Here is a 57,046-nt window from a genome sequence, read left to right as displayed (position 1 = left end):
AACTTGACTTCTGAATCCCTTGTTTGATTTTTAAGCCGATATTTAGACACACTTAAATCATTTATCGGGTTTCAAATTAAGTTTAAATCCCCATGCGAAACCTTCCACCTTTACAGGTGGAGAACTTTGACTCCCAATAAAGCTAGAAAACTGATAATTGATAGCTGTTTACTGATAAGTGTTTGTTCTTTGTTGCCATCGATGCACTGAGTAAATAATTCCCATTACTGTCAAACGATCTAGCAAGATTTATGAGTGTTACTCCCCGATTATCTGGAAAATATTCAGATAAAGGCTCACAAGCCGAGGGAGACTAGAAATTAAGTAACATTCTGAAGGCTGGTAGAAATTATAAACAAATGATTATTCTACAATCACACGGGACGGAGATTTGAGGATAGAAGTTTCCACTGCGCAATTGGGGCAGAGGGGCAGGGGAGCAGGGGGGCAGAGGGGGCAGAGGAGATTATATTGAACAAGTTTCTTCCTTCTCTCTTCCCAATGCTCCATTCCCCATTCCTCATTCCCCATTCTTAATAATTAACGATCGCCAGAATCTGGAGTTACTCCCAAATTGCTGCTGTCATTTGATGCTGGCACCCTTGACTGAGGTGGTTCAATTACCAACGAAGTCCCAGAGGAACCGTCTAAAATTAGTTGCTCTGAGCTTCCGTCCACAGTTTTTGGATCTGGAAACACAAATCGTAACAACGGAGGAGCTAAAAAGGTTGTCAAGATAACCATCATGATAATTGCTGCTCCTAATGGTTTCGAGAGAGCGCCACTGGCAGCGCCAACACCAGCAAATACTAGTCCAACCTCGCCTCTAGGAATCATCCCCACACCGATCGCTAAACGGTTGATTTCCGGTTGACCAAACACGCTTAAGCCTGTGATAACTTTACCGAGAATGGCTACTGTAATCAGGAAAGTTGCCATAATTAGACCTTCCCGATTGTCGGGAATTGCTGGGTTTAACACTCCTAAATCGGTTTTTGCGCCAACAGTCACAAAGAAAATTGGCACTAACATATCAGCAATGGGACAGACTTGCTTTTGCAGTTCTTTACGCTTATCTGTCTCTTCTAAAACTAAACCCGCCGCAAAAGCTCCCAGAATTGCTTCTAAGTGGATGACGGCGGCAAGGTATGCCATAGCAAAGGCGAAGACGAATGCTGGAATTACTAGTCCGCCGCGTGTTTTGAGTTGATCGGCGATCGCTACAAAGGACTTATTGAAAACATTGCCTAGTAGGATTGCTCCCAAAATAAAACCAGTGGCGCTGATAATCAAATAAATGACTTTACTAACATCCACCACGCCGTCTTTAGCTAAACTGGCAACTACCGCTAGAACGATGATGCCTAGTACGTCATCAATGACAGCAGCACCCAAAATAATCTGCCCTTCTTTAGAATTGAGTCGCCCCAATTCTGACAGCACTTTGGAAGTAATACCAATACTAGTAGCAGTCAAAGCCGCCCCTGCAAAAATTGCGGGTACAGCCCCAATCCCAAACAAAGTCATCAGTCCCACAGTCCCAGCCGCAAAGGGTACTACTACCCCCACTATTGCTACGACGGTGGCTTGGATACCAACTGCCATTAAATCTTTTAAATTCGACTCCAAGCCGATTTCAAACAGCAGAATAATCACACCCAATTCTGCCAGAACGGAAATGACCTCGGACTGGGCTGCAAACACTGCTGGAGTGGCTTCAGGCGTTAAACCAGCAGTAGTTTGAAGGAAGGACATAATCAAAGAGTTAGAACTGTCTGTGCCGCCTTCTGGAAATACCAAAAGGTGGAAAACAGAGATGCCAACTACTACACCGCCAACGAGTTCACCTAAAACAGGCGGCAAACCCACTTGGTTTGATAACTCTCCACCAACTTTGCTGGCGAGATAAACGACTACTAAGCTTAGTAGTACTGCTTCGACTACCATTGAACTGTCTGCGGCTTGTGTTGCGCTGGCCAGCAGAGGAAAAGAGAAGTTGATTGGATCTAACAAATGCATTAGGTTCTCTGAAAATCCTTCTCTTTGATTCTGACGCGTTTCTGAAAAACATCCTATGGTGAAGCAGTCCGAATTCAAAAGGAATACGGCGTAAACGTTTCATTTACGCTATCAGTACTAGTGTAATTTTTTTAGTTTCAAAAAATGTAACCATTTCAGCTTTTGACGATCGCAGTGTCAAAGTAAGAACATACAAATCGTATCTAGCGATCGCACTTGAGTTGTGAAAAACTGATGGTGGCTGTTGGCTCTCAACGACCACCAGAAGATTGCTACATACCTTTATTTAAAACATCTGTGGATACTTTGAGGAGTGCAAATATGATGACTAGATCCGCTTTACCCGGTTCTCAATTTCCAGCGGGAAACTTGTGGAAAATACTGCCTTTAGCAATGCTTGTATGTGCAACTTTTGTACTACCTGCATTCGCACAAGAAAAAGATAAATTGTGGCGAACCCTTAGTGTCAGTGGTCGTGGAGTAGAAACAATTCCGACAACTCTGGCACAAGTAAATTTAGGAGTCGAGATTCAAGGGAAAACAGCCCAAGAGGTACAGCAAGAAGCCGCTCAGAGATCATCGGCGGTAGTTGCGTTTCTCAAGAGCAAAAATGTTGAAAAATTACAAACTACCGGTATTCGTCTCAATCCGGTTTACAGCTACACCAATAATGTCCAGCGGATTACAGGCTATGCTGCCACTAACACTGTGAGTTTTAGTATTCCTGTTGAACAAGCTGGAACATTATTGGATGATGCAGTTAAAGCCGGTGCAACACAAATTAACGGCATTAGTTTTGTTGCGAATGATGAAGCGATCGCAGCGGCTCAAAAGCAAGCATTAAAAGAAGCTACTCAAGACGCGCGGCAGCAAGCTGATGCCGTTTTTAGTGCCTTGGGTTTTAAATCCAAAGAAATAGTCAGCATTCAAGTTAATAATGCCAGTGCGCCTCCACCACCACCAATGTTTTTGCGGGCTGAGGCTGCGAAATCAGCTGATGCTTCCACCCCGATTGTTGGTGGCGAACAGCAAGTAGAAGCATCGGTGACGCTGCAAATTAGTTATTAGTCATTTGTCCTTTGTCCTTTGTCATTTGTAAAGGCAAAGGACTAATAATCAATACCCAATTAAAAATGTTCTGAAGACATATCTCCTGTACCGCCTTCTCCATCTCGCTTAGAGCCTAATAAATCTAGTTGATCTACTCTAATAATTGGTGTAGAACGGTTTGCTCCTGTTTGGCGATCGCTCCATGTGTCAAACTTTAAGGAACCTTTTATGCCGATTAAGCTTCCCTTACGGACATAATTACCTGCTACCTCAGCCGTCTTATCCCATAACTCCAGCGTGAACCAGTCAGGTTCATCGCTGTTGCGCGATCGCCTTTTTACCGCGAGTGTCAATCTACACTTCACACTACCAGATTCAAAATATTTTATATCAGGGTCGCCACCTACACGACCAACAAGAGTGACAATATTAATACTCATGTGCCTTCCCTTTCAGTACAAACGTACTTAACAATTTCGACTTTCATCATAGCGAATTGTGAAAGACTTGAAAATAATGTGTTAAACAGTTAACAATATAATTGACTTGAAAATTTATACACACTATTTGGAGAAACACAGAAAAATATACGGATATACTAATCTAACCAGAGAATATCAAAAAGTACGGGGATTGAGACATACTAAATATTCCTGGGAATCATATAAAAATATAGTCTAACTGACTCAACTCAGGATAAGAACTTTATCAAATCCGGCACAATTAACTATTACCGTTGTAGTCAAAAAGTATCGCACATAGGGGGCTTACAGACGCGTGGGTATTTTTAGAAACTTTCGCACTTCATGGGATATGGGTATCGACCTCGGTACCGCGAACACCCTGGTTTATGTATCTGGTAAAGGTATTGTACTACAAGAACCTTCTGTAGTTGCTATCGATGTCAACGAAAAGGTTGCACTAGCAGTAGGAGAAGAAGCCAAAAAAATGCTCGGTCGCACACCGGGAAACGTGATTGCCCTCCGCCCTTTGCGGGATGGTGTAATCGCTGACTTTGAGATCGCCGAGCTGATGCTGAAAAGCTTTATTCAGCGTGTAAATGAAGGTAAATCTTTGATTTTACCCCGAATCGTCATTGGTATTCCCAGTGGTGTCACAGGAGTAGAAAGACGAGCGGTGATGGATGCAGCTCACCAAGCAGGAGCTAGAAAAGTTTATTTAATTGATGAGCCTGTAGCTGCGGCCATTGGTGCAGGACTACCTGTTGCCGAAGCTACAGGCAACATGATCATCGATATTGGTGGTGGGACAACAGAAGTTGCAGTGCTGAGTCTTCAAGGTACGGTAATCAGCGAATCAGTACGTATTGCTGGAGATGAACTGACTGATGCGATCGTTCAGTATATTAAGAAAGTTCATAATTTAGTCATTGGTGAACGTACTGCCGAGGAAATCAAGATTCGGATGGGTTCTGCCTATCCGACTAATGATGATAATGACGCCATGATGGAAGTTCGAGGCTTACACCTGCTTTCTGGTCTACCGCGAACTGTAACAATCAAAGGGCCAGAAATCCGTGAAAGTATGTTGGAACCGCTATCAGTAATTATCGAAGCTGTGAAGCGGACACTAGAACGCACACCGCCAGAACTGGCAGCAGACATTATTGACAGAGGTATTATGTTAGCTGGTGGCGGTGCTTTGCTCAAAGGCATAGATACCCTCATTAGCCATGAAACAGGGATTATTACCCATATTGCTGCCGATCCTTTGAGCTGTGTTGTACTGGGAACAGGTCGTGTGTTAGAAAACTTTAAACAGTTGGAACGAGTTGTTACCGAAAGCTCTCGCAATATGTAGCAAAAAAATATCAGAATTGAGTTCTATTTGAGTTCTATTTGGGTTCTATATAAATAGAATCCAAGTAGAACTTAATTTATATAAGTACATAAAGGTATATATGGTGACAATACGGCGTTGGTGGGATCGTAAAGGGTTGCAAATAGGGTTGTTAGCTTTAGTACTTGGTAGTGCTTGGATCTTGCGACAGACTCAAGGTGAGCTAGTGCTTGAGACATACCAGGCAATTACCCGTCCATTAGAGATGTTGCAGTCAGGGCCAACTCCAGAAGAACGTCTCAGAGATGCCCGGATGATGGAATTGCAAACCCGTATAGTAGATTTGGAAAGTCAAAAGACAAAGTTACAAGATTTATTAGGCTATGTGGAAAAAGAGCCATTGGCATCACGACCAATTCCAGCACGGGTGGTAGGACGTAGTGCTGACCAATGGTGGCAACAAGTTACGCTGAATCGCGGTGCGAATGCAGGGATTCAGGAAGGCTTCGTAGTCAAGGCAGAAGGCGGATTGGTGGGTTTGGTGGAGAGTGTAACTCCCAATACTAGCCGCGTGTTGTTAATCAGTGACCTCAAGAGTCAAGTAGGTGTATCGGTTAGCCGCACAGCAGCTAAAGGCGTTTTGCGAGGAGATTCTTCTGCTGAAGCTGTATTGGAGTTTTATGAAAAAGTTCCAAATGTGAAAGTAGGAGATTTAGTTTCCACATCTACTTACAGTCAGAAATTTCCATCCGGTTTGGCAGTAGGACGAATTAAGTCGCTAGATTTAAAGAAACTTCCGGCATCAGTGGCGAAAATTGAGCTTTTTCCGCCAATCCGCTCTCTCGATTGGGTAGCTGTTTATCCCAAGCCAGAAAACCAAGAGTCGGCAAATCAAGTGCCGCAAAAGTCTAAGTAAATTCTTTGAAAAAATCCATAGAAAAATGAAGATTCCTGCATTTGGTGGTAGCAGGCAGAAAAAGCCAAAATCGTCAGAGCGAAAATCGAAATTCCGAATCCAGCCGCTTGCTCGTTGGCATCCCGGTATACGTCAGTTGTTGGGCTGGATAGTGACGGCTACTTCTGTACTGTTATGTTTGCTATTATTACCAACCCGATTCCCAGGTATGGAATTGTTGGGAATTGGCCCTAACTGGCTATTAATTTGGGTGGTAGCTTGGAGTGTGAAGCGCACAGTGTTTGCCGGAGCATTGGCAGGTATAGTTCTGGGGCTACTTCAAGATTCGATGACATCACCTAGCCCGACTCATGCCATCAGTTTAGGTATAGTGGGGGCTTTAACTGGTCTGCTCCAGAAACAGCGTTTTATCGAAGAAGATTTTATTTCGATTGCTGTAATTGTCTTTGTTTTGGCAGTTTTGGCAGAAACTATCTTTGGGTTGCAATTAACTTTGCTGGGCAATGAGCGCAAGGTGACAGATATTTGGACATATTATCAGCGCGTCGCTCTTGCCTCTGCCATTCTGAGTAGTCTGTGGGCACCTGTCGTCTATTATCCATTGAATCTTTGGTGGCAGCGGATGAAATTGTTGGAGCAATAGTAAAGGGAGTTAGAGACGCGATTAATTGCGTCTGTACAAGAATTAGGAGTAGAGACAGGATTAATCGCGCCTGTACAAGAATTTAGGAGTAGAGACGGGAATAGGTTACAGGTGACAGTAAAGAAAATTATCTTTTGTACCCTGTAACCTAAATCTTTATGGAATTTGGGCAACCTCTGGCAATATGGATTCAAGCTACAGTGAACTGTAAGTGTGAATATTACAGACTCATGTAAGTTGAGACAGCCAATAATAGCGCCTAGATATTACTAGACCTCTTGCATAAATCAAAAATAAGAAAGAACCCCACCCCGCCAAAGCTACGCTTTGTCTCCCCTCCCCGCAAGCGGGGAGGGGTTGGGGGTGGGGTGTTAGGGACTTTTGCAAGAGGTCTACTGTTTAATTATCAGGAGCAAAGCGCGATTCTCTTGTGGAGAGGCTGCGCGATCGCGTGCAGAATATTTACAGTGTTGCCTAAAATTATGGATAATTCCCCAGTGGTCGCTCAAGCAGATGCATCCTTACCAAATTACACTCAGAAAAATACACCAATAGTGGAGTCAGCAGCTGGCTCGAATTCACCACCGAAGCCAAAGGTAGGAACTGACTTTGACTCTCGCATGATGCTGCGATGTTTGGAACTTGCCCGTCGCGCTTTAGGGCGGACTTCGCCCAATCCGTTAGTGGGAGCGGTGATTGTCAAGGATGGCGAGATTGTTGGCGAAGGATTTCATCCTCGCGCAGGTGAGCCTCATGCAGAAGTGTTTGCCTTAAAAGCAGCAGGCGATCGCTCTCGTGGTGCAACAATCTATGTGTCACTCGAACCTTGCAATCATTATGGGCGTACTCCCCCTTGTTCGGAAGGATTGATCGAAGCAGGAGTGGCAAAAGTAGTGGTGGGTATGGTTGATCCCAATCCGCTGGTAGCTGGAGGTGGCATCGCCCGTTTACGAGCGGCGGGGATTGAAGTGTTGGTAGGAGTGGAAGAGGAAGCCTGCCGTCAGCTAAATGAAGCTTTTGTGCATCGCATTCTCTATAAGCGACCTATGGGAATTTTAAAATATGCCATGACTTTAGATGGCAAAATTGCTACTACCTCTGGTCATAGCGCTTGGGTGACAAGTCAAGAAGCCCGCAGTGAAGTACATCTAGTGCGGGCGGCTTGTGATGCCATAATTGTCGGCGGTAATACAGTCCGACAAGATAATCCTTATTTAACCAGCCATCAGGTAGGCGCACATAATCCCCTGCGGGTGGTGATGAGTCGCCATCTCAACTTACCGACAAGTGCCCATCTGTGGCAAACTGCGGATGCTCCAACTTTGGTGTTGACACAGAAGGGTGCTAACCCCGGTTTTCAAGAACTGTTGCTCAAACAGGGTGTGGAGGTAGTGGAATTAGCATCACTGACACCGGATAAGGCAATGGCGTACTTATATGAACGAGGTTTTTGTAGCGTGCTGTGGGAGTGTGGTGGTACTTTAGCTGCTAGTGCGATTGCTCAAGGAGCAGTGCAAAAAGTTTTAGCATTTATTGCCCCAAAAATCATTGGTGGTAGTATTGCTCCCACACCAGTGGGCGATTTAGGTTTTACTACCATGACTGAGGCGTTGTCTTTAGAACGTGTTCGTTGGCGTGTAGTAGGCTCTGACTGCTTAGTGGAAGGTTATTTGTCCCAAAAAGCTAATAGTCAACAGTAATAACGTTTGATGTTCAATCTATTTATCTTGATTTGGCGTTGGCGTAGCCCGCCGTAGGCATCATGAACACTGGCGTTCATGGGCAAGATCGCGTATAAGGGCTAGTCGAGATTGAATGTAGTGGCTAAGAAAATCAGTTTCGTTAGAATCTAACAACACTTGCGTTTCGGTTTGTTTCACTAACCACTGCACCAAGGTAGCATCATCCAGTTGTAAAAGTAGCTTGGCTTGAGCGGTTTCAACCACTGACCAAAGCTGACGCATGATTGTAGGAGTCATCAGACCTCAATTGAATAATTTAGCTTTGCTGTCTTCAGATTACACAATTCCAATCGAACTTTACGACATGAATGTAGAAGCTGAGACAAGTATTATTAAAAACTTAATAATGGTATTTATAACTTTATGAAGATTAAGAATTGAAAATAAAGATGGGGAATGGGAAATACAGATTTTTATGGATTTAGTTGCAAAATCTAGCGAACAAATGCACTAATTCTAAAAATTGGGTTTTTGTGTTTGGGAAGACTGAAATTATCTTGATTGTAGCCGAATAAAGTCAGTTTTTAAATCACTATGTTGAATACTGAGTCTGTCTTGTAGGATACAAAAATTTAACTTTTGAGAATGGTGTTTGCCAGAAAGTTAACACTGTTTAGCTGTAGATGGATCTACAAAATCATGTAAATCTGCATCCCAAATGCTGATGTAAATAAAATCACATTGTTGGCGGATAATCTGACCTTTAACTGAGCCATTTTTAAAACTAAAATTATCAGATTGGCGCTGTTGTACCTGTTTGAGTCCCTGCTTAATTTCTTCAGTGGCTTGCCCTGCTAACATTCCATTCAAGGTAGTCTCCATTACTTCTGGGTCTACCGATTGGGCAAAAGATACTTCAGTTTGACGCAGCGTTTCAGAATTACGATCGAATAAGTAGCCAAGGTCAATTTTGTTTGGCACTAGTTTGTAAACGACAGCACGAGTCTTGCCCCATGCGCCTCTTAAATCTTGATTTGGTTTGCCGAGGGTAGCTTCTACAATGTTTCTTGTTGTACCTGTAGGGAATGCGGGAACGCTTTGTCTGCTGGCAGTGGCAGCTAATTTACTGCGCGGCTTGTTTTGTGGTGTAGAACGCGCTTCTGGTGTGGGAACTGCACTTGCCTCATTTTCTGGTTCTGGCTGTGGCGTGGATGTTACTACGGGCGCTGGAGTCTCTGAAGTTATAGGCTCTTTTTCTGGCTGTGGTATGGGTACAACTGGGGAATTAGAGGTTGGCCGCCGTTTTGGTGGTGAGCTAGGGATAACTGGAACTGGAGAAGTTTGGGAGGAAACGGGCGGTTCGGTAGATGCAGGAGTGGGAAAAGATTCTGGCGATGGCGTGGGACTTGTGCCAACGGTTGTTTCTGGTTGTTGCTGACGAATGATGCTAGGAATTGCTACTGCACCAATCAACCCACCGATGAGTAAACTACCAATAATCACGGCAGATTTTTGCCAGTTTCTAGGAGTCGAAGATCCTGGAATCGCAGAATTGTTTTGCGGAGAATGTAATGGCTGAGTTTGTCGAGTCGATGCATTGGGAGAAAAACTAACTGTAGGAGTATTTGTAGTTAACTCAGTAGGTATATTAGTAGCAGACTGCAAGGCATATAGCATCTTACTGGCAGTACTGTAGCGATCGCCAGCATGAGGCTTAATTGCCTGATTAAGTACCGCCGCCAATTGCGAAGAAACGTTAGGGGCGTGTTGCTGCCAAAGTATTTCCCCAGTTTTTAGATCGGTTACTAGTTCTTGCGGGTGTTTGCCAGTCAACAGATAAATTGCCGTTAAACCTAAACTGTAAATATCAGTGGCGTAAACTGGGCGGCCAACGGCTTGTTCGCTAGGCATATATCCAGGCGTACCAATAACAAGCGATCGCGTGGGGTATCCTGGAGAATTCACCACTGAACGGATTGTTTCTTTGACTGCACCAAAATCAATTACAACTGGCTCGTTATCAACAGAACGCAGAATAATGTTATCTGGCTTGATATCTCGGTGAATAATGCCTTTGCTATGAACATAATCTAAAACTGAAAGCAGACTCAAGAGAATTTGTCGAACAGCAGTTTCACTCTCAAATCCTTTAGCTTCGACAATTTTTGTCAGTGTTTGACCGTGAATCCATTCTTGGACGAGATAAAATTGTCCATTCTCAGAAAAGTAGGCGTAGAGTTTGGGAATTTGGTGACTACTTTCACCCAAATACTCCAAGGTTGCGGCTTCCCGTTCAAACCGTTGTTGGATAAGTTGGTAGGTTTGCGGGTCATTATTAGTTATTGGTTTTAGTTGCTTGATTACACAGCGACGGCGAGAAGGCATATGGACATCTTCTGCTAGAAAGGTTTCGCCAAACCCACCAGCGCCGATTACCTGGATAACTTGATAGCGATTGTTCAGCAGGGTTATTGTCATGAAAAATTATAAGCGTAGACACCCAGTGCGGAGCCGGAGATTTCTTGTCTTCTCCGAACTTGTCGTCAGACATCGCCCTTTCCAAATGTACATCACATAAGCGAAGCCAGGGCGAATATACTCTGGCGAAATTAAATATGCGTTATCCAGAATCATTGTAGAGACGTAGTAGTGCTACGTCTCCTCATTCTTTTTCAGCACATACAGTGGATTTCAAGTTAGTGAAGTACACAAACTAAGTCTTAAAGCCAGGTACAAAGCCTGTTTTACTTCTGTTAGCGCAGCGGGGCGTAGCCCATTCTGACTCCTGAATTCTGAATTCTGCTGTATCTAATGCAAGCCGATGCATTGGTATCGCAGAATCCTGCCAAATTTACTTCGCTATGAATGAATGAAATACTGTACTAAGCGAACTCTATAGTCTCAACAAACTCTAAAATACTTTCTTTGATGTCTTCAGCCTCTTCTTCAACAGAATCGGGAGTTTCGCCGTTAACAAAGCTGTGCTGACTACTAACTATATACAAAAATTCCCCACTGATAAAGGTGAGCAATCCTCGGTATGCATCTAATCTGATTGCAGTTCCATTATTTTCTTGCTTAGAAATTGTGGAACCTTTGGGCATATCAATTAACACGTAGTAAGCACCTCGCAAAGTATTTTCCAGATATTCGGTATATTCCACAGAAGCATCTGGTACATTGGCAAAAATTGCTTGGGGTACATACTTGTCTACTAAAATTGTTTGTAAATATTCTTCTTGTCCAACAGACTCCAATTCCTCTAACTGTTCTAGGGGGAAAGGATAATAATCGATTCTCAGTAAAGTACCGATGTCATCAGAAAAGCCAACTACTCCTTCTTGGCTTTGAATTCTACCACCCTGCTGCGGTTCAACCGGAATCGGTACGGTAAAATTACCTAAAGGAGATTGATATGTCTGTTCGCTAAAATCTTCGATGACCACTGTTTCATCATCATCGTCGTCTGCATATTCTTCATCTTCTGCTTCTTTAAAGGCTGCGATTACCTCCTTGATAATTTCTTCTGCTTCTTCATCCTCAAGTTCTAAAGCTGCTTGTAGCTTTTTCAGGTAGATTTGTTTCGGTTTGGGGATGGCGAGGTCATCGTCTAAAAGCACTATTACCCCAGCAGCAAAACCATCTAGCACTAATTCATCTGAGAGAGATACTTTGGCGGCATTAAACAGGGGGCCAATTCCCTCTTCTTCGGCAATGGAGATGAGTCTATCAACTATTTCTGCAATTTCATCTTCTGAGTATTCCTCGAAAACCTCGAATTCCCAAAGGATACCCGCTAAACTTTCGGCATCTACCTCTTCAATAAATGAATCTGCGATCGCAGTCACAGTTGCGATCGCCGCCACTGCTTCCTCTGGACTTAGTGATTCCTCTGATGTCTTTGGTGAGTTAAAAACCTTGTCATATTTGGTCATAATTGCTACCTAAATTAATTCCTTGATAGTAATAACAGATTGAAAGTGACAATGGTCAGTTTACCAATGGAGCGAATCTTCTAGAGAAAAAGTTGGCTTATACATAGTTTGCTCAGTATTGCTCAGGTGTAACAAAACCTTATTTACAAAAGATTTTACCGGAGTTGAGGTGTTTTAAAATTTGTTGTTAAATATACACTTAAACACGAGCTAGGCTCAATATTTACCGCAAGTAAACTGAATTAAATATTGTAAATTTTTGTGACCGAGCAATTATAGTAAATAACTGCTATAGCTTTCTATATTTATCCTCTAGCAGATGAATTATATCTACCGATAGAATTATAAACTAGCTAGCGATAGATACCTATATCGTGGGCAGGATGTCACAATACCGAAGTTTGTAGTGACACACAATACTCAAAACATTGTACTGTTGGTTCTGCAAGTGTGAATTAGATGAAATTTTGAGTTTTTTATGGTACAAACCCCACCATCCCAGTTTTCACCAGATCAATATAAAGTAGATCCTGCAAAGGAAAATGTAGAAGCTCTTATACAAGAACAGCAGTTAGATATTGAGATTGCTCTAGAGTTCCTTTACACCAGAGATATTGAATTTCGTCAGGAAACAATTTATTTTCTCGTAGTCGATCGCTTTTATGATGGCGATCCAGATAACAGCGAAGGTGCAAACTCAGAACTGTACGATCCAACCAGACAGGATTGGGGTAAGTACTGGGGTGGCGACTTGCAAGGTGTCATCGATAAATTAGATTATCTCAAAAATATGGGAGTTACCGCTCTTTGGCTAACTCCACTGTTCGAGCAGGTTGAAGAGTTATTTGTTGGCAATGCAGCAATACATGGCTATTGGACAAAAGACTTTAAACGGCTTAATCCTCGATACATTGCGGAGGGAGAGAACCCTTCTTTAAACGCTACTCAAGAAGAAAAAAATACAACCTTCGATCGATTAATTACAGAAATGCACAAGCGCAATATGAAGCTAGTGCTGGATATTGTCTGCAACCATAGCACACCTGATACTAGCGGTAGTAAAGGTGAATTGTATGATGATGGTATCAAAATTGCTGATTTCAATGATGATGTCAATCATTGGTATCACCACTATGGCGAAGTGCAAAATTGGGAAGATGATTGGCAAGTACAAAACTGTGAACTAGCTGGTCTGGCAACCTTTAATGAAAACAATACTGAATATCGGGAGTATATTAAGTCAGCAATTAAACAATGGTTAGACCGGGGTGTGGATGCACTGCGGGTGGATACTGTCAAGCACATGCCGATCTGGTTTTGGCAAGAATTCACTGGCGAGATGACCAATCACAAACCAGATGTATTCATTTTTGGTGAATGGATTTATAGTAATCCGAGTGACGATCGCTCAGTGGAATTTGCCAATCACTCAGGCATGACACTTCTAGACTTTGGCTTGTGCGTGGCAATTCGAGCCGCATTAGGGCAAGGTTCAGAAATGGGATTCCAAACAATTCAATACATTTTTGACCAAGATCATCGCTACAACGGAGCAACAGAGCTAGTTACCTTCATTGATAACCATGATATGTGCCGTTTCCAATCGCTGAATCCCGATCCAGCGATGTTGAAGGTTGCGATCGCCTTAATTATGACCTGTCGCGGCATTCCCTGCATATATTACGGCACAGAACAGTATCTGCATAACGACACTGATGGCGGCAACGACCCGTACAACCGCCCAATGATGGAAAATTGGGATACTGAGAGTGAGATTTATCGTTGCATTAGGCTGCTGTCTGGCTTACGACGACTGAATCCAGCCGTGTCAATGGGTAGCCACTGGCAAAAATACTTAACACCGGATGTTTATTGCTATGTACGCCGCTATCGTGACTCTGCGTGTTTTGTAGCTTTAAACCGAGGAGGAGAAGTTACACTCCCAGAAGTAGAAACAGAATTACCCGATGGCGAACATACCTGCGTGGTGACTCGCAACAAGTATGAGGTGAAAGATGGCAAGATTTACGATCTAGTACTAGAAGAAAGGGGAGTGATTGTTTTCAGCCACGTTGGCGAACGGATAAAAGCACAAACAATTGTCCGCGTCCAACTCAATGGCGTTGAAACCCAACCTGGTGAAACCATTGTGGTGACAGGAGATTGCCCAGAGTTAGGTAACTGGGATATCAGCAAAGCCTATCCCTTAGAGTATATCAACACTAATACTTGGTTTGCCGAGATTCCCTTTGATGAAAGTGCTGGTAAGCTAATTGCTTATAAATATGCCATGTGGCGGGAAGGGCGATCGCCTCTGCGCGAAAATCTCGTAAATCGCCGCTGGGTGATTGCAAAAGAAGGTACTGTCAAATGGCGTGATACCTGGGCATCGGGAAGAGAATCGTAAAAATATAGAATGAAGAGTGAAGAGTCAAGGATTAAAATTTTGATTCTTCACTCTTCATTATTTATAAACAGGACTTACGCAAAATCATGAAAAAACGAACCACAGAGGGCGCAGAGGACACGGAGAAATAAGAGTTTCAGAAAGCTCTTGCGTAAGTCCTAATAAATTTTGAGTACTAAAAAATACACAATTTGAAATTAATCAAAGGAGTAATTGCTAGATTCCTTTTGGAGGATTAAATAGGACAGCAGCAATAATTAAAGGTTTGTAGTCAGCGCTTTCGCCCTACTCTGTTTGTAAAATGTCTAGTAAAACACTGCATTGAGCAAAAATAAGCAAAATGTTGCTGAAAACAAAGGGGTAACTGTTGATGAGTAAAACGACACTCTACAATCAGGACTTCCTAGTTCGTAGTGAGTGATTCATCGCTCAAAACAAAGATTATCAGCTTCCTCAAGGTGGGGAAACGCTACTGTAATTTAACTGGTGGGTGCATAGGCTAGCAAAAACCACAGGCATCGCAAACTTATAATATTGATGATATCTATCCACCTCTGACTTTTTATTGCGATAATTCCCAAGGGGGACGCGCTCTCCACTGGTCAGTTAAAGGGGGATAGATGACACTCAAGCGGTTGGTTTTATTTTTTGTGATGACGCCGATAGCAGTTCTGTTAGCAGTTTCGGCTTTATTCGGCAGTTGGCAAGAACCTCAATTTCAAAGTCGTTTGGAACTATACCAAACAAATATTGCTTTACAAGCTCAAGCTTGGCAATCAGAAGATAGCGGTGATGACAAACTCCAGACGATTCGGGAAGCAATACTTGGTGAGCAACCGCTAGAAAGCGCTACAAAGCAGTATCAGGAGGCGCGTCAATCAGTTCAAGCGAATTTAGACAAAGTTAACAACAAACTTGCACAATTACGCTCTCAAGCTGAAATAACTCCCACACCTCCGAAACCTCTACCAGACGCTCCTCCCACTATTAAAACTTCTAAACAGGGACAGCAACAGTTACAACAGTCTTTTAAGCAATTACAAAAATTACTGGCTGAATTAGACCTGCGCTTGGGAATCTTACAAGCACAGCAAGGACAGACTGATACAGCTTTCAAGACTTGGAGCGAATTACAACAACGCTCAGATATTAATTCAGGGGTTTGGGAAACCGCCGCTGTATTGACTGGACTATGGAGCAATCCTCCTCGTATCCTCCCAAATGCTCAAGAACCAATTCAAAAAAATTTAGAAGGTTGGTTTCGCTCTACTGCTTTGGTTAAGTTATACCAACTCCAGCAACGACAAGACGCGTTATCAGCAGTAAAAGCCGCACAACAAGAATCTTCTGCGCAAGCAGTGGTGAAATTGGCAGTTATTGGCACTATTCCCACTTTGGCAGCTTTAATTGGTCTAATACTGCTGATTTTATTATTTGCTCAACGGTTATTGAAAGGAAAAGCCTCTTTATTAGCTCAAAATGCTGATATCCCCTGGTCAACGCCTTGGGGTGGTGAAACGGTTTTGCAGGTTTTTATCATCGGCTTTTTCTTCATGGGGCAAATTTTTGTACCTTTGGTGATATCACTGCTACCCATCCCGCGTCCCATTGTAGATGTACGACTTCAGGCATTTTCTGTGTTGGTTAGTTACTTCTTGGTGGCATTAGGTGCGCTGTTAGTGCTGTATTTCTCTCTCAAGCGCTTTTTTCCACTACCAGAATTCTGGTTTCGCTTCCGTTTTCAAGATAACTGGTTTTTGTGGGGACTGGGAGGCTATTGCACGGCTTTACCTGTAGTTGTAGTGGTATCTTTGATTAATCAGCAGCTATGGCAAGGACAGGGTGGGAGTAATCCTCTGTTGCAACTAGCCTTGGAAAGCCAAGATAGTATCGCACTTGGTATATTTTTCTCCACGGCTGCGATCGCAGCTCCATTTTTTGAAGAAATCCTATTTCGCGGTTTTTTGTTACCCTCTCTAACTCGTTACTTACCCGTGTGGGGATCGATTCTGATCAGTAGTTTGTTGTTTGCGATCGCTCACCTCAGCTTATCGGAAATTCTCCCCCTGACCGCATTGGGCATTGTGTTGGGAGTAGTCTACACGCGATCGCGCAATCTCCTCGCTCCTATGCTCCTCCACAGCCTTTGGAATAGTGGTACGCTATTAAGTTTATTTATTTTAGGTAGCACTTAATACTAGTGCAGTACTGTTGTCAAAAACAAAAATATCTGATTTTATCACCATAGGTAGAGACAATTTACTAGTAATAATTGGTTATAAGCATAAATACTAGCTGAAAACCCAATTACGATAATGGCAAAAGCAAATTAAAGAATGCTATTAACATAGACAACAAACTATCTAGTTAAGCATTTCTTCACATTCTGGTAGATTTTAGCCATTTTTCGAGATGTTAATTGTCTTCTTGAACCATTTTTAGCTGTCATAAATTGGAATGTAATTCCGGTTTGCGCTCATGGAAGTGGGGATCGGTAACTAAAAAGCGGTTAGAAAGATATGGAAGATGCCTTTTGCGCTTCTAGATTCCCACTAGCCACGCAGTTGTCTTGCCATTGGTGCGATGTCTACGAGGGCTACGCCTACGCAAAAACATCCGGAAATAATACTGATGGACTTGTAAAAAGTGGTGTATGTAGCAGCTTTTGCTGATTATTTAAGATTTATTCTGCTCAAGATAAATTTCTGAGCTAAAAATCTGCAAAACTGCTGCACCAGGGTTTGCGATCGTCAAATCCAGCAAAAGTCATCAAGGAGCGCCAGTTCGGCCTAAACTGCAAGACATCTTGGCGTCTCCTCTGGAATAAAAGCACGCTGATTTTAATTATTCATCTTGGGACTTACTCAGACTGAAAAAATTAAAAATCTATTTATTAAGCAAGTAAATGTATTTGCTTCCATTACAATAAAGACTTTATTTTTATACTCACTGATCGAGGAGCAGCACTTATATGGCAAATCTTAACCCCAGTCATCCTACCAAACAACTTCTAGCTGGTTACTGTGGCATTATCCTGGGAGCATTCGGGGTTCATAAGTTTATTCTAGGATACGCTTCGGAAGGCTTTATCATGTTAGTGATTTCTGTCGTTGGGGGTTCTTTTACCTACGGCGTTGCTTTGTTAGTTATGCAACTTGTAGGTCTAATTGAAGGCATGATCTACTTAAATAAATCCCCTGAAGGATTTGTAAATACCTATTTTGTGAATAAGCAAGGCTGGTTCTAGTGCAAGAATAGCTTTCTTACTGGAAGCAGAGAATGATACCTGCTGCCAAATTTAGGATTGCAGCAAAAGCGCAGGGATAAAGGGCAGAAACTAAAGAAACATCCTTTTTCCCTTCCGCTTCACCCCTTACCTTTAGCAAAAGTTATACAGCACTTTTACCTTCTATATTTATTTTTATTAATATGCTCATTTTCAAACCTAAACAGCTTAACTGGGCAATGTTCTTCTTGTTAGGCTTAGGATATTTCAGTGTTATGTCTCATTTAGAAATCAACTATTTCTTCAAAAATCTGATTGCGATCGCGCCAATACAGATGGCAGCGATTATTTATGTGACTTATCGACGTTGGAAATGTCAACCTCCTGTAGGGGAATTAAAAATTAAAAATTAAAAACTCTACAGATAAATCTGGGAACTTGGAACGTTGAATTAAGTACAGCGATAGTCGTTCATGCTCAACAAAGTACGATAAATTAATAATTTTAATATGGTTGACATTGAGTCATAGTTCCATATTTAGCCTACGCTCGAATTAGAGACGCTTTTAGTCAGGCGTTGAATTTCTGTAGCGAATCTAAACACAAGCCATGCAACTTGTCCCGAAAACTAAGCCAGCCCTAGAACCTGACCCAATCCTAGAGAAGATTATTTTAGATGTTGGGGGTATGAAGTGTGCTGGGTGTGTGAACGCAGTAGAGCGACAGCTGACACAACATCCAGGAGTCAAGAGTGCCTGTGTGAACCTGGCCACAGAGGTAGCAGTTGTAGAATCAGAAATTGGTGTAATAGATGCAAATGCACTCGCACAGCGATTAACAGCCGTTGGATTCCCGACTCAACCCCGAAAAGCTAATGGCACAGTAGCGGGCGAAATATCGACTTTACCAGATCCAGCAGAACGACAACGCCAAGAAATGCGTTCTTCTCTATGGCAGTTAGCGATCGCAGCGGTGTTGCTGATATTGTCGGGAAGTGGACATTTTGGTAATCTTGGTAGCTCAGTGCTGCCAGTGTTAAATAACATCTGGTTTCACTGTGGACTGGCGACAGTAGCGCTGTTAATTCCCGGTCGCCCGATTTTAGTAGATGGCTGGCTGGGCTGGCGACGAAATGCGCCTAATATGAACACTCTAGTGGGATTGGGAACGCTGACAGCCTACATTGCTAGTTTAGTAGCGTTGCTTTTTCCCCAATTGGGTTGGGAGTGCTTTTTTGACGAGCCAGTAATGATGCTGGGCTTTATTCTCTTAGGAAGGACATTAGAGCAACAAGCTAGAGGTCGCGCGGCGGCTGCATTTAGGAAATTACTAGCACTCCAGCCACTCCTAGCGCGATTAATTGCCAACCCAGAGAAAGCCGGAATGGGTTCTTCTAGTGTTGAGATTCCTGCTGAACAGGTGCGTGTCGGTGAATGCTTACAAGTGCTACCAGGCGATAAAATCCCCGTTGATGGTGAAGTGGTAGTTGGTCAAACAACGGTTGATGAATCAATGCTAACCGGGGAAGCAGTGCCAGTAATCAAGAAACCAGGAGATATGGTGACAGGGGGGACACTAAACCAGTCAGGAGCGATCGCTATTCAGGCAACCCGGATTGGAAGTGATACAACTCTAGCTCAAATTGTCGCCCTAGTAGAAGCTGCACAAACTCGGAAAGCCCCAGTACAAAAATTAGCAGATACAATAGCTGGTTACTTTACCTACGGTGTGTTGACAGCATCTGTCTTAACATTTGGATTTTGGTACTTTTTCGGCACTCACATCTGGACTGATATCACCATGTCTGGTGGTATGGAAATGATGAGCCACGCTACACATGAAGCCCAGCACGGGCTAAACGCCCCGCTACCGCTAACAGCACTCAGCACTCAGCACTCACCACTCCTAGTGAGTTTAAAACTAGCGATCGCAGTTATGGTAGTCGCCTGTCCCTGTGCTTTGGGACTTGCTACACCAACAGCCATTCTTGTGGGAACTGCTATGGGTGCAGAACGAGGTCTGTTAATCAAAGGTGGCGATGTTTTAGAAAAAGTACACCAGTTAAACACCGTAGTATTTGATAAAACTGGCACTCTGACTACAGGTAATCCCATCGTCACAGATTGTCTGTTAATTGAGGAAATGGGGAATAACGAGTGGGGAATAGGGAGTAGGGTTGACTACTCCCTAATACAGCTAGCAGCAGCCGTAGAAAGCGGTACTCACCATCCCTTAGCAAAAGCGATTCAGCAAGAGGCACAACGGCAACAGTTATCGATTCCAGAGGCTGTAGACTTTCACACGGAACCAGGACTAGGGGTATCTGCTGTGGTCGAGGGCACAGTTGTATTGTTGGGTAACTGGGAATGGTTGAGTTGGCACGGCATTGCCATTAACGAAACCGCACAACAGGTAGCACAGGATTTAGCAACAGATGGTAAAACAGTCGTTTGTGTAGCAATTGGCGGAACTTTAGCCGGACTAATTGGTGTTTCTGATACCCTCAGATCGGATGCTCGATCCACTGTAGATAAGTTGCGTCAGATGGGCTTACGGGTAATGTTGCTCAGTGGCGATCGCAAAGAAGCAGCTAGCGCCATAGCCAAACAACTAGGATTAGATAGTGCTGATGTAATAGCAGGTGTTCCCCCAGCTAAAAAAGCGGCGGCAATACAAGCACTCCAGTTAGAAGGGACAAGGGGACAAGGGGGACAAGGAGACAAGGGGGCAAAGAAAACTCCTAACTCCTCACTACTAACTCAGCACTCAGTTGTGGCAATGGTAGGAGATGGAATCAACGATGCTCCAGCTTTATCCCAAGCTGATGTAGGCATTGCTTTACACTCCGGGACAGATGTGGCGATGGAAACTGCTGAAATTATTTTAATGCGCGATCGCCTAAACGATGTCGTCGAATCTATTCAGCTTAGTCGCGCCACCTTCAATAAAATCCGCCAAAATTTATTCTGGGCTTTTGCATATAATACACTTGGCATTCCTTTAGCAGCAGGTGTTTTATTCCCTAGTCTGGGTTTTGTGCTTAACCCATCTGGTGCTGCTGCATTAATGGCTTTTAGCTCTGTTAGCGTCGTCACCAACTCAATATTATTACGGCGATTCGCTCATCGCGTGTAGAATACTTCTTTACACGTCCAATTTGCCACCACAAATATTGGTTATCAAAACAGAATTCAGGAGTCAGTCGTCAGATTTAAGACACTTACCAAAGCTATCATAGCTACTGGAGTAGAACGGCCATGTTCTACTCTTTCAAGGTATTATGCAATTTTAAAGCTTATTTAGATTAGCACCACAGACTTATGGTGCGCGAAAATGGCAAGATACGATACTAAACAAATCTTAATCAATTACAGTTCCACCGATTTGTCAATGGCAGCCGAAACCAATGAAAACCATCTACTGATTATTGAAGACGATCAAGGTCGCAAAGAATTTTCTCTGGAGCACCCCGTCTACTCTATCGGTAGAGACCGCGAATGTAATATCCGTTTAATGTCGCAGTTTGTCTCCCGCCGCCATGCCACATTAGTGAGATTGCCACGAGAGCATAATAGTCATAGCTACTATTACCGGATTGTAGATGGCGATGCCAAAGGTAAACCTAGTTCCAACGGTTTGATGATTAATGGACGCAAGATACCAGCCCACGATCTCAGAAATGAAGACGAGATCGTTTTTGGGCCTCAAGTACGTGCCATTTATTACCTTTTAAGAAATACTCAGCGTTTAGGACAAACGGATTCGAGTGAGTATGATATTACACTAATAAACCCCGGTATGGCCGAGGATTTAGAGGAGTAGAAAAGTGAATTATAACTACCAATTACAGTCTGACACTTCCACAGCTTCAAGCCGTGGGAGTATCAATTCAATCACCAAAACTATCCTGCAATACTTTCAATCAAATGCCAATGACGGCTACTTTCAATAGATTGCTTGATTAACTCAAACATTTGTCGGCAGTAATTATCTAGGTGAATTGGTAGTTCTTCATTTTTAATCACAATACTCATGCGAGTTTCCGTTTCAGTAGATTTTGATTTGTCAATCAGTACTTCTACTGTTATTAATTTAGGAAAAGGAACATTTCCAGGAACCTCACGACCGATAATATATTCGGCTGTGTGATATTGAATATCCAACTGACAGTCCTGTAGAAGTTCTACAAGTAACGGCAACAGATGGTCACTAGGAACAGAAACAATAAATGAACAGGTATAGCGAGCCATAATAGCCCCAAGCCTTGCAACACTCCGTCCATCCTATAATACCGAAGTATCTAAATATAAAGTCATTAAAAAATCAAAGTTTTTGAGAGCAGGTACTACCAGATATACAGTCAATGAAGAGGCAGGGGGCAGGGGAGCAGGGGAGCAGAGGGGCAGAGGGGCAGAGGAACAGGGGGAAAAGTTCCAAGCTACGTCTGCAAGTATCAAAGCCTCATTAAAGGAGTTCAAAGGCTCATTAATGAGTATCAAAGACTCATTAAAGGAGTTCAAAGGCTCATTAAAGGAGTTCAAAGCCTCATTAATGAGTATCAAAGACTCATTAAAGGAGTTCAAAGGCTCATTAATGAATATCAAAGCCTCATTAATGAGTATCAAAGCCTCATTAAAGGAGTTCAAAGACTCATTAAAGGAGTTCAAAGACTCATTAAAGTTATAGTGACACTAACTTGCATTCTAAAACATATCTCCTCTGCTCCCCTGCTCCCCTGCTCCTCTGCCTTCTTTGGTAAGCTGAAAGTTTGATCAAAAACTTTACAATAAAGGTTTGGCTGAGGTAGAAAATGAAAGTCGCAATTACTGGGGCAACAGGATTTGTCGGTAGTCGTTTGGTACAACGATTACAAGGGGAAGGTCATAAAACAGTAGTATTAACTCGGAATACCACTTTTGCTCAAAAGGTTTTTCCCTCTGAGGCTTTCCCTAATGTAGAAATTGTTGCCTATACACCAAATGCATCTGGTTCTTGGCAAAGTGTCATCGCTAATTGTGATGGCGTAGTTAATTTGGCAGGAGAACCTATTGGTGAAGGACGCTGGACACCAGAACGGAAACAAGAAATCCTCAATAGCCGAAAGTTAGGTACACAAAAAATAGTTGAAGCAATAGCCAACGCTAACCCTCAACCATCTGTGTTAATTAACGCTTCGGCTATTGGCTACTACGGCACCAGTGAAACGACTACCTTTGATGAAACCAGTCAATCTGGTAACGATTTTCTTGCCCAAGTCTGCCAAGCGTGGGAAGCTGAAGCGAGAAAAGTAAAAGATGCTGGTGTACGACTGGTAATTCTGCGTTTTGGGATTGTCTTGGGCAATGGTGGCGCTTTAGGTAAAATGATTCCACCTTTCAAACTCTTCGCTGGCGGGCCTATTGGCAGTGGTCGGCAGTGGTTCTCATGGATTCACGTAGACGATTTAGTTAACCTGATTCTGCAAGCTTTAACTAAACCGGAAATAGAAGGTGTATATAATGCCACTGCCCCTAACCCAGTCCGAATGGCAGATTTAAGCCAAGCTTTGGGACAAGTGATGAATCGCCCTTCTTGGTTGCCTGTTCCTGCTTTTGCGATCGAAGCTCTTTTAGGAGACGGGGCAATAGTAGTTTTAGAAGGTCAGCAAGTTATCCCGAAACGCACTGTGCAAACAGGTTTTGAGTACAAATATCCTAATTTGCAATCGGCATTAACACAAATTCTTACATAGATTCAAAGGGAGTGGGGAGTAAGAATTTTAGATTTGAGATTTTGGATTTTAGATTGAAATTTAATCCAAAATCTCAAATCCAAAATCCAAAATTGAATTGCCTCATGCCTTATTCTTTGACTATTGACTAGAAAGAAATTTTTTGGAAACCCAACTGATAATACCGCTGAGAATGGCACCGCCCATGAGAATGCCAATTGCGGGGTTAAACAAGGGTTGCCACAGTTGATGCCACAAATCCAACCCCAGGTTTACTCCGGCGGCATCACCGATCGCAGCGATCGCTAACCAGCCAAAGCCAAACAAAACCAAAAAAACATCGGCGACTAAAACCATGTTTAGCCAATTTAACAATTTATCTTTCATGATTAGATTGGGAATTGGGCATTGGGCATTGGGCACTTGTACTGAGGACTTGCCTTGAGCTTAAGTAGAAAGGAGTAGTTGGCGCAGCTTCTCCAAGAGTTTTATTAGCCATTGGGAAACAAGAAGGAGGAGTTCTTCAATTTTTAATTTTTAATTTTTAATTTTTAATTGATTTCTCCCCACTCCCCATCTTTTACTTTTCAAACAGCCAATTTTTGACTTTTGTCAAACTTTGCCAATCTGGTTTTCTACTTAAACCGTCCTCAATACTATTTTTTATTTCATCACTCCATTCTTCGTTGACAAAAATCAACTGTTGTGCTATGTCGATGTGTTCCCGCAAACCTTTTTGCTTTGTTTCCAGCATTGCTAAGGCGAGATTGATTCTAGCCTGGGGATCTTGGGGATTTAACTTGACTGCCTTCTGTCCAGCTTTGTAAGCCAAATTGGGTTTGTTATCGAGTAGATACAACCACGCTAAACAAACCCAAGCTGCACTGGTTTTAGGAGCGCGATCGCACACTTCTTTAAATACAGGGATTAAAGATTCTGCTGATTCTCCTGCTTTATAGCGTTCTAAACCTGTATCAAACAGGGATTCAACTGTTTGAGTCATAGTAAATTAATCATGAGTCATGAGTCATTGGTCAATTGTCATTTGTCTTTCGTCCAATAACCAGGGACAAATGACAACTGACAATATTACACCCCAAATGACTTGCCGCAACCACAAGTTTGATTAGCATTGGGGTTAGTGAATTGGAAACCACCGCCAATCATGGCATCGCTGTAATCGAGCATTAAACCGTAGAGATATAACAAACTCTTGCGATCGCTGACAATTTTGAAGCCATCATAGTCAAAAACTTCATCATCAGGAGCGATCTTGCTGGTATCTTCAAAATCCATCATATAAGACATCCCAGAACAGCCACCCTGACGTACTCCTACCCGTAAGCAGAAATCTGTGCCTTGCTTGTCTCGGAGGGATTTGACCTGGTGCAATGCGGCTTCGCTCAACAGAATTCCGCGTTGTTGAGCCTGAATTGCTTGTGTCATCTGCTTTTCAACTCCTTAATTAGTATAAGCGTTACCCTATATCGGCTTGTTAATGCTTCTGGGTTGCTCTTGGTGTTTTTGTATTCATTCTAGCGGCTTAGATGTTGCTAGATGCCAAATTGTAAACACTCCGTCAAAAGTAGCCAAAGATTTCTATTCTAGAATTGAGAGACTCAGTGTGTTCATACATTCGGTATTCTTAAAATTCAAGCCTTGCGGCAGCAACAGAAGCAACCACCCTTCAGGTGCAGCCATAAAAATTTAATCAGAGGCTAGCTAGCCCCCAAAGTTTACTTCCAAATTGCTTCTTTTGATCTCTATGACAAGTTTTAATCGCTCTACCAGTCGTCGGTTGAAGAAATTAACTCAAATTCCTTCTGTATGGGAGGGCGATCGCCGTCCGTTGTCATCACCAAACCATCTGTCAGACTCAGAGGCAAAGGGAGAATGCATTCTTTGGGTAGATTACTCCCAAGGTGTTGTTCGAGGAATGGACGTGGTAGCTTCAGATATTGGCCCAGAAGCAATAGTTCGCACCTTAATGCAAGCTATGGAACATCCTCAAAGTCCGGCAAGGCCTGCTAGACCCCAAAGAATTGTAGTCAAAGACCGCGAGATCCAATTTTACCTGCGGGGAGTGCTGCAAGATTTGGATATCGCCATTGACTATGCACCAGAACTGCCTTTAATTGACGAACTATTTCGTGGATTCGCCGATATCCTCGATAGTCAAACCCCCGACTTACCGCCACAGTATGCACAAATCTTGCGAGAGAAAGCATTTGCAATTTGGCAAGCAGCACCTTGGGAATTTTTGGAAGAACAGCAAATTTTGTCAATCGAGATTAATAAGTGGGATGTTGGCACACTCTACGCCTCAGTTATGGGAATGCTGGGAATGGAGTATGGGATTTTGTTTTATCGCTCAGAAGAGTCTTTAAAACAATTTCGCGCCGCAGTTTTAACGGATGAAGAATCAACAGAGCATCTAGAAGAAGCGTTCCTTAAGCAAGATTGCCTGTTTCTCACTTTTGAGAGCGTTGACGAAACCGATGAAGATGACGATGAAGAAGATGATTTGGCAGATTTGCCATTATCAGAAATTGACCCTACTTTTGGTAATATCCATCCTTTAGAAGGACTACGGTCTGTTTTGTATGACGAAGAGGCATTGGTAATCTTGGTTGCGATCGAAAGCCTGAGCCGCTTTATTCGCGATCACCGTCGCCAACTTCATGAGGACATCTTCCCTACCCTCAGCCGTCGCTATCGCATTTCTCTACCGCAGTCGGAAGAATCAACTAAATCAGTGCCTGTGACAGTCTCTACCATGCCGCAGTTAGCAGCAGAATTAGAGGAAATGGCAGGCTTTGGTATTGATGACGAGGAGATTGACAACGTTGATTTTCAATCATTGCGAGATGACTTGATACCAGAAGATTCCTTCCTCAGCTTAGGTGTAGTGTCCTGGGAAATGTTGGATTCTCTGCGAAAGGGAGTCAGCTACCACCAGGCTAGTGAAATCAAACAAGTGGGTGACGGTTTGCCGGTGATTTTAATTCAAACCTCACGCCCCAAGGCAAAGACTGTAATTGAAAGAATTGAAGCAACAGGGGGACTGAGAGCAATTTGCTTTAATCCAGGTGCCGATCCTTTTGATGGCGATCGCTACGACCTAGGTTTATTGCAAACTCAAAATGGCGAATTGTTCCTATTCGGTGAATTTTTAGATGAAGATCCGATTCATGTCGAAGCCCGAAAAAAATGGAATCAGCGGTGTAAAAATACTAAAGGCTACTGTGGCTTAATCATTGCCAAAGGACTAACGGGAGCCTCCCGTGGCAATCCACAGTTACGAGATATGATGGCTTTGTTTGAAGGGCGATCGCTTTCACCTAAAGATTTAGGTATTGGCACTCTCCAACTTATGCCCCAACTTAAATTTGAGTAATTGCATGAACTGCCGCAATCCTCAATCTCAAATTATCGGTATGAGAAATTAAGTTGATGTGTATTTGATTGACTAAAACTGCATTTGAGAGGGGAAAATGGGAAGGCTTTGCCTTTTAACGTTTACCCCTCTTCTCTTTACCAACGGGATGTTGATTGACCAGTGCTGAATACTGTCTTACCCGATAGTAAAACGTGGGGATTGAAGTAAAGGCGCATCATTTACAGCAGATTTCAAGGAAAGTGAGATACACAAGCTAAGTCTGTGACCCAGATATAAAGAGTGTTTTACTCCTTAATTCAGAATTCTGAATTAAGGAGTAACTGTTTCAGGGAAGTAAACAGGACTTAGGATTTTCACTTTACCTAAATTTCATGAAGTACCTGTATTTTCATAGTTTTCTAGTTATTTTATCTAAATCTTGTAAGTATAAATAACTACAAAAAAACAAAAATTTATCTACAAAGACTACTTGAATCAAAGCTAACTGATGCACTTAGATATTGGAATCTTTTTTTTTAACAAGTTTTTGAGTTTAGCATCTTGTTATATATCAATATTGGTATTACTTGTTTCCTGAGACAAACTCTGATAACCTTATCGGTTCCCTCATTAATTTAGACTCTTTCGACCAGCTAAATATACAGCAGATAGCATGATAATGACAAATAAAAAATGGGCCGTTAAACGCATAACAGTTAATCTCGCAACGCAGGAAGCGGAAAAACTAGAAAAATATTGCCAACAAACAGGTAGACCTGCAACTGATGTGATTCGTGAACTGATTAGAAGTTTACCTGTCTCCGACGACAGCAAAGATACAAACAACTAAGAAGTTAATTTCACAACATTATCCAGAAAATAGCTTTGCCAACAAAAAAATATCTCTGATACTTTTGAGAGTCCGTCGCTATGGACAAAAGTTTGTCTAGATGATACAGACGCGTTTTTATCGCGTCTGGTCATTTACCGGGACTAAAAAAAGTAATCAAAGAAGTTTTAGTATCGATATTGGCAAGCCTTAATATGCTGCTGGAGTTGATATTAAGTAGCAAATTCCGACACCAACCCAGTTACAATCTGTAAAGAAACTGAAAAGGAACGACGGAATGCGTGTTGCAATCGTAGGTGCGGGACTGGCTGGGCTAGCAACCGCAGTAGATTTAGCTGATGCTGGTTGTGAAATAGAGATTTTTGAGTCTCGCCCGTTTGTCGGTGGTAAAGTTGGCAGTTGGGTTGATGGAGATGGCAACCACCTAGAAATGGGGTTGCATGTATTTTTCGGGTGCTACTACCAACTATTTGACTTAATGAAAAAAGTGGGGGTGTTAGAAAACTTACGCCTCAAGGAACATACCCACACTTTTATTAATAAAGGGGGGCGCACTGGTGCTTTGGATTTTCGTTTTATTACAGGTGCGCCTTTCAATGGCTTAAAGGCATTTTTCACAACTTCCCAACTATCGTTGCAGGATAAATTGCAAAATGCGATCGCTTTGGGTACTAGTCCGATAGTTCGCGGATTGGTAGACTTTAATGGGGCGATGAAAACTATCCGCAATTTAGATAAAGTTAGCTTTGCCGATTGGTTTCGCAGTCATGGTGGAAGTAATGGCAGCATCAAGCGGATGTGGAACCCCATTGCTTACGCATTGGGATTTATTGATTGCGAAAATATGTCTGCCCGTTGTATGTTGACCATATTTCAGCTATTTGCAGTTAGAACTGAGGCTTCAGTTTTGCGAATGCTAGAAGGTTCTCCATCTGAATATTTACACAAGCCGATTCTGGAATACCTGGAAGCTAGAGGCACCAAAGTTTACACGCGCCGACAAGTTCGGGAAATTCAGTTTGCTGAGTCAGCCGAACAAACCCGTGTCACAGGTATAGTAGTTGCCCAAGGTGATGCAGTAGAAACGATCGCAGCTGATGCTTATGTTTTTGCCTGTGATGTTCCAGGAATTCAACGCATCCTACCCCACGAGTGGCGTAAGTGGTCAGAATTTGACAATATTTACAAACTGGATGCAGTGCCAGTGGCTACAGTGCAGTTACGCTTTGATGGTTGGGTAACAGAACTGAACGATGGAGAGCAACGCAAACAGCTAAACCATGCGGCTGGAATCGATAATTTACTTTACACAGCCGATGCTGACTTTTCTTGTTTTGCGGATTTGGCGTTGACTAGCCCTGCTGATTATTATCGCCCAGGACAGGGTTCATTGTTACAGCTAGTGCTGACACCGGGAGATCCGTTTATTGCCCAAAGCAATGAAGCGATCGCACAACATGTTCTCAAGCAAGTCCATGAACTGTTTCCCTCGTCGCGGGAGCTAAATATGACTTGGTACAGTGTTGTAAAGCTTGCTCAGTCTCTCTACCGAGAAGCGCCAGGGATGGATGCATACCGTCCCAACCAAAAAACACCAGTAGATAATTTCTTCCTTGCCGGCAGTTATACTCAGCAAGACTACATCGACAGCATGGAAGGTGCTACTATTTCTGGACGGCGGGCGGCAAAAGTGATTTTGGAGAGTTTCAAGAGATAACGAACCGCAAAGAGCGCAAAGAGCGCAAAGGAAGAAGTAGAGATGTCAGACTGGTTAGAGCATACTGTGCAGGTAGAAGTAGAGGCTCCCATAGATTTAGTATGGAGCCTCTGGTCTGATTTGGAGCAAATGCCTCGATGGATGAAGTGGATTGATTCAGTGAAGATTCCGCCAGATAATCCAGATATATCTCTTTGGAAATTAAAAACTGGCAGTCTAGAATTTAATTGGCAATCTCGAATTCTCAAAGTTATTCCTAACCAAATTATCCAATGGGAATCGGTTGATGGTTTGCCGAATCAGGGAGCGATTCGCTTTTACGATCGCCACAATAGTAGCATTGTGAAAATGACTATTTCCTATGCTATCCCCGGCATTCTTGGCAAAATTATGGATAACTTGTTTTTAGGGCGGATAGTTGAATCAACTATTCAAGCTGACTTGGAAAGGTTTAAAGAATACGCGCTGAATGTTAAAGCTAATTGATATTAGATATCGAAAATAGGCAGTAGGAATATTGAGTATTTTATTTCTTACTGCCTAAGAAGAGTTAGGAAATTTACAGCGATTTAGGAGTTATCAGTCCAAGGTCTTTCAACACTAATACCTTCTTTTACTGAGATCAATCCGTCATTCACATCAAGTAAATTCTTGATACTAAGTGATTTATTATCAACTATAAAAGGTATACTAATTACGGTAAAAATTGAGGATAATATTCTTGCTTCTTCAGTTAGGTATCTAAAATCATCAAGTTTATTGATAAAAGTTTTAGCTACAAAACCATCTTTATGTTTGTGCAGTTTTAATCTTTCAGCAGCTGCATAATCATTTATGTCTGAATGATTAGAACCAATAAACCATGTACCATGTATAATATGATTTCGTTCGTCTATTAATTTTTGAAACATCTCTAAAATATTTGTAATAATTCCTAATTCTTCTTGATCAAAAAATCCTGATATATAGATTAAATCTTTAAATTTCTCTTTAAGATGACCAGCTGTTTCTTTATATAGAAAAAGTCGTGCAATATTTTGATTGTTTAAACCATTTTTCTGAAGTAAAAATATAGAAGTTGTTTGAACTGCAAAACATATATGTTCAAATTCAACAACGAATTCTCCTATCGCATGATAAATTTCATTAATTTGATTTTGCTTTTGTTCGTTTGTTTCTACTGTTGGTTCTGGAAGTGGATCACCTACAGCCTCATACGCAATAATTAGAGACTCTAAGGCTTCAATCCCATTTGCCACAGCTAACTCGTAAGTATCTCCATGAGTCCGCCAGCGTTGTCCTGGAAAATCAGGGAATCCTACTAAGAAGCAATCATCTTCATCAGACCACTGAATAATCATTTGGTACTTAAGCTTACTCATCCTTTTCTTTTCCTTCTACTTCCTCAATTGCCTGTTTCACTTCCTTCTCTTGGTAGCGTTTAACATCTGCTCCGTCTTTGCCTTAAATCGTGATTTTTCCACTATAGAGGGGATGCACCCAGTTAGTATGATTTCCTTTTCCTGGGACTTCTGTAAAACCTACTTGGGAAAGCATTTGCTTCAGTTCCCAAATTTTTTTAGGCATTAATTTTCTTAAAAAATGCAATCGCCACAGTAAGAAACAATCGTTCAAAGTTTCCTTGCTGTCTATCCAAAAAATCTAATCATTGATTAGATTTTTGTTTATGCATTGACTTGTTTACTATACTAGCCCTTGTCAATAACAGGGGCGACATTACCAAGTTGGGTCGCTAAACAAATTAATTGTCAATTCCTCGCGTGGCGGTACTCCGCTAATACAAGCGCGAACGATCTCTCCATCCTCTAATTCGACGGTGCAAGCGTGACAAGACCCCATGAGACAACCGGTGGGAATAAATACCCCAGCCCGGTCTGCTACATCTAAGAGGGCTTCTCCCACTTCGGCATCTACTGTGACATCATCTGGTAAAAAACGGACACGAACTATCATCAATGTTACGCATTTAATAGAGTTGTCATTTATCAGTTGTCCTTTGTCCTTTGCAAATGACTAATGACATTTCAAGGAATTTTAGCTTAAGACAAAAACAGGCTTAAGTCTAAATGGCTTTCAACTTCAATGGCTAGAGAGTCTAAAATCTGCTCTCGCTGTTCTCGATAGTTAGCAACACCGGTAGGCAAAGATTTTAAACCCCGCTGTTGACGGAGGCGATTTAACCAAGCGCGTCGCCAAGGGCCATTGTCAAAAAGCCCGTGCAGGTAACTTCCCCAGACTGATTGACAACTATCCACTAACCCTAAATTAATATCATCAAATAGGGCATGGTACGATTGGGGATCTATGCCTTGCTGTTCGATGCGCGATCGCCCTTGATGGATTTCAAAGCCATTAACTGGCAAGCCTTGTTGGGGATAATTTGAGCTAACTTGGCGCTGGCGGGCGATTTTTTGCCCTGTAATAACAGTTCTGATTGGTAAAAGATTTAACCCTTGAAATCTGCCAGCTTGTCCCTCTATCCCTTCGGGGTCGGCGATGATTTGACCGAGCATTTGATAGCCACCGCAGATACCTAAAACCGTTCCCCCAGAAGCAGCATAGTTTTGAATAGCTTCTGCCATACCACTTTTTTGCAGCAGTAGCAAGTCAGCAATTGTGGTCTTTGTACCTGGGATAATCACGGCATCAGGATGTCCTAAATCTTGCTTAGGACTTAAGTATTTAATTGAAACTGTACTTTCTGATTCCAGTGGGTCAAAGTCGGTGAAATTGGCAATTCTTGGTAAGCGGATAACGGCAATGTTGAGGTCAGTTTGGGCTTTATTCGTGGACGATTGACGCTCTAGCAGGTCAAGAGAATCTTCTGCTGGAAACATTTCTTGCAAGTAAGGTATAACACCGATAACGGGGATACCTGTGCGTTCTTCTAACCATTTTATCCCCGGATCTAAGAGCGATCGCTGCCCTCGAAACTTATTAATTACTATACCTTTAATTAAGGCGCGTTCATCTGGTTCCAATAACTCTAGAGTGCCTACCACATGCGCAAAAGCACCACCCCGGTCAATATCAACTACTAACATAGTTGGTGCATTTAAATATTTTGCCACCCGCATATTAGTTAAGTCGCGGTGCTTGAGGTTAATCTCTGCTGGACTACCAGCACCTTCACAAACCACCAAGTCAAATTCTGTTCCTAAATGCTGTAGCGATTCTTCAATTGTCCGCCACCCCAATTCAAAATATTGCTCGTAGTAATCTGAGGCACTCACTTTACCTACAGACCTACCTTTAATAATTACTTGAGAAGTCATATCCCCTTGGGGTTTGAGTAAAATTGGGTTCATTTCTACCCAAGGCACGACTCCCGCAGCCCAAGCTTGCACTGCTTGAGCATAGCCAATTTCTCCACCACTGGCAGTGACATAAGCATTTAAAGCCATATTTTGACCTTTAAAGGGAGCCACTCGCCAACCACGCCGCGACAGAATGCGACAAATAGCTGTAGTTAAAAGTGATTTCCCTGCATGGGATGTTGTCCCCACTACCATAATTGATTTCATAGTTGCTATCACTTAGTTTTTCAAGATACAGAGTTAATTTTTAGGAGCGAACAACAAAGGAGCAGCACTTCGGCTACGCTCAGTTACCGGGGAGATGAGTAAGCAGGGGAGCAGAGGATTAAGTAGTAGCAAGTCTTTCCCCTCTGCACCTCTGCCTCTTGTACCCAATGCCCACTATAACCATCACAACTTGCAGTTAGATGGTTATGGTAAAGACTTCATGAATAGATATGATGTTTCCGTGTATATTGTTCCCTTTGATTCCTTAATCCTAACTCTTGGATTTTTTATTCTAAAAAGGTATCCGTAACCAACGAATCACTGCATCATAGAAACGATCGCGCCATGAAGGAGTACGCCAATTTTTCCCCTGGTATTGTTCTACTAACTGGCGTCCCAAGGGAGTGAGACGAAAACTATCTGTAATTCCCTGACCATCGACTTCTCGGCGCAATACACCTACTTGAATCAACCAGCCCAAAGCGTCATCACAGGCTAATTCTGATAAAGGGCGTTTAGTATAGCCCTGCTTGAGTCCATTTTCCAGAGCGATCGCAGTTACTGATACACTCTGGTGGCCCATCACTTCAAATAAAGATACATTAAAAGGCGAACACACTAGCGATCGCTCGGCTCTTTCTACTGTGCTTTGAGGATAGACAAAAATATTTGGGTTTTGGGAATCAACAACAGCCATTGTGTATTGCTATAAATTTTTTTTCTAACAAAGATTAATTTAAGAATATATTTTTTCTTGTACCGAATACCCGATTAAACCAAAATTAGTTACCTAAAGTGTATTTATCCTATTTTTTAGTAATTATATTTAAACATTATAAATTAATGTAAAATTTCAAGTGCATCAACAATCTGAAACAGGAAAGGTTAATTATGCCTCTAGCAGTTGGTACGGATGCACCTGCATTTACCGCCAAAGATACAAACGGCAACACAGTCTCGCTATCTGATTTTGCCGGAAAGACGGTTGTTTTGTATTTTTACCCCAAAGATGACACGCCAGGCTGCACCAAACAAGCCTGTAGTTTTCGGGATGCCCAGTCTCAATATCAAGGTAAAGATATTGTCATCTTGGGAGTCAGTGCAGATGATGAAGTCTCCCATCAAGCATTCACCCAAAAATATAATTTGAATTTTCCCCTACTGGCTGACAGTGACAAATCCCTAATCAAAGCTTTTGATGTGGATGGCGGCGGTTATGCCAAGCGCGTCACTTACGTAATTGACCCCAGCGGCAAAATTACCCATGTTGACAGTGCTGTAAATACCACCACCCATGCTAGCGATGTTTTAGCTGCACTTGGGCTGATCTGATAATTCAGGATTTTTTCAATAGTCTTAGCCCCAAGCCTCTAGAGGCTTGGGGTTCTTTGTTTGATTCAGTTACCTGATGGTGGTGTAATCAATGGCGGCGCAACTGATGGTTGTGTAACCGTTGGCAAACTGAGGGTTGGTTGCTGTTGTTGACCTTGAATTAGTTTTTGTTGCCTTGCTTTAAAGGCTGCTGCTGCTGAGTTTAGTTCTTCGTTCTGTTGGTTAGAATCCCAGTTGAGAGTGCCGAAGTTTGCTCGATGAATCAGATCGAACATATTGAAATTGTCTGAGTTGGAACGGGCGAAAGGATCGGTATTTTGGTCTGTTGTACTATTGCTGGGGAAAGCATCCGCTGGGCTGCTGACTTGAGCGGAACTTGGTTGAGCCATGAGCAAGGAAGCAAAGCTAATTCCTGCTGCTGTAGCTACAAAGAATCTAGTAATTTGTAAAAATGGTTTTTTCATGGGTTTTGACCCTACCTAAAATTTATCTATTCTATCTTTTTAAGCCAGAGTCCGCCGCAGTTGGGGTTGAATACTCACTAAGGCGACTAGGGCAAAGCCAAACAACACCAGCAATGCTCCCCCAAAGGTAACATCGCCCCAAGGAGCTTGCATCACTACACTACTTAGTTCCCAATTACTGTGGAAATAGAGATAGCGAATTGGTTCAATCGCATAGCTGAGAGGATTCAAAGTAGCCACAATCTGCAACCACTGAGGCATGAAGGATAGAGGTGCTAAAGCTGTACTCGCAAACAATAGTGGTAGGTTAGTGACGAAAATCACTGCAATCAATTCAATGTGTCCGGGTAAAGCAAAAGCTAAACCGAGGGAGATGGCTGTTACACCCAAAGCTAAGAGTAAGACAATTAGAGCGATCGCACTTAAACCCGCTACATCGGGTAGTCCAGCCCCCAAAAATGCCGCTGCTGCTACAATCACCGCTGCTTGCAACAAACTTTGGCTGATGATAAAGATTGCTGAGGCAAAGACAATGGAAAACCGCGATGCTAACGGTGCTACCAGCAAACGATTCAAAAAGCCGAATTCGCGGTCAAACATCACTGGTAAACCAGCATTTAGCGCCCCAGCAAAGGCTGTAAACACAATGATGCCAGCAGCCAAAAATTGACCGTAATTTGTTGTATTGCCAAATATGCCCTTGGGAGCATTTTGGAACAAAGCACCAAATAGCACTAACCACATTACTGGCTGAATAATTCCAGCAACTAAAGACGAGGGACGGCGTTGCAACTGAATAAACAAGCGACGAGTTAAAGCCAACGTCTCTTGTACCAATTCACCGAAAAAGTTAGGTGCAGTATTAGCATCTGCTTGTGGGGATGCTAGCGGCTGCCAATTGATATCAGATTTAGGAGTAACACTCATAGTAATTTTGGATTTTAGATTTTGGATTTTAGATTGGAGATTGGGATTAGGGGAGAGGTGACAGGTGACAGGGAATAATCTGTACCCTGTAACCTGTCACCTATTCCCTTCTTAACTCCCCATTCCCTATCTCATATTCTGCTTCTTCTCAGCTTTGGGATCGCGGGTGGCGACGGCTGCCAGTTCTGCATCCAATAAGGTGCGTCCTGTGGCAGCCAGATAAACGTCATCGAGGCTGGGGCGAGATTGGGCGATGCCAAATATGGGCAAACCCGCAGTATTCAGCGCTTGCTGTATGTTAATGAGAACATCATTTTGAGGTGTTACTACTAAGTTGAGTGAATTACCTTGAGCGCTGTTGATGATAACTTCTTGGACAAAGGGTAAAGGTTTCAGGAGGTTTTTAGCTTTTTCAGCTTCCTCAATGGGGGAAAATTCGCGGATTCGCAAGGTGATGCGATCGCCCCCTACTTGATCTTTCAATTGCGAAGGTGTACCACTGGCAATTACAACGCCGCGATCTATAATTGCCACGCGATCGGCTAAAGCGTCAATTTCTTCTAAATAATGGCTGGTAATTACTACCGTCGTCCCAGAGGCGCGTAATTTTCTGAGGAAATCCCATACCACAAAACGGGTTTCTATGTCAAGTCCTACAGTTGGCTCGTCTAATACCAAAACATCCGGTGCATGGAGCAATCCAGCAGCCAAGTCTAGGCGCTTGCGTAAACCGCCTGAGTAGGTTCCTGTCTTTTTGTTGGCGTATTCTTGCAAACCGAGTAAGTCTAATACCGTTTCAATACGCTGTTTGGCTACTGCGCCTGGAAGGTGATAAAGTGCTGCTTGCAATTGCAGCAGTTCTTTTCCAGTCAACACCTTATCTATAGCGACTTCCTGAGCTACATAGCCTAGTCGTTGTCTTGCAACTCTGGGATTATCTAATACAGAGATGCCAGATACTTCGATTTTGCCAGCATCCGGTGTGGTCAGCGTACACAAAGCACGCAAGGTAGTAGTTTTCCCAGCACCATTGGGGCCAAGTAAACCAAAAATTTCTCCTGGTTCTACCTGAAAGGAAACATCCTGGACGGCAACCACTGTACCGTAGCGCTTTTGCAAATTTTGAATGAAAACGGCGGGAGCCATGACAGCCGATCCCCAACTATACAAATCTCAATAAAGTCTATCTTTATTGTAGAAGGTAGAGAGCAAGGAAATAGCGCATGAGCGAAAATCTGTAAACAAATTCGCGTCATGCGCTATGCTGCCAAAAATTTTTAATTATTCTAAACAAGTTGTTTGATTGCGTTTGTAGCGAAACAAACCAAATACTACAGCAATTAATCCTAAAGCTGAAAGATTTGCAGGCTCTGGAACCTGAACACGAGTGGGAGGCTTAGGCGGATTGTAGTACTTTGTTGGGACATCTGGCAGATCGCCATTAAATAGATAGTTGTGAGACTCACCATTTCCTGTCAAAGAAGCTACCACTACATTGCCGTTAACTTGACCGTTATTGAAATTGAAATTAGCCAAAGGCGCAAGAATACTACCTTGGATGCCAATTCCACTAGCAGTTAAGTTTGTCGCTTCATAGAAGTTGTAGATTACTTTTTGTTTATCTGCGCCAATGATATTAAATCCAAAGTTTTGTAGTGACACATCCTTACCGCTGATATTGACAACGATAGTTGAATTTGCATCCCCTTTAATTTCAAAATAGTTGGTCTTAGAGACAGATGAGCCTGCAAGGTTAAAAACATTGAAAGCAGTACCACTGCCACTAAGGTTAATAGCACCCCAAGGTTGAACTGTTGTATTACCAGTAGGAGTCAAGGTTGCCAAATATTCAGATAACCCTCGAAGTTGTTTCCCAGCTTCATTGAAGTCGATGGGATTACCTTGGCTGAGAGTTCCTTGGGGAAATCCCACATTGCTGGATACATTGGCGCTGCCTCCATAGACAGCATTACCGTGGTAGACTTGACCGTTGCTTAAAGTTAAATTCTGTCCAGCGACTACTACGTTGCCGCTATTACCAGAAAGTTTGCTTCCAAGTCCGCCGACGAAATTTATGTTACCGCCAGCAGCAACTTTTCCTTCGATATCTGTATATTTTTGAGAGATATCTCCCAAAACAAATACATTGTAATCAGAGGCAGCGCCTAACTCAACTGCATTCGCTTTTGCTGAGAAACCCAGCGCTAGAGTGAATACAATCGGAGCTGCTACTTGCCCCCAAATATAATAGGTTTTTGATTTCATCTTATAGTTTAGGAATCATCAAGACGATCCTATGGGTATAAATCAAAGATTGCACTAGTCTACTAGCTATTTTTATTGAAGTTTCACATTGGTATAAATACTGTATATTTTTCCCTAACTCATCTGAAAAACCGCACATTTACTATTGACTTCATCAATTAGACTTTTATGAAGAATTCAATAGTTATAACGTTATTTCACAACTTTCAAACTTTTGAGGCTAATGTCATTGCAACCGCTGATAAATCCCCCCATAGCCTGGATTTGTTGTAGGTATTCAAGGACTAATTTGGTGATGGCTTCTCCCGGCATTAACACAGGAATTCCTGGAGGATAGGGACAAACGATTTCAGCACATATGCGTTTATTGGTTTGTGTCAAAGGTAGTATCTCACTAACAGCAAAAAAAGCTTCACGCGGAGAAAGTTGTAAAGCATAATTTAGTGTTCTGTCTAGATTTAGCCAAACCTGGTTTTTAACAGTCAAGTTGCTTCGTCGATATTCTTTGGCGAGGGAGGTGAAACCTTGCACTAATTGTTCAATATCGGCTGGAGTGTTGCCCAAACTAATAATAAAGGTGAGATGTTGTAGTGAGGCGAATTCAGCAGTAACACCTAATTTTTCATCGAGAATCTCATCTGCTTCAAATCCGGTTAAACCTAAACCAGAAACAGTGACAGTTAGTCGCGTTTTGTCTAAAGTTACAAAGCCGGGAGATCCCCCCAAATGAGGCATTTCCAAAACTGATAATCCAGGAATTTGACTGATTTTGGTTCTCGCTTCTTCAGCAAGTTGCAAAGTGCGAGACATCAGCATTTTTCCGTGGAGTGCCATTTGCTGACGCGCTGCATCTAAAGAAGCTAAAAGTAAATAACTAGGACTGGTAGACTGTACGAGTTGTAAAGCTTTACTGATGCGATCGCAATCTATCCTATTACCTTGAACGTGCAGCATCGATGCCTGTGTCATTGCGCCGAGTACCTTGTGGGTAGATTGTACAGTTAAATCTGCACCTGCGGCTAAAGCTGGAGTAGGTAATTCGGGATGAAAGGCAAAGTGTGCGCCGTGTGCTTCATCTACAAGTAGAGGGATATTGTATTGATGTGTGATATTGGCGATCGCACTCAAATCTCCACAAACGCCGTAATATGTTGGGTAAACTGTCAACACTGCTTTAGCGTCTGGATGTTGTTGGAGTGCAGATGCTACAGCGTTGGGTGTGATGCTGTGGGCAATATCTAAAACTGGATCGTATTCAGGATTGAGAAAAATGGGTATTGCACCAGAGAGAATTAAACCTGCGATCGCAGAAGAATGCACATTGCGAGGCAGAATAATTTTATCGCCTGTGCCACAGGTAGCGAGAATTGCCGCTTCAATTCCACAGGTAGAACCATTGACAAGGAACCATGTTTGCGAAGCACCAAACGCCTCAGCCGCCAGTTGTTGTGCTTCTTGAATAACGCCTTGGGGTGCAAAGAGATTATCTAAATCTGCTAATTCGGTTAAATCAGCGCGAAAGACGGCTTTACCAAGTAAGTCAGCCAAGGGTTGAGAAATTCCCTCACCTAGTTTATGTCCTGGGGTGTAAAAAGGCGCGTGAGGTCTTGCTGCATTAGCTTTTAAGGCATCTAATAAAGGTATTTGGTTTTGATTGAGCATTTTTGGAAAAACGAACCGTTAATGATAAAAATTGAAATCTGTTAGGGCATATTCATAGACCATGAAATTACCCAAAGCTACTGCTAATAATCTTTATCCACGTTTGATTACTGCATTTCTGAAGTTAAATGAAAAAAGTTAAACTTTTGGATACTATTGCCACACTCAAGCCTATTCCCATTGAGAGATTACAATTAGTGGAAGAAAATTATACTTCTATCGAAAGCTTACCCAGCGGACAAGTTGGGACAATTGTAGAAGTGTATGAGCAAGAAGAATATCATTATTTAGTCGAGTTTGCTGATACCCAAGGCTCTGAATATGCAATGGCGACTTTGAGAGCAGATGAAATCTTAGTTTTACATTATGATTTGGCAATTGCCTAAATTTTTATACAGAATACTTATGCTTGCGTTAAAATCCTTAAGTCCTGTGTAGCTGACTAGATGAGGCCCTATCATCAAATCCCAATTTTCGAGTGTGGTGAACCGCTAATAGCGATTCCTTTAGAATTGTTTGCGGTGGAATCTCCCCATCCTTATGAAAAATTAGGTGCGCCTTATGGCGATCGCTCCCCCTATTATCTCCGTCAAAGCGTTATTGAAAATTTGCTCCAAGCGCAAAATTATCTTAATCTTCTGCATCCTAACTGGCATATCCAAATTTTTGATGCCTATCGCCCGATCGCAGTTCAGCAGTTTATGGTAGATTACAGCTTCGCCCAAGCAGTGCAGGATAGAGGACTGACTAAGGTGGAATTATCCCCAAACCAACGCCAAGAAATTTGGGAAGCGGTTTATGCAATTTGGGCTGTACCAAGTTTCGATGAAAAAACTCCCCCTCCTCACAGTACGGGTGCGGCGGTGGATGTAACGCTGGTAGATGATGCAGGGCAAATAGTGAATATGGGTTCGCCGATTGATGAAATGTCAGAGCGATCGCATCCCGATTATTATGCCAATAGCGACGACTCAGAAACGCAAAAGTATCATGCTCATCGTCAACTATTGCGAGATGTAATGTTAAAAGCTGGCTTTCAACGCAATCCTAGAGAGTGGTGGCATTTTTCTGTCGGCGATCAAATGTGGGCTTGGCTGAACAATGAATCTAATCCAGCCAATCCTGTCACAGCACGTTATGGACGGCTTACATAGATGCGTTATCACAAAAGAATTCAGAAGTCAGAAGTCAGAATTCAGAATTGAATTGGAGTCTGACTGGCAGACTTGCTCAATCTAATGCTGAATAAATGGTGAAACTAAATGCTAAATCTTTCTTGCGGAATCCATAAGGAATAAATAAGCGTTCATCCCACACTTTCTTCTTCTGACTACTGAATTCAGACTACTGAATACTTCTTCAAGCATCTTGAGGATTTAACTCTTTTAACTCGTCGGTGGTGTAAGTACCAATGGGAGTCCAAACTAGATAGGGAAGGAGTAACAGCGCCGCCATTAAAGAAATCGGTAAAACGCAGATTGCCAGGACAACGCCTGAAATCAAACCTATCAGCCCAAGAATTTCCCCAGCTTTGAGACTGCGAAACCTGAGCATTATAGGTATGTAAGCGACGGTGATAATTTCCACCAAAAGATACAAAGCCATTAGTAGCCAAGTAATAATGCCTCCGGGATTTTTTTCCCAGACAATATAAGCTGAAGCTGCACCGCAAATAAAAATCACAGTCCAGATGACCGGAATCAGTGGCTCAAAAACTAGCCAGCGAGGGCGACTTAACTTTGCAAACCATTTAACATCACGCGGCGTGATTAAGAAACTCCCAAGGGCGATGAAGAAAGTTACAGCCCCAATTATTATCCAAGATGGAATCATAATGCACTCAAGCTTTGTGTGTTTTGTCAAGTCATACACTGCAAGTGTGACAATTTAGGCTAGATGTTTAATCATTCTCTGGTGCGATTCTTAGGCATCTTGAGGATTGAGACGGATCATCTGCCAAGTGGTATAAGTACCAATGGGACTCCAGAGCAAATAAGGAACTAGTAATAGGGCTGCCCAACCAGAAAAACCTAAGACTGCAAGTATTAATAAAGCACTAATTATCAAACCTGTGCCACCGAGAATTGTGCCCACTTTCAGACTGCGAAGCTTAAACATTACAGGGGTATAGGCAATGGTAACTATTTCTAATAGCAGATATAAACCCATGATTAACCAGGTTGAGGTGCTTCCTGGGTCTTTTTCCCAGACAATATAGGCTGACCAAGCACCGCAAATAAATATTACAGTCCAAATAATCGGAATTGCGCCCTCAAAAGTTAGCCATCTTGGTCGTTGTAAACGCTTGAACCATTGGCGATCGCTAGGCGTAATCACGTTCGCGGCTAAAGCAACCAAGAAAGCTACGCCCCCAATCACCATCCAAGATTTAATCATGCCCGTTAGTCCTTTACAAGCGCTATTTATCGCTTAATATCACTCTTTATAGTGTGATTTTGTCAATTTAATTGCTAATTACTCATCATCCCTGAGTTTGAAACCTTCACATCGTTTGGCTGGATTTTAAATTATGGGCATTGGGAATGGGGCATCGCTACTGTTTTGGAGGCGTTGGCGCAGCCCGCCGCAGGCATCGCTTTATACAACAACTCTATTTTTTAAAAGCAATTGAAGCTTAGGAAAGACACGATGAGGCTGTCGGCGCTATGTTTTGTTCATCCAACTATGAGCTAAAAGAGGCAGAAGGGTAAAACCTTTAAACCTATGTAATTGTTAGTGAACGGAGTTATAGATGTATCTATACTCAGTTTTATTGTTGAGTAATTGGTAGCCTACTATAAAGTATTATCCACATCTCTTGAATCCTCCTGCTGTTCCTCAATTTCCAAATCTAGAGCAAACATCAAAGCTTGTTTGATTTTGAGTAATGTTTTATCTGGCAATTTGCCGAGTTTACGTTCCAGTCTTGCAGCAGGAATTGAACCTAGACCTTGAACATTAGCGACAGAGCCTTGTTGTAAAAACCGCAATGCAGGCAGTTCAACTTCGTATGCGCTACCCCTATTTTGCGTAGTTACTGGTACATACAGAACTAAAGCGCGGGGTGGAGTGGGATCATAGCGAGACACAACGATAACAGGACGCGTCTTGGCTGCAAGTCCTAAATCGACTAGCCACACTTCACCAGGTTTCGGGTTCATCAATCAAATCCAATACTTCTTGTTCAACCACTCTCGAACGAAGAATATCTAGAGCATCCTGGTCTGCCAGTTCAATAATCTCTGCAAGGCATTGTCGCACTTGTTGAGCAATGTCAGGTTGCCATTGACGTAGTTTTGTGTCGAGTTCTTGGACTAAAGCATCCATTTCAAGTTTCCATAACAAAATGTCGTATTTGCTTCTATATTAAGGTATATGCTAGGATTTCCGAGACGACGAAAGTTAGGATCAGATCAACAATTAATAATTCGATTGAACAATAACCTCTAAAGCATACTATTGTACCAATTAAAGGTGCGATCGCTTCCAGAGGTTATTTTTATGGTTGTTGAAAAATCTTTTTAGTTTAATTGAGCGTAATATTCTTCGCAACACCGTTGCTATGTTCAGGCTTGTTTTGACTTAGCGGTAAAGACTCTTGAGAAAGGGATTCTAAAAATTTAACTGCTTTTAGTAAAGATTCTCCCGATAATTCTTCTAGCAGTGTTATTCCTCTTGAGCGAATTTCTTCAGGTGGAGTCATGGGCAACTTGACCTCATTTACATCTAGCTTCAACTGTAATCCAAGTTTTTTGTCCTCCTGTCTTCCTAAAGTCTTATCCTTGCAGGTTTCTCTCTGTTGTAACTCTGAGCTAGTTATGAGCAGGGGAATTGTGGCGATCTCATAATCATCCGGCTGTAATAATATTTTGAATGCCTGAAAACATCGAGTGAGAGAGTATCGATCAACTTTGTTGCTACAGCTAAAAATCTTACACAGGGTATGAGAGTCTAAACCTGTCTGAACACTCAGATTGATGAGTGTAAATCGCTTGTTGCCGTTGTCATTAAATTCTGTTTGTTGTTTTGCAAACTCAAGTTTATGTAATCCTTTAGGAGTAAGGATAACACCACGTATGCGTTGTTTTGGAAGCATAAAAAACAGTTAGATTTGATTTACGCAACACTTTAGGCAAAAAAGAGAGTCAGCCGAGAGGGAAAATCACGACTTACAATGAGCATCCGGTTTTGGCAGATAGTTTTTTTATACAACCCATATAAGGGTGCTTATTATAATATTTCTTCCAAAAGTGGATGCGCCGAAGTTACACTCGCAGTAGTTCAATTTCAGGAATGTTATTCAACAGTAAATTTTTGATAGTTAGAGTATATGGATATCAGATGGAGATTGAACAGAGTATAACGGACAACAATTGTAACTTTAACTACTACACTTTAAAAAATACGTATATTTAATACTATGTAACTAAATTGGCTTTGCTAAGTTTTAGATAATTTTGCCTTCTTTTGAACTAAAAATCAATATTTTACTTTGCCAAAAACTCTTAATTTATCCTGCATTTATGCAACTCCCAATGTTGCTATCTGATTTGCTCAATTTCTCAGTTGTTGAAGAAATTGCTACTGATGATTTAGAGCGACAATTGTAATAATTCTTAAATTACCTGTGCTTAAGTTGGCAAACTTCCATTGCTTTAGAGATATTGCAAAGTGCATTATCTTAACTATTAAAACTCACTATTAATCTATCGGGTATTAATAATGACGTTACTACTTAAAGAGGTAAATCATAAGTACCTGAGCAAAGTTGATTGCACATTTTTTAGATATTTTTGATTTGACTGCCACTGTCAATTTACTTTTTGATTTTAGGACATAAATAAATGCACAAAACTTTAAAAAGATTTACAACTATTTTATTATTGAGTTTTTTCTTAATTGTTTCTATTAACTTTGCAGTAATCGCCCAAGATACCCAAAATAAATCTCAAAAACCTATCTTCCTTCTTTCGTCTATAGACTTATGGAACTTGCAAGACCTATTACGAATTGTATTTTTTTTTAATTATACTCGTTTTGAGTATAATTATATTTTTCAGATGTACAGATGCTTTCCGTAGTCCAGGAAAAGAAGGTTATTACTATGATCAAAATAAAGATGAGCTTGTTTCTTGTTCCCCGGACAAAAAAAATCCATTTAGCTTATCACTATCACAATTCGCGTGGTGGACATTTATAATTATTGTCTCTTATTCCGCTATTTTCTTATTCACAGGAAAATTCACAAATATCTTCAGTAGTTCAGCAACTATCTTATTAGGAATTAATGCTGGAACACCATTGATTAATTCACTTATTGATGAGAGTAAGCCTGAGATTAAACAAAAAGGATCTGCAAGAACTAGTGAAAGTTTTTTAAAGGATATTCTATCGGATGGTAATGGATTTGATTTTCATAGGATTCAGGTAGCTCTATGGACATTGGCACTAGGATTGGTCTTTATTTATGAAGTCATAAATTCTGGTAAAATGCCAGAATTTGATTCATCACTTCTAGCATTACAAGGAATCAGTTCAGCTACTTTTATTGGACTTAGAACGACGGAAAAGCAACAAAATAAAGAACCCAAAACTTCAAATAAAAATCTTGATCAAATAAATCAAGACTCAGATCCAGAATAACTAAATTATTAGTTAAATGAGCTTTTAATTTCAAATATTATAACCAAAACTAATGACCGATTGTAATGCAGAAAAATCTCAAATTAAGATTCAAGTATTGATTTCAATACTCGATTTTTGCAGTAAGTTAGCTATCGTACTTGTTGCAATTAGATGGGTGACAATCGATCTTCCTGGACAACAAAAAGAAAGCGAAAACAAAGCTTGGCAATCAATAATTGCCTCTAAAAAGTTCATACAAGAAGAAGAAAAAAACAATGTAGAGCTAAGAAAAGATAATAAATCCTATATCAATAATTATGGAATTAAAAATGCTCTCGAATCTTTAACAGAAGTTTGTAAGTATGGTGAGGGCTTAGATTTTGCAATTCCCTGGAAAGATGACTTTATAGCAAGTACATTGGAAGGTATGAAATATGCTTTAGGGAAGCGCACTAGTTGTGTTTATCTATCTTACATAAAGCTAGATTCCTTAAATCTGGCATATATTCAGTTAGAAGGAGCAAGGTTAGCAAATGTTAGCTTTGAAGACGCTAACTTGTTTCAAGCAAACCTCAAAAATGCCGATCTTCAAAATGCTGTTCTTACAAACGCTAATCTCAAAAATGCTAATCTTGCAGGTACTAATCTTGCAGGTGCTAATTATGATGTGACGAAAATGCAAAAACCGAGTGTTTTTTTGTGTAAGACTGTTATGTATGATGGAACAATCTCGTATCCAGATGATGAGTGCAAACAAAAATTTGAGGATTGGAAAAAAAGCCTCAAATCAAAAAAATAATAGATTATCCACTGAAATCGTCTATGAGTCAAGAAATATAAAAACTTAAAAATAGCCAAACATTGCACTCTTTTGCTACTTGAATTGAGGACACTTAGCAAGATCCCGCAGGGTGTCTACAAAGAGTAAAAATCACTTTTTTGATTTTTAGTAAATGCGATCGTATAAAATTGTGTCGCAGTAGAACTTTTGGATTTTTTTGGGATGGTAGTATGATTAAATTGTATGTACAACTTTATTTTTTCCAAAGTGTTGAGTAGCTAACGACAGAATCGTGCTTTGTCGGTGATAAAATTATACACTTTTTTATTTGCCTACACGTTTAAACGCTACTACAAGCTAATGTACAATTACTCATGATTTTTTGAGTACTACCTCAAAAAAAACCTTTATTTAAAAGTTGCGCGATGACACAGACAACTACAGAGCGTCTATACTCTTTTGAAGAATATCTCGCTTATAACGATGGTACTGATAGCCGTTATGAACTGGTGGATGGGAAACTAGAACGCATGAATCCACCAACTTTTAGACATTTACTACTTGCTAAATTCCTTGAACAGACATTTGACACAGAAATCAATCGGTTGAGTTTACCTTGGCTATGTTTTAGAGAAGCAGGGGTAAGAACGGGATGGCGGAAGTCAAGATTACCTGATGTTTATGTTGTCACGGCTGAACAGGTAATAGAATTCCTTGATGAGTCTGCTGTTTGTCAGTCTGCGCCGATATTAGTAGTGGAAGTTGTCAGTCCTGATTCAATAAAACGCGATTACCGATATAAACGTTCTGAATATGCAGCGTTAGAGATTCCTGAATATTGGATTGTAGATCCAATAGAGTCAAAAATTACGATTTTATTGTTGTCAGAAGGATTGTACGAGGAAAAAGAGTTTAGCGGGAGTCAGCAAATTGTATCTGTAACTTTCCCCGAAATTGCACTTACAGTTGAACAAGTTTTGTCTGCGGGTAATGTTAGTTAAAAAATAGACCATCCCTTCTGCTAGTTATGACAAGACCGTAAAACTCTGGGCTTACTTAAATAACTTAGAGGATTTAATTGGATACAGTTGTGCTAACTTACGTGGTTATTTACACTCACCCAATGTAAGCCGCACTTTTGGGAAACTTTCGAGGCGATCGCTCAAATCCAAAATCCTCAATAAAATAGAGAAAGTAAGGGGCTAAAATCCTTCGTATCAGCATTTTTAACAAACAATCTCTGAGACAACTAAAGCTAGGATAAGAAGGTAGTCTGTTGCAGACAAGCTAACTATATGACATCCACATCGCGTGTTGTTCATAGCGACCCCGATATATTGGGGGGAACTCCTGTTTTTGTTGGTACTCGTGTGCCGATAAAAACCTTGCTTGATTATCTAGAAGCTGGTGACTCACTGGATGAGTTTTTAGATCACTTTCCCAGTGTCAGCCGTGAGCAAGCGATCGCTACTCTAGAATTAGCAAAGGAAATGCTAACCGCCTATGCGAATTCTGCTTGATGAGTGTGTTCCACGACCCTTAAGGCGTGAACTCACTGATTATGAGGTACGCACAGTTGTGGAAATGGGATGGTCAGGCAAAAAGAATGGTGAACTTTTACAACTGATGATCCAGGAGAGTTTCACGATTCTCCTCACAACAGACCAAAACTTACGATATCAGCAAAACTTGCAACAGGCTGGAGTTGCGGTCGTTGTTCTAGTAGCATCTAGTAATCGCCTACCTGATTTGCTTCCATTGATACCCAATGTTCGCAGTGTCTTAGCAACAATCGCTCCGGGTGTGGTTGTTGAAATAGCAGATTTTTAACGTGAGCTTTATGCAATAACTCTATTCTTTTTGATGATGAAATCTAATTCCTAAAAAGATGTCGTAAACAAACTCAAAAAAGTCCTTTTTCTGCAACAAGCCTGAAGTTTGATAACATCCTTTTTCATCTAACAGTGGCTTCATTACATAGTACGCGGGTTGGTAATTATACCAGGGAATAGAAGGCCACAAATGATGAATTAAGTGGTAATTCTGTCCCATAATCAAGATATTGAGAATCGGGTTAGGATAAACACGAGCATTTTTCCAGCGATCGCGCTCGGCAAAAGGACGATGGGGCAAATAGTCGAAAAATAATCCTAGCGCTATGCCCACCACAAAAGCCGGTAAAAACCAAAAATTCAGAATATAACCCAAAAAGTGGTACTGCACTGATATATAAACAATTACACCGATAATTAAACGGCTGATGAACCATTCTAGTAGCTCATATTTACGCCACAGTCGCCGTTGAAAGAAAAACACCTCGTGGTACAAAAACCGCACTGCAATCAGCCACAGAGGCCCGCCCGTAGAGACATAATGATCTGGGTCGTCTTTAGGATGATTGACATGTCCATGATGCTGTAAATGTACCCGCGTAAATACCGGAAAAGCAAAAGCTAGCATCAACGCACTGCCATGCCCTAACATTGCATTCATCACCCGGTTGCGATGGGCAGATTGGTGACAAGCATCATGAATTACCGTTCCAGCACAATGCAAGGCAATAGTATTAACGCAAAAGCATAGCCAGTGCGGCCATTCCCAAAGCCAGTAACCAAAGTTGGATAACACCAGCATGGATACAGCTACAGAAAACAACAGCAGCGTCGGATTCAAATCACCAGGAGGCGCTAAAAATTCCTTGGGTGGGATTGTCAGTGGCTTTTGTGCCTCCGATGCGATCATCTTTGAGATTGACTCCTTCTTGAGCAGACATTACGAATATACGATAAATATTATTGAATAATAAAGTTTTGCAAATTTTTGTATAGCAAGATTTATCCACAGCTTTGCATATCAGCAGATGAATAACGCTATGATTCCAGACGAAGCCTAATCTTTGCTGATAAGTGAGGTATGACAATCGGCAAAAAGTTTATGGAACAAACTCCTTCGTCCGGAGGATGGATACAAGATTGATGTAGTATATCTAGTCTATCCCACAGCCCCGACTCTCCCATAAACCCTCATCTAACTGCTTATATCTTATTGATATAGCAGTGACTGAAAAGGAGATGCCACTTAAGTTACGATGACTTCCCAGATAGCTCCCTAACTTCAGCCCCTATGCAATTACGAGATTCTCTGCGCCGGACAAAAATTGTCGCTACTATTGGCCCCGCCACTAGCAGTCCTGAAATGCTCAAGGCGATTATTGAAGCGGGAGCCACGACGCTGCGGCTAAACTTCTCCCACGGAACTCATGCCGACCATCAGCGTAGTATTCGCTTAATTCGGCAAACCGCTTTTGAATTAAATCAGCCAGTAGCTATTCTCCAAGACTTGCAGGGCCCAAAAATTCGCTTGGGGAAGTTTGACAATGGGTCTATAGTTTTGGCAAAAGGCGATCGCTTCACCTTGACAAATCGTCCAGTAGTCGGTACTCAAGAAATTAGCTGTGTCACCTACGATTATTTAGCCGAAGAAGTCCCAGTTGGGGCAAAAATTCTCCTCGATGATGGACGAGTAGAAATGGTTGTAGAGGAAATTAACCGGGACAAAGGTGATTTGCATTGTCGCATCACCGTGCCTGGTAAACTTTCTAACAACAAAGGCGTAAACTTCCCTGGCGTTTACCTGTCAATTAAGGCAATGACCGACAAAGACCGAGAGGATCTAATGTTTGGTCTAGATCAGGGTGTCGATTGGGTGGCACTTTCCTTTGTCCGCAATCCCCAGGACATGATCGAAATTAAAGAACTAATTTCCAGTACAGGCAAGCAAGTGCCAGTGGTTGCCAAAATTGAAAAGCACGAAGCCATTGAACAAATGGAGGCGATTCTGGCTTTATGTGATGGCGTGATGGTTGCCAGAGGCGACTTAGGGGTGGAACTGCCAGCAGAAGATGTGCCGGTACTGCAAAAGCGGCTAATTGCAACAGCAAATCGCTTGGGAATTCCGATCATCACCGCTACCCAGATGTTAGATAGCATGGTGAGCAATCCCCGTCCTACTCGCGCTGAAGTATCGGATGTGGCCAATGCGATTTTAGACGGTACAGACGCGGTGATGCTCTCCAATGAAACCGCTGTGGGTAGCTTCCCTGTAGAAGCAGTGGCGACGATGGCGCGAATTGCCGAACGTATGGAGCAGGAAGAAGCCCAACACTTAAACCTACGTTCTACAAGAGATGCCCGACGCTCCATTCCCAATGCCATTAGTCAAGCTGTCGGTCAAATTGCCGAACAACTAGGTGCAGCGGCAATTATGACCCTAACCCAAACGGGGGCAACAGCTCGCAATGTCTCTAAGTTCCGTCCTCACACACCAATTTTGGCAGTGACACCCCATGTAAATGTGGCGCGGCAGCTACAGATGGTGTGGGGAGTCAAACCGTTGTTGGTGCTAGGATTACCTTCCACTGGTCAGACATTTCAGGCTGCGATTAACGTGGCTCAGGAACTTAAGTTGCTGTCTCAGGGAGACTTAGTAGTGATGACTGCTGGTACACTCCAGGGTATTTCTGGCTCTACAGATTTGATTAAGGTAGAGGTGGTAACGGCAGTACTAGGTCACGGAATTGGACTGGGACAAGGTTCAGTGAGTGGTCGCGCCCGGGTGGCTAATACTGGTATGGATGTGAGTAACTTTAATCCTGGAGATATTTTGGTTGCACCCCGCACTAGTGCAGATTTTGTTGAAGCAATTCGGAAATCTGCCGGGATTATTACCGAAGATGAAAGTCTCACAAGTCACGCGGCAGTAATTGGCTTGCGTCTCGGTGTACCAGTGATTGTCGGCGTGAAGCAGGCAACGCAGGTGATCCGAGATGGGGCGATTATAACGCTGGATCTGCAACGGGGTTTGATTTACTCTGGGGCGGTGAGAACGGCTTAGGATTGGGGACTGGGGACAGAAGAAGGGAATAGGGTACAGGTTACAGGGGACAAATTATTCCCTGTAACCTGTAACCTCTTACCTAACCCCACATCCCAATCCCTTTATCAAACTGTTGCGATCGCTACCCCAAACCATCCAGCAAAATTTTGCTGCTGTGTGGAGTTAGGATGATCAACAGGTTTTACCTGATAGCGAGTGGGATGTGGTGATGCGAGGGTGATGGAATAAGTACGCAGCTCGTCTTGGTGAAAAACTGCGACTTGAATGGTATCGTTTGGTTGGTAATCTTTCAGGCGATCGCTTAAGCCACCCGCCGTTATCTTAATCCCATCAATTGCTAACAACTCATCACCTGCATCAATTCCCCCTATTTGTGCAGGTGAACCAGTCTCCACAAACTTAACGATCTCCCGCCCATTTTCTGTATTTATTCTCACACCCAGGTAAGGTTCTTCCTGCTGTTCGGCTACCAACTGCAATCCAAAGGGTTCTAAATACTGATTGAAAGGCAAATCATCAGTACTATCAATGTAGCGTTTAAAGAAATCAGTCAAATCGATTCCGGCAACAGATTCGATAACTTCTTGCAACTGTTCTGGGGTATAGCCAATTTCATCTTTCCCAAACAGCTGCCACATTTTCAGCATTACGTCATCGAGGGAACGCTGATTGTCGTGAGTAGAGCGAATCAGCAAATCGAGTAATAACGATACCATTTCTCCTTTTAAATAATAAGAAATTTGGGAATTACCGCTATTGGCATCGGGGCGATAAAGTTTTATCCAGGCATCAAAACTCGACTCGGAAACGGGTTGTACCTTGCGCCCCGGTGTAGTTTCATATCTGGTAATTTCCTTACCCAAGTTATTTAAATACGACTTAACATCATAAATTCCCGCCCGTAAAGGAATTAACAAGTCATAGTAACTAGTAGTGCCTTCACAAAACCACAATGATGGTGTGTAATTTTCTTGGTCATAATCAAAAACCTCTAATGCTTTTGGGCGAATTCGCTTGACATTCCACAAGTGAAAGAACTCGTGTGCAACTAATTGCAGAAAGCGATCGTATTTTTCCTGAGCGCGAAATCCAAAACGCTGGTAAATTAAGGAGCAAGAGTCTTTATGCTCCAAACCGCCAAAAGCTTGGCTAAATAAATGTAGCAGAAACACATATCGTTCATAAGGCAAACCGCCAAACATCTGTGCTTCTACCTGAATAATTTTTTGGATATCAGCAATCAACTGCTGAACTTGATAATTACCTTTCCCCCAGATTGCCAATTCATGGGGTTTTCCTAATACCTCAAATTTATATAATTGGTGGGAACCAATCTCAAATGGAGTATCTACCAGAGTATCAAAATCGCCAGCCAAGAAAGTATTTGTTTCCTCACCAACGGGAGGTAAGGCAGTAGTTACCTGCCATTCCGGGTGTGGTGGTACGATGGTGACGCGAATGGGTTGTTTATCCCAACCTGGTATTCTAAAAAATAGTGCCGCACCGTTGAAATAACCGTGAGTGGTATCTAAATGATTGGTTCGTACCGATAGCTCATTCGCAAAAATGCGGTAACGTATAGTTAATTCCGAAACACCTATTTTGTCTACCTGCCAGTGATTTTTACCGATCTTCCGCCAAGCTAAAGGCTTATCCTCTGCAAAAGCCTCAAAATCCTGTAAATTCTTGGCGTATTCCCGGACTAAATAGGAACCTGGTGTCCAAACGGGCAATTTTAAATCGAGAATCGGTGAGGAATAATCCACAAGGCGTAAAGTCACTTCAAACAGATGGGTTTCTGGTTGGGACATTGCCACCAGGTAATGAATCGTTGACCCAGTTTCCTCAACGTAGGTATTGGGACGAGTTGCTGTTGCTTCAGTCATCTTGTTTGCTGAGGTAATTGTTAATAAGCTACGCCCCACTGCGATCGCGGAGCATCCATAGAAAAGACAGTAATTCGTAGTTAAGACCTTACAGATAAATCCGCTTACTCTCAAATAAAGATTACACTTTATTTATTTTCCATAGCTAAAGTTATAGTACATAAATGCTACACGCAATTTGAGTACTTCAGCGATGTTTAATAGCTGCGATGTCTACGAAGGGCTACGCCAACGCACCAAAAAACCGCACTAGTAAGGCCAAGTCAAAAGTAAGCTGGATGGCGCAGATTCTCCGATTGGAAAACCCATTTTGAAAATATAGTTTTCAGGTACAAACTGTAGATGCTCAAATATAATACCCGTATCCTTGACTTCTCAACAGAAGTCAAAGTTCCATCTACTGAGCATTTATCGAAAATTGAAAATCCATGACCCCTTCCGATCTAAAAGCATATTTAGACAACCTTATCCGTAAAAACTTGCAAATTAGTACGATGATTTGGGGGCCTCCTGGCATTGGCAAATCAAGCATCGTCGGACAGATAGCTCAAGAGTATGATATCGACTTTGTGGATGTCCGCCTCAGTCAACTCGCGCCTACCGACTTGCGCGGTTTACCCGTTGCCGAAGATGGTATCTCCAAGTGGTATCCGCCAGTTCTTCTAAAATACTGACTGGTAGATTCGGATTCTTGGCAACTCCCCAACAAACTTCCCAAGATTCATCATGAGCTAGAGGTAGGTAAGGGAATTTCTGCAACTAGATTGAGATTTTCCAAAAGTAGCAATGGAAACACAGGATTATCTAGCAATTGGGACGGAAATTCTGCTCCCAGTTTCAAAAGTACATCAGATGGGGTGTTGGGGTTGCCTGCAACGGACTGACGGGTTATTTTGTCGGTAGATAATGCCAGTTCCCGCAACAGTTCTGGGTCAGTACTAGGTTCTGCTGCTACTAATTGTGCCTGGGTGACGTTTTTTGTCAGGGGTGGAGTGGTGTCATCCATTGGTCTAAATTTGTGAACTACTTACACCTCTAATAAGCAAGCCAACCGAAGCATCTTGTCGGTTGACTTAACTTAATACCAAAATTTGTATCGCTGAATAAATAAAATAATTACACTTTGCCAGCCAAATTCATCAACTGTTTGAAGTTCACAAGATAAGTGATGTTGTTGGCGCTATCAATTTTAATCCACCCTTTTTCATGCAGCTTTTCCATGATTTTGGTGGTTTCTTCAACGCCGATTTCTGTCACCTCTGCTAAATCTTTGAAGGGAATGTTAAAAATTTCTCTTCCTAAGTCTGATTCTTGACCATAGCTTTCACCCAAAGTCACTAGAGTATGGGCGAGTTTAACCGCTGGTGGTGAAGACCGCATTTGCAACCGCACGTTAATTTGCCGCAATCGCCGCACCATCAGTTGCAACATCCGGTGATGTAACTGCGGGTCTTTAAACAATATTTGAATAAACCGCTCTCTGGAAATACTCAGCAACTTCACGGGTGAAAGGGCAATGACATCAGTTGAGCGTGGAGATTCATCCAAAATTGCCATTTCTCCAAAAAAATCGCCACGCCCAAAAATTGCCAAAGCTACTGAATCGTCCCCGACGGTACGCCGGACTTTGACCCAACCAGAAACCACGAAGTAAACGGCGTTACCCCAGGCATCTTCCATCACAACGGCTCGCCCAGATGGGTATTCATGTTCAATTGCAACGTTGAGTAGCCATTCCAATGTCTGTGGATTGGCTGTACTCATTAAGGGGAAAAGTTCACTAAAAACCTCAGTTAGCATGAAATATTTGCAACAATAGGATTCAAGAGGGGAAACTAACTTTGCTACTATTAAGTTTGTTTAAACCGTAATCTTACTCAGAATACGATCGCAAAATTTGTATTTATTTAGAGATGAATCTCTAAGCTTTATCAGTCTAGGATTCCATTACAACATAACAATTATGTATGCTAACGAAATCAGCGTTTTCACTTACTGACCGATGATTTACTCTTTGTTGGTAAATTGCTATCTAGTGCCAGTATTTTGATCTGTTGGTCTAAATTCTTCACTAATTGATTCAGGGTAACTAAAGCCTCTAATTGCTGAGAATCAAGGCTAGGATTCAGTAAAAGTCGTTCTTGTAGTTCATGTAACTTAATGCTTAGTTGCTGAGAAATTCCTAAGGCATCGCGGCCTATACGTGTTAATTGCTGTTGTTGATAGAATTTTAATGCTGCTCCCCGTAATACTTGGAGTGTTGCCTCTTCGCCGTAGATTCCCGGCATGACTCGCAAGCGTAATAATAAGCGATTTTTTTGATATACGTATTCCTTTTCTACTTGTTTTGGTTCTGCAATGGTGGTTACAGGCAGGGAAGCAAACCGTTTTAATTCATTCAATACTCCTTGAAAAACTGAGAGCGGTAGTTTGTCTAATACAGACTGCAAAACTCCATTGTCACTCCACAGTATTCTGCCTTCGTAAGCTTGTCTTTCTAAGTACAGCCGACCAATTCCCCCAGCCAAGATTCGCCCTAGTAATTCTTCTAGTAATTTTTTTGGTGGTAGTGTTGTTAACAACTCAATCGGACTCAGTAGTTTGGAAGCTTGTGTAGGAAAAATAGCTAAATTGTTTGATGATGTGGCTTCAGAATCCTCTCCCGGTTGAGTTGTGGAAATAGGGGTCAAGAACGTCGTAGTTTGAGATGATTGGTCTAGCTCTGGGATAGGAGGCAAGTCTACCCGCTGCCCAGAATTTTGACGCTTTTGTGTCTGAAACGCCAGTAATACTGGTTGTTGATTTGATTCCGAGTCGGCATCTAAGGAAGGACTAAGTATGTCAGCAATCGTAGCTGGGCTATTTGTTGCGGGAAAGTCCACTGTTGGCTGATGCACTTGTTGGGCATCTAGCTGAGATGTATTCTTATGGTTGAGGTAGGCTGATAGTATTCTGCGGTGGGCATCGGCTGCGATCGCCTCAATCACCATTGTGCAATTGATAGAAGACAAAATGCGACCAACGTAATCTAGGGCTTCGCTCTCTTGTGGATGAACCATGCCTAACAAGAGGTTTTTGTCTTCTAATCCAAAGGGCAAAATTTGGTGGTAGAGGCAAGCTTCAAAGGACAAAAGATGATCGATTAGGTGGAATATTTGTTCGCGATCGCCTTTTTCCTCCCACTTAGTTTGAGTGGCAGTTAGCATTTGCTGTCCATTTGCTGCGGTATCATTTAGTTCGCCCTTTGAAGACAACATAGATTTGATTCGTTGGTGTTTACTTATATTTTGCCTCTAATTCAATAGGTAGTTAATAAAGATACTTTGTTAGATTGTTAAAATTTCAATTATATATACTTAAGTAAATGTAAGTAGAAGATGAATTTTAGATTATAGGCTAGGGATAATACTGAGAATTGGGCAAAAGAGTGCTGTTAGTGGATAGCTAGGGTTGAGCCAGTGCTGAGTTTTATTTATCTCCTTGTCCCCTTGTCTCCCCTGCTCCTCGGTTACAGAGGGTAGCCGTACCACTTGCCTACGGCACAAGCTACGTGCAGCGTCTGTCTGCGACACGCTGCGCGAACGTAGAGAAGTGCTGCTCTCCACTCCCTCATGCTCTATTTGCCACTACAAGCTACTCCTGGGTTCTTAAAGCTTGGGCTGTCAGATAGACTTTCGTCCATTCGCCTAGCACTTGATGGGTTTTGAGTTTTAACTGTTCGGCTATGGCTTCTATTGAATTACCCGCTTTCCGCAAAGCTAAAATCTGCCGCCCCAGAGGAGTCAATTTTTCATCAAGTTGCTCCCATTGGTTTTGTGTTAACCCCAAGTTATGTTCTTGCAAGGAAATTGAGAGCCAGCTATCTACGAGTTCTGGTTTACCTTTGAGGGCAAAAACACGCACAGCATGATAACTAATTTTTTCTCGTAGTCGATATACCTCTTTAGTCTGCTTATTCAGTTTCTGGGCGATGTCTTCCTGGGACTTACCTTGCAGATAGAGTCGTAGCCATTCCACTGCATCTGTTCCCAGATTTTCTTGTAAATAATCTTCAAATTCTTTTTGTACTGACTGGCGCAGCCCTTGTTGTTCCTCTAGTTGTTGTGCTTCTTGATATTCTGCGATCGCCTGACTATCGACTAAGTTAACTCGATTGTCACTGTCGTCTGTGAGAACTTCTTCTGAGACTAGCCGAACCAAATCACGCCCTGGCACTTGGGTTAAACCACCGCGCTGAGTGCGACGCAAATAATTCACAAATCGGTAAGCTAATAGCAGGGTGGTTTCATACAAACAGAGAAAAATGACAATAGTTATGGGAAGCGATCG

Annotated in this window: 55 protein-coding genes and 2 pseudogenes; 27 read left to right on the top strand and 30 right to left on the bottom strand. The window is 42.1% G+C overall.

Annotated features, from left to right (window positions below):
• Nucleotides 1-540 precede the first annotated feature (540 nt).
• The gene (locus ACM0OX_RS11145; RefSeq protein ID WP_414514922.1) at nt 541-2,019 is read right to left on the bottom strand and encodes a cation:proton antiporter; all 1,479 of its coding nucleotides are present in this window, start codon (nt 2,017-2,019) and stop codon (nt 541-543) included.
• A gap of 324 nt (nt 2,020-2,343) precedes the next feature.
• Between ACM0OX_RS11145 and ACM0OX_RS11140 the strand changes: the two genes are divergently transcribed.
• Nucleotides 2,344-3,087, top strand: a complete 744-nt coding sequence (locus ACM0OX_RS11140; protein ID WP_414514936.1) for an SIMPL domain-containing protein — start codon at nt 2,344-2,346, stop codon at nt 3,085-3,087.
• Nucleotides 3,088-3,146: 59 nt separating this feature from the next.
• On the opposite strand, the gene ACM0OX_RS11135 is transcribed toward ACM0OX_RS11140, so the two are convergent.
• Nucleotides 3,147-3,509: a single-stranded DNA-binding protein gene (locus tag ACM0OX_RS11135; RefSeq protein WP_069071395.1), complete on the bottom strand. Its 363-nt coding sequence runs from the start codon at nt 3,507-3,509 to the stop codon at nt 3,147-3,149.
• A 373-nt stretch (nt 3,510-3,882) separates the two neighbouring features.
• Here ACM0OX_RS11135 and ACM0OX_RS11130 point away from each other — a divergent pair, with 373 nt between their 5' ends.
• The 4 genes from ACM0OX_RS11130 (at nt 3,883) to ribD (ending at nt 8,128) form a co-directional block, all read left to right on the top strand.
• The gene (locus tag ACM0OX_RS11130) at nt 3,883-4,890 is read left to right on the top strand and encodes a rod shape-determining protein (RefSeq protein WP_104908541.1); all 1,008 of its coding nucleotides are present in this window, start codon (nt 3,883-3,885) and stop codon (nt 4,888-4,890) included.
• Between the two features lie 100 nt (nt 4,891-4,990).
• Nucleotides 4,991-5,785 (top strand): rod shape-determining protein MreC, encoded by a 795-nt coding sequence (gene mreC / locus ACM0OX_RS11125; protein WP_414514921.1) that lies wholly within the window; start codon nt 4,991-4,993, stop codon nt 5,783-5,785.
• Nucleotides 5,786-5,810: 25 nt separating this feature from the next.
• Nucleotides 5,811-6,428 carry a rod shape-determining protein MreD gene (gene mreD, locus ACM0OX_RS11120; RefSeq protein ID WP_414514920.1) on the top strand — a complete coding sequence of 206 codons (618 nt, stop codon included), beginning with the start codon at nt 5,811-5,813 and terminating at the stop codon, nt 6,426-6,428.
• A 482-nt stretch (nt 6,429-6,910) separates the two neighbouring features.
• Nucleotides 6,911-8,128: a bifunctional diaminohydroxyphosphoribosylaminopyrimidine deaminase/5-amino-6-(5-phosphoribosylamino)uracil reductase RibD gene (gene ribD, locus ACM0OX_RS11115; protein ID WP_414514919.1), complete on the top strand. Its 1,218-nt coding sequence runs from the start codon at nt 6,911-6,913 to the stop codon at nt 8,126-8,128.
• 60 nt (nt 8,129-8,188) lie between these two features.
• On the opposite strand, the gene ACM0OX_RS11110 is transcribed toward ribD, so the two are convergent.
• From ACM0OX_RS11110 to ACM0OX_RS11100, 3 genes are all read right to left on the bottom strand, one after another.
• Nucleotides 8,189-8,407, bottom strand: coding sequence for a hypothetical protein (locus ACM0OX_RS11110; protein WP_094352484.1), 219 nt, complete (start codon nt 8,405-8,407; stop codon nt 8,189-8,191).
• Between the two features lie 366 nt (nt 8,408-8,773).
• The gene (locus ACM0OX_RS11105) at nt 8,774-10,588 is read right to left on the bottom strand and encodes a protein kinase domain-containing protein (protein ID WP_414514918.1); all 1,815 of its coding nucleotides are present in this window, start codon (nt 10,586-10,588) and stop codon (nt 8,774-8,776) included.
• Between the two features lie 404 nt (nt 10,589-10,992).
• On the bottom strand, nt 10,993-12,045 hold the full coding sequence (locus ACM0OX_RS11100) for a hypothetical protein (protein ID WP_414514917.1): 1,053 nt from the start codon (nt 12,043-12,045) through the stop codon (nt 10,993-10,995).
• A 478-nt stretch (nt 12,046-12,523) separates the two neighbouring features.
• Between ACM0OX_RS11100 and ACM0OX_RS11095 the strand changes: the two genes are divergently transcribed.
• The 6 genes from ACM0OX_RS11095 to ACM0OX_RS11070 all read left to right on the top strand — a co-directional run bounded on the left by ACM0OX_RS11095 (nt 12,524) and on the right by ACM0OX_RS11070 (nt 21,500).
• Nucleotides 12,524-14,452, top strand: a complete 1,929-nt coding sequence (locus tag ACM0OX_RS11095) for an alpha-amylase family glycosyl hydrolase (protein ID WP_414514916.1) — start codon at nt 12,524-12,526, stop codon at nt 14,450-14,452.
• A 620-nt stretch (nt 14,453-15,072) separates the two neighbouring features.
• Nucleotides 15,073-16,647, top strand: coding sequence for a lysostaphin resistance A-like protein (locus ACM0OX_RS11090; protein WP_414514915.1), 1,575 nt, complete (start codon nt 15,073-15,075; stop codon nt 16,645-16,647).
• Nucleotides 16,648-17,423: 776 nt separating this feature from the next.
• On the top strand, nt 17,424-17,699 hold the full coding sequence (locus tag ACM0OX_RS11085; RefSeq protein WP_289798872.1) for a TM2 domain-containing protein: 276 nt from the start codon (nt 17,424-17,426) through the stop codon (nt 17,697-17,699).
• A gap of 182 nt (nt 17,700-17,881) precedes the next feature.
• Entirely contained in the window at nt 17,882-18,091 is a 210-nt protein-coding gene (locus tag ACM0OX_RS11080) for a hypothetical protein (RefSeq protein WP_414514914.1), read from the top strand.
• 196 nt (nt 18,092-18,287) lie between these two features.
• Nucleotides 18,288-20,813, top strand: a complete 2,526-nt coding sequence (locus ACM0OX_RS11075; protein ID WP_414514913.1) for a heavy metal translocating P-type ATPase — start codon at nt 18,288-18,290, stop codon at nt 20,811-20,813.
• A gap of 198 nt (nt 20,814-21,011) precedes the next feature.
• Nucleotides 21,012-21,500, top strand: coding sequence for an FHA domain-containing protein (locus ACM0OX_RS11070; RefSeq protein WP_094352473.1), 489 nt, complete (start codon nt 21,012-21,014; stop codon nt 21,498-21,500).
• A gap of 80 nt (nt 21,501-21,580) precedes the next feature.
• Here the strand turns inward: ACM0OX_RS11070 and ACM0OX_RS11065 are convergent, their stop codons facing one another.
• Nucleotides 21,581-21,928 (bottom strand): hypothetical protein, encoded by a 348-nt coding sequence (locus tag ACM0OX_RS11065; protein WP_289798874.1) that lies wholly within the window; start codon nt 21,926-21,928, stop codon nt 21,581-21,583.
• 82 nt (nt 21,929-22,010) lie between these two features.
• On the opposite strand from ACM0OX_RS11065, the gene ACM0OX_RS11060 reads away from it, so the two are divergent.
• Both ACM0OX_RS11060 and ACM0OX_RS11055 read left to right on the top strand, forming a co-directional pair.
• Nucleotides 22,011-22,364 carry a hypothetical protein gene (locus ACM0OX_RS11060; RefSeq protein ID WP_414514912.1) on the top strand — a complete coding sequence of 118 codons (354 nt, stop codon included), beginning with the start codon at nt 22,011-22,013 and terminating at the stop codon, nt 22,362-22,364.
• A 124-nt stretch (nt 22,365-22,488) separates the two neighbouring features.
• Nucleotides 22,489-23,409 (top strand): TIGR01777 family oxidoreductase, encoded by a 921-nt coding sequence (locus ACM0OX_RS11055; protein ID WP_414514911.1) that lies wholly within the window; start codon nt 22,489-22,491, stop codon nt 23,407-23,409.
• Nucleotides 23,410-23,529: 120 nt separating this feature from the next.
• Here the strand turns inward: ACM0OX_RS11055 and ACM0OX_RS11050 are convergent, their stop codons facing one another.
• The 3 genes from ACM0OX_RS11050 to ACM0OX_RS11040 form a co-directional block, all read right to left on the bottom strand.
• On the bottom strand, nt 23,530-23,775 hold the full coding sequence (locus ACM0OX_RS11050; protein ID WP_094352470.1) for a hypothetical protein: 246 nt from the start codon (nt 23,773-23,775) through the stop codon (nt 23,530-23,532).
• A gap of 193 nt (nt 23,776-23,968) precedes the next feature.
• Nucleotides 23,969-24,391, bottom strand: coding sequence for a hypothetical protein (locus ACM0OX_RS11045; protein ID WP_322674253.1), 423 nt, complete (start codon nt 24,389-24,391; stop codon nt 23,969-23,971).
• A gap of 86 nt (nt 24,392-24,477) precedes the next feature.
• Nucleotides 24,478-24,834: an iron-sulfur cluster assembly accessory protein gene (locus tag ACM0OX_RS11040; RefSeq protein WP_104908912.1), complete on the bottom strand. Its 357-nt coding sequence runs from the start codon at nt 24,832-24,834 to the stop codon at nt 24,478-24,480.
• A gap of 319 nt (nt 24,835-25,153) precedes the next feature.
• Here ACM0OX_RS11040 and ACM0OX_RS11035 point away from each other — a divergent pair, with 319 nt between their 5' ends.
• From ACM0OX_RS11035 to ACM0OX_RS11020, 4 genes are all read left to right on the top strand, one after another.
• Nucleotides 25,154-26,785, top strand: a complete 1,632-nt coding sequence (locus ACM0OX_RS11035; RefSeq protein ID WP_414514910.1) for a DUF6930 domain-containing protein — start codon at nt 25,154-25,156, stop codon at nt 26,783-26,785.
• A gap of 655 nt (nt 26,786-27,440) precedes the next feature.
• Entirely contained in the window at nt 27,441-27,617 is a 177-nt protein-coding gene (locus ACM0OX_RS11030; RefSeq protein WP_292740687.1) for a CopG family transcriptional regulator, read from the top strand.
• 277 nt (nt 27,618-27,894) lie between these two features.
• Nucleotides 27,895-29,334 (top strand): 9,9'-di-cis-zeta-carotene desaturase, encoded by a 1,440-nt coding sequence (zds, locus tag ACM0OX_RS11025; protein WP_414514909.1) that lies wholly within the window; start codon nt 27,895-27,897, stop codon nt 29,332-29,334.
• A 42-nt stretch (nt 29,335-29,376) separates the two neighbouring features.
• Nucleotides 29,377-29,820 (top strand): SRPBCC family protein, encoded by a 444-nt coding sequence (locus tag ACM0OX_RS11020; protein WP_322701381.1) that lies wholly within the window; start codon nt 29,377-29,379, stop codon nt 29,818-29,820.
• A 692-nt stretch (nt 29,821-30,512) separates the two neighbouring features.
• On the opposite strand, the pseudogene ACM0OX_RS11015 reads toward ACM0OX_RS11020, so the two are convergent.
• The 5 genes and pseudogenes from ACM0OX_RS11015 to ACM0OX_RS10995 form a co-directional block, all read right to left on the bottom strand.
• Nucleotides 30,513-30,716: pseudogene (locus tag ACM0OX_RS11015) on the bottom strand (type II toxin-antitoxin system HicB family antitoxin); the annotation flags it as partial.
• 82 nt (nt 30,717-30,798) lie between these two features.
• On the bottom strand, nt 30,799-30,921 hold the full coding sequence (locus ACM0OX_RS11010) for a hypothetical protein (RefSeq protein WP_414514908.1): 123 nt from the start codon (nt 30,919-30,921) through the stop codon (nt 30,799-30,801).
• 150 nt (nt 30,922-31,071) lie between these two features.
• Nucleotides 31,072-31,308 (bottom strand): 2Fe-2S iron-sulfur cluster-binding protein, encoded by a 237-nt coding sequence (locus tag ACM0OX_RS11005; RefSeq protein ID WP_414514907.1) that lies wholly within the window; start codon nt 31,306-31,308, stop codon nt 31,072-31,074.
• A gap of 86 nt (nt 31,309-31,394) precedes the next feature.
• The gene (gene cobQ, locus ACM0OX_RS11000; protein ID WP_414514906.1) at nt 31,395-32,879 is read right to left on the bottom strand and encodes a cobyric acid synthase CobQ; all 1,485 of its coding nucleotides are present in this window, start codon (nt 32,877-32,879) and stop codon (nt 31,395-31,397) included.
• Nucleotides 32,880-33,171: 292 nt separating this feature from the next.
• A complete protein-coding gene (locus ACM0OX_RS10995; protein WP_335007361.1) occupies nt 33,172-33,576 on the bottom strand; it encodes an Npun_F0494 family protein in 405 nt (134 codons plus the stop codon).
• Between the two features lie 194 nt (nt 33,577-33,770).
• Here ACM0OX_RS10995 and ACM0OX_RS10990 point away from each other — a divergent pair, with 194 nt between their 5' ends.
• A complete protein-coding gene (locus tag ACM0OX_RS10990; RefSeq protein WP_099101976.1) occupies nt 33,771-34,211 on the top strand; it encodes a peroxiredoxin in 441 nt (146 codons plus the stop codon).
• A gap of 65 nt (nt 34,212-34,276) precedes the next feature.
• Here ACM0OX_RS10990 and ACM0OX_RS10985 read toward each other — a convergent pair whose 3' ends face one another.
• The 5 genes from ACM0OX_RS10985 to ACM0OX_RS10965 all read right to left on the bottom strand — a co-directional run bounded on the left by ACM0OX_RS10985 (nt 34,277) and on the right by ACM0OX_RS10965 (nt 39,529).
• Nucleotides 34,277-34,675, bottom strand: coding sequence for a hypothetical protein (locus tag ACM0OX_RS10985; protein ID WP_414514905.1), 399 nt, complete (start codon nt 34,673-34,675; stop codon nt 34,277-34,279).
• Nucleotides 34,676-34,714: 39 nt separating this feature from the next.
• Nucleotides 34,715-35,602 carry an ABC transporter permease gene (locus ACM0OX_RS10980; RefSeq protein ID WP_414514904.1) on the bottom strand — a complete coding sequence of 296 codons (888 nt, stop codon included), beginning with the start codon at nt 35,600-35,602 and terminating at the stop codon, nt 34,715-34,717.
• 126 nt (nt 35,603-35,728) lie between these two features.
• A complete protein-coding gene (locus ACM0OX_RS10975) occupies nt 35,729-36,748 on the bottom strand; it encodes an ATP-binding cassette domain-containing protein (RefSeq protein WP_094352455.1) in 1,020 nt (339 codons plus the stop codon).
• A gap of 135 nt (nt 36,749-36,883) precedes the next feature.
• On the bottom strand, nt 36,884-37,867 hold the full coding sequence (locus ACM0OX_RS10970; protein ID WP_414514903.1) for a choice-of-anchor A family protein: 984 nt from the start codon (nt 37,865-37,867) through the stop codon (nt 36,884-36,886).
• 192 nt (nt 37,868-38,059) lie between these two features.
• A complete protein-coding gene (locus ACM0OX_RS10965; RefSeq protein ID WP_414514902.1) occupies nt 38,060-39,529 on the bottom strand; it encodes an aminotransferase class I/II-fold pyridoxal phosphate-dependent enzyme in 1,470 nt (489 codons plus the stop codon).
• 128 nt (nt 39,530-39,657) lie between these two features.
• On the opposite strand from ACM0OX_RS10965, the gene ACM0OX_RS10960 reads away from it, so the two are divergent.
• Complete coding sequence (locus ACM0OX_RS10960) at nt 39,658-39,915, top strand: DUF4926 domain-containing protein (RefSeq protein WP_414514901.1); 258 nt, start codon at nt 39,658-39,660, stop codon at nt 39,913-39,915.
• Nucleotides 39,916-39,975: 60 nt separating this feature from the next.
• Nucleotides 39,976-40,683 (top strand): M15 family metallopeptidase, encoded by a 708-nt coding sequence (locus ACM0OX_RS10955; RefSeq protein WP_414514900.1) that lies wholly within the window; start codon nt 39,976-39,978, stop codon nt 40,681-40,683.
• Between the two features lie 205 nt (nt 40,684-40,888).
• Here the strand turns inward: ACM0OX_RS10955 and ACM0OX_RS10950 are convergent, their stop codons facing one another.
• The 5 genes from ACM0OX_RS10950 to ACM0OX_RS10930 form a co-directional block, all read right to left on the bottom strand.
• Nucleotides 40,889-41,362, bottom strand: a complete 474-nt coding sequence (locus tag ACM0OX_RS10950) for a TspO/MBR family protein (RefSeq protein WP_414514899.1) — start codon at nt 41,360-41,362, stop codon at nt 40,889-40,891.
• Between the two features lie 90 nt (nt 41,363-41,452).
• Complete coding sequence (locus tag ACM0OX_RS10945) at nt 41,453-41,926, bottom strand: TspO/MBR family protein (RefSeq protein WP_322638266.1); 474 nt, start codon at nt 41,924-41,926, stop codon at nt 41,453-41,455.
• Between the two features lie 398 nt (nt 41,927-42,324).
• On the bottom strand, nt 42,325-42,690 hold the full coding sequence (locus tag ACM0OX_RS10940) for a type II toxin-antitoxin system PemK/MazF family toxin (RefSeq protein WP_414514898.1): 366 nt from the start codon (nt 42,688-42,690) through the stop codon (nt 42,325-42,327).
• The gene (locus ACM0OX_RS10935; RefSeq protein ID WP_229460353.1) at nt 42,671-42,856 is read right to left on the bottom strand and encodes a hypothetical protein; all 186 of its coding nucleotides are present in this window, start codon (nt 42,854-42,856) and stop codon (nt 42,671-42,673) included. The genes ACM0OX_RS10940 and ACM0OX_RS10935 overlap by 20 nt, the downstream gene beginning before the upstream one ends.
• Before the next feature lie 199 nt (nt 42,857-43,055).
• On the bottom strand, nt 43,056-43,625 hold the full coding sequence (locus ACM0OX_RS10930) for a hypothetical protein (protein ID WP_414514897.1): 570 nt from the start codon (nt 43,623-43,625) through the stop codon (nt 43,056-43,058).
• Nucleotides 43,626-44,566: 941 nt separating this feature from the next.
• Here ACM0OX_RS10930 and ACM0OX_RS10925 point away from each other — a divergent pair.
• From ACM0OX_RS10925 to ACM0OX_RS10905, 5 genes are all read left to right on the top strand, one after another.
• Nucleotides 44,567-45,172: a hypothetical protein gene (locus ACM0OX_RS10925; RefSeq protein ID WP_414514896.1), complete on the top strand. Its 606-nt coding sequence runs from the start codon at nt 44,567-44,569 to the stop codon at nt 45,170-45,172.
• Between the two features lie 52 nt (nt 45,173-45,224).
• Nucleotides 45,225-45,953, top strand: coding sequence for a pentapeptide repeat-containing protein (locus ACM0OX_RS10920; RefSeq protein ID WP_414514895.1), 729 nt, complete (start codon nt 45,225-45,227; stop codon nt 45,951-45,953).
• 407 nt (nt 45,954-46,360) lie between these two features.
• Nucleotides 46,361-46,936, top strand: a complete 576-nt coding sequence (locus ACM0OX_RS10915; protein WP_414514894.1) for a Uma2 family endonuclease — start codon at nt 46,361-46,363, stop codon at nt 46,934-46,936.
• 294 nt (nt 46,937-47,230) lie between these two features.
• Nucleotides 47,231-47,455, top strand: a complete 225-nt coding sequence (locus ACM0OX_RS10910) for a DUF433 domain-containing protein (RefSeq protein WP_335139642.1) — start codon at nt 47,231-47,233, stop codon at nt 47,453-47,455.
• Nucleotides 47,439-47,765: a DUF5615 family PIN-like protein gene (locus ACM0OX_RS10905; RefSeq protein ID WP_414514893.1), complete on the top strand. Its 327-nt coding sequence runs from the start codon at nt 47,439-47,441 to the stop codon at nt 47,763-47,765. Before ACM0OX_RS10910 ends, ACM0OX_RS10905 begins: the two co-directional genes overlap by 17 nt.
• 21 nt (nt 47,766-47,786) lie before the next feature.
• On the opposite strand, the gene crtR is transcribed toward ACM0OX_RS10905, so the two are convergent.
• Entirely contained in the window at nt 47,787-48,677 is an 891-nt protein-coding gene (gene crtR, locus ACM0OX_RS10900; protein WP_414514892.1) for a beta-carotene hydroxylase, read from the bottom strand.
• Nucleotides 48,678-49,058: 381 nt separating this feature from the next.
• Between crtR and pyk the strand changes: the two genes are divergently transcribed.
• Complete coding sequence (gene pyk, locus ACM0OX_RS10895; RefSeq protein ID WP_414514891.1) at nt 49,059-50,828, top strand: pyruvate kinase; 1,770 nt, start codon at nt 49,059-49,061, stop codon at nt 50,826-50,828.
• Between the two features lie 107 nt (nt 50,829-50,935).
• Here pyk and ACM0OX_RS10890 read toward each other — a convergent pair whose 3' ends face one another.
• Nucleotides 50,936-52,717, bottom strand: coding sequence for a M61 family metallopeptidase (locus ACM0OX_RS10890; RefSeq protein WP_414514890.1), 1,782 nt, complete (start codon nt 52,715-52,717; stop codon nt 50,936-50,938).
• A gap of 428 nt (nt 52,718-53,145) precedes the next feature.
• On the opposite strand from ACM0OX_RS10890, the gene ACM0OX_RS10885 reads away from it, so the two are divergent.
• Nucleotides 53,146-53,391 (top strand): AAA family ATPase, encoded by a 246-nt coding sequence (locus tag ACM0OX_RS10885; RefSeq protein ID WP_414514889.1) that lies wholly within the window; start codon nt 53,146-53,148, stop codon nt 53,389-53,391.
• Nucleotides 53,392-53,441: 50 nt separating this feature from the next.
• On the opposite strand, the gene ACM0OX_RS10880 is transcribed toward ACM0OX_RS10885, so the two are convergent.
• From ACM0OX_RS10880 to ACM0OX_RS10865, 4 genes and pseudogenes are all read right to left on the bottom strand, one after another.
• Nucleotides 53,442-53,723 (bottom strand): hypothetical protein, encoded by a 282-nt coding sequence (locus tag ACM0OX_RS10880; RefSeq protein WP_414514888.1) that lies wholly within the window; start codon nt 53,721-53,723, stop codon nt 53,442-53,444.
• Nucleotides 53,724-53,833: 110 nt separating this feature from the next.
• Entirely contained in the window at nt 53,834-54,517 is a 684-nt protein-coding gene (locus ACM0OX_RS10875; RefSeq protein ID WP_335189432.1) for a Crp/Fnr family transcriptional regulator, read from the bottom strand.
• 188 nt (nt 54,518-54,705) lie between these two features.
• Complete coding sequence (locus tag ACM0OX_RS10870) at nt 54,706-55,974, bottom strand: pilus assembly protein PilB (RefSeq protein WP_414514938.1); 1,269 nt, start codon at nt 55,972-55,974, stop codon at nt 54,706-54,708.
• Between the two features lie 376 nt (nt 55,975-56,350).
• Nucleotides 56,351-57,046: pseudogene (locus tag ACM0OX_RS10865) on the bottom strand (hypothetical protein); the annotation flags it as partial.

Origin of the sequence: Nostoc sp. PCC 9305, from assembly GCF_963920915.1 — a bacterium.
In the GTDB taxonomy this organism is placed as follows: Bacteria; Cyanobacteriota; Cyanobacteriia; order Cyanobacteriales; family Nostocaceae; genus Nostoc.
The sequence above is the reverse complement of the archived record's forward strand: the minus strand, read 5'-3'. Positions and strand labels throughout refer to the sequence as shown.

Excerpts from the sequence above, each read along its gene's own strand:
- ACM0OX_RS11145 (WP_414514922.1), bottom strand. The coding sequence starts at position 2,019 with ATGCATTTGTTAGATCCAATCAACTTCTCTTTTCCTCTGCTGGCCAGC.
- ACM0OX_RS11140 (WP_414514936.1), top strand. The coding sequence starts at position 2,344 with ATGACTAGATCCGCTTTACCCGGTTCTCAATTTCCAGCGGGAAACTTG.
- ACM0OX_RS11135 (WP_069071395.1), bottom strand. The coding sequence starts at position 3,509 with ATGAGTATTAATATTGTCACTCTTGTTGGTCGTGTAGGTGGCGACCCT.
- ACM0OX_RS11130 (WP_104908541.1), top strand. The coding sequence starts at position 3,883 with ATGGGTATCGACCTCGGTACCGCGAACACCCTGGTTTATGTATCTGGT.
- mreC (WP_414514921.1), top strand. The coding sequence starts at position 4,991 with ATGGTGACAATACGGCGTTGGTGGGATCGTAAAGGGTTGCAAATAGGG.
- mreD (WP_414514920.1), top strand. The coding sequence starts at position 5,811 with ATGAAGATTCCTGCATTTGGTGGTAGCAGGCAGAAAAAGCCAAAATCG.
- ribD (WP_414514919.1), top strand. The coding sequence starts at position 6,911 with ATGGATAATTCCCCAGTGGTCGCTCAAGCAGATGCATCCTTACCAAAT.
- ACM0OX_RS11110 (WP_094352484.1), bottom strand. The coding sequence starts at position 8,407 with ATGACTCCTACAATCATGCGTCAGCTTTGGTCAGTGGTTGAAACCGCT.
- ACM0OX_RS11105 (WP_414514918.1), bottom strand. The coding sequence starts at position 10,588 with ATGACAATAACCCTGCTGAACAATCGCTATCAAGTTATCCAGGTAATC.
- ACM0OX_RS11100 (WP_414514917.1), bottom strand. The coding sequence starts at position 12,045 with ATGACCAAATATGACAAGGTTTTTAACTCACCAAAGACATCAGAGGAA.
- ACM0OX_RS11095 (WP_414514916.1), top strand. The coding sequence starts at position 12,524 with ATGGTACAAACCCCACCATCCCAGTTTTCACCAGATCAATATAAAGTA.
- ACM0OX_RS11090 (WP_414514915.1), top strand. The coding sequence starts at position 15,073 with ATGACACTCAAGCGGTTGGTTTTATTTTTTGTGATGACGCCGATAGCA.
- ACM0OX_RS11085 (WP_289798872.1), top strand. The coding sequence starts at position 17,424 with ATGGCAAATCTTAACCCCAGTCATCCTACCAAACAACTTCTAGCTGGT.
- ACM0OX_RS11080 (WP_414514914.1), top strand. The coding sequence starts at position 17,882 with ATGCTCATTTTCAAACCTAAACAGCTTAACTGGGCAATGTTCTTCTTG.
- ACM0OX_RS11075 (WP_414514913.1), top strand. The coding sequence starts at position 18,288 with ATGCAACTTGTCCCGAAAACTAAGCCAGCCCTAGAACCTGACCCAATC.
- ACM0OX_RS11070 (WP_094352473.1), top strand. The coding sequence starts at position 21,012 with ATGGCAAGATACGATACTAAACAAATCTTAATCAATTACAGTTCCACC.
- ACM0OX_RS11065 (WP_289798874.1), bottom strand. The coding sequence starts at position 21,928 with ATGGCTCGCTATACCTGTTCATTTATTGTTTCTGTTCCTAGTGACCAT.
- ACM0OX_RS11055 (WP_414514911.1), top strand. The coding sequence starts at position 22,489 with ATGAAAGTCGCAATTACTGGGGCAACAGGATTTGTCGGTAGTCGTTTG.
- ACM0OX_RS11050 (WP_094352470.1), bottom strand. The coding sequence starts at position 23,775 with ATGAAAGATAAATTGTTAAATTGGCTAAACATGGTTTTAGTCGCCGAT.
- ACM0OX_RS11045 (WP_322674253.1), bottom strand. The coding sequence starts at position 24,391 with ATGACTCAAACAGTTGAATCCCTGTTTGATACAGGTTTAGAACGCTAT.
- ACM0OX_RS11040 (WP_104908912.1), bottom strand. The coding sequence starts at position 24,834 with ATGACACAAGCAATTCAGGCTCAACAACGCGGAATTCTGTTGAGCGAA.
- ACM0OX_RS11035 (WP_414514910.1), top strand. The coding sequence starts at position 25,154 with ATGACAAGTTTTAATCGCTCTACCAGTCGTCGGTTGAAGAAATTAACT.
- ACM0OX_RS11030 (WP_292740687.1), top strand. The coding sequence starts at position 27,441 with ATGATAATGACAAATAAAAAATGGGCCGTTAAACGCATAACAGTTAAT.
- zds (WP_414514909.1), top strand. The coding sequence starts at position 27,895 with ATGCGTGTTGCAATCGTAGGTGCGGGACTGGCTGGGCTAGCAACCGCA.
- ACM0OX_RS11020 (WP_322701381.1), top strand. The coding sequence starts at position 29,377 with ATGTCAGACTGGTTAGAGCATACTGTGCAGGTAGAAGTAGAGGCTCCC.
- ACM0OX_RS11010 (WP_414514908.1), bottom strand. The coding sequence starts at position 30,921 with ATGCCTAAAAAAATTTGGGAACTGAAGCAAATGCTTTCCCAAGTAGGT.
- ACM0OX_RS11005 (WP_414514907.1), bottom strand. The coding sequence starts at position 31,308 with ATGATAGTTCGTGTCCGTTTTTTACCAGATGATGTCACAGTAGATGCC.
- cobQ (WP_414514906.1), bottom strand. The coding sequence starts at position 32,879 with ATGAAATCAATTATGGTAGTGGGGACAACATCCCATGCAGGGAAATCA.
- ACM0OX_RS10995 (WP_335007361.1), bottom strand. The coding sequence starts at position 33,576 with ATGGCTGTTGTTGATTCCCAAAACCCAAATATTTTTGTCTATCCTCAA.
- ACM0OX_RS10990 (WP_099101976.1), top strand. The coding sequence starts at position 33,771 with ATGCCTCTAGCAGTTGGTACGGATGCACCTGCATTTACCGCCAAAGAT.
- ACM0OX_RS10985 (WP_414514905.1), bottom strand. The coding sequence starts at position 34,675 with ATGAAAAAACCATTTTTACAAATTACTAGATTCTTTGTAGCTACAGCA.
- ACM0OX_RS10980 (WP_414514904.1), bottom strand. The coding sequence starts at position 35,602 with ATGAGTGTTACTCCTAAATCTGATATCAATTGGCAGCCGCTAGCATCC.
- ACM0OX_RS10975 (WP_094352455.1), bottom strand. The coding sequence starts at position 36,748 with ATGGCTCCCGCCGTTTTCATTCAAAATTTGCAAAAGCGCTACGGTACA.
- ACM0OX_RS10970 (WP_414514903.1), bottom strand. The coding sequence starts at position 37,867 with ATGAAATCAAAAACCTATTATATTTGGGGGCAAGTAGCAGCTCCGATT.
- ACM0OX_RS10965 (WP_414514902.1), bottom strand. The coding sequence starts at position 39,529 with ATGCTCAATCAAAACCAAATACCTTTATTAGATGCCTTAAAAGCTAAT.
- ACM0OX_RS10960 (WP_414514901.1), top strand. The coding sequence starts at position 39,658 with ATGAAAAAAGTTAAACTTTTGGATACTATTGCCACACTCAAGCCTATT.
- ACM0OX_RS10955 (WP_414514900.1), top strand. The coding sequence starts at position 39,976 with ATGAGGCCCTATCATCAAATCCCAATTTTCGAGTGTGGTGAACCGCTA.
- ACM0OX_RS10950 (WP_414514899.1), bottom strand. The coding sequence starts at position 41,362 with ATGATTCCATCTTGGATAATAATTGGGGCTGTAACTTTCTTCATCGCC.
- ACM0OX_RS10945 (WP_322638266.1), bottom strand. The coding sequence starts at position 41,926 with ATGATTAAATCTTGGATGGTGATTGGGGGCGTAGCTTTCTTGGTTGCT.
- ACM0OX_RS10940 (WP_414514898.1), bottom strand. The coding sequence starts at position 42,690 with ATGAACCCGAAACCTGGTGAAGTGTGGCTAGTCGATTTAGGACTTGCA.
- ACM0OX_RS10935 (WP_229460353.1), bottom strand. The coding sequence starts at position 42,856 with ATGGATGCTTTAGTCCAAGAACTCGACACAAAACTACGTCAATGGCAA.
- ACM0OX_RS10930 (WP_414514897.1), bottom strand. The coding sequence starts at position 43,625 with ATGCTTCCAAAACAACGCATACGTGGTGTTATCCTTACTCCTAAAGGA.
- ACM0OX_RS10920 (WP_414514895.1), top strand. The coding sequence starts at position 45,225 with ATGACCGATTGTAATGCAGAAAAATCTCAAATTAAGATTCAAGTATTG.
- ACM0OX_RS10915 (WP_414514894.1), top strand. The coding sequence starts at position 46,361 with ATGACACAGACAACTACAGAGCGTCTATACTCTTTTGAAGAATATCTC.
- ACM0OX_RS10910 (WP_335139642.1), top strand. The coding sequence starts at position 47,231 with ATGACATCCACATCGCGTGTTGTTCATAGCGACCCCGATATATTGGGG.
- ACM0OX_RS10905 (WP_414514893.1), top strand. The coding sequence starts at position 47,439 with ATGCGAATTCTGCTTGATGAGTGTGTTCCACGACCCTTAAGGCGTGAA.
- crtR (WP_414514892.1), bottom strand. The coding sequence starts at position 48,677 with ATGATCGCATCGGAGGCACAAAAGCCACTGACAATCCCACCCAAGGAA.
- pyk (WP_414514891.1), top strand. The coding sequence starts at position 49,059 with ATGCAATTACGAGATTCTCTGCGCCGGACAAAAATTGTCGCTACTATT.
- ACM0OX_RS10890 (WP_414514890.1), bottom strand. The coding sequence starts at position 52,717 with ATGACTGAAGCAACAGCAACTCGTCCCAATACCTACGTTGAGGAAACT.
- ACM0OX_RS10885 (WP_414514889.1), top strand. The coding sequence starts at position 53,146 with ATGACCCCTTCCGATCTAAAAGCATATTTAGACAACCTTATCCGTAAA.
- ACM0OX_RS10880 (WP_414514888.1), bottom strand. The coding sequence starts at position 53,723 with ATGGATGACACCACTCCACCCCTGACAAAAAACGTCACCCAGGCACAA.
- ACM0OX_RS10875 (WP_335189432.1), bottom strand. The coding sequence starts at position 54,517 with ATGCTAACTGAGGTTTTTAGTGAACTTTTCCCCTTAATGAGTACAGCC.
- ACM0OX_RS10870 (WP_414514938.1), bottom strand. The coding sequence starts at position 55,974 with ATGTTGTCTTCAAAGGGCGAACTAAATGATACCGCAGCAAATGGACAG.